Origin of the sequence: Acaryochloris sp. CCMEE 5410 (assembly GCF_000238775.2) — a bacterium.
GTDB lineage: Bacteria > Cyanobacteriota > Cyanobacteriia > Thermosynechococcales > Thermosynechococcaceae > Acaryochloris.
On record NZ_AFEJ02000002.1, the window covers coordinates 1,287,501 to 1,345,171 of the forward strand.

Below are 57,671 nucleotides of genomic sequence, written 5' to 3' on the forward strand. Positions count from 1 at the left end.
GTCCTTCGCGCTGAAATGTTTCTTGAACAAATGCTTCCCAGGCTGCCTTAAAGCTGACCAAGAGCGTTGTAAACTCCTGAACATTGATGCTGGTCAAGCTTTGTAAAACCCGAGGTTTATCCTGAAGCTCTTCAAAGCTCATTTTCAAATTTATACTTCAGCACTGAATGACACTACTCAATTCTAAAATGCTTAATTCCGATAAAGTTTAATGAATCACTACCCCCAGATTGTTGAGAGGGCCTAGCCGGGATTATCTCCAGCGATACCTAGTTCTGCTTCTATATCGGCCTTCCATCGTTCGGTTGGCTTGGCGGCGTTGACGCCTGGCCAGCAAGATTGATTTGGTTTTACGAATTAACCCAATAATCACTAATAAGACGATGCCAGCCGCCAGCAAAGGAATCGCTAACCCTAGCAATGTTAAGACCACGGATAATACAGCTTCGATGGTGGAGAGGACAGGGTTCCCGACCCCTCCAGTCATGGTGGTTGCGGCGACACGGGTGACGGAGGTGGTTGTTTCCACGATTCCGGCGGCACTGCCACCAGCCAGAATCGCTAAGGTCCATTGCAAAACGGGATTGAGATCACCTAACGTAGCTGCGGTTAAGACGGAACCCACTGCAATTGCCGTCGGAATCTCGATTAAATCCAGCAGATTATTGACTCCGGGAATGTAGTAGGCCAACACTTCAACCACCACGGCAGTGCTCAATACAATCAGAGCAGGATAGGAGCCAATCCACTGCAAATTGGGGGCCAACGGCAGATCACCAAATAGGGCCGCCATACACATAATCAGGGGTGGGATAAAGACCCGTAAACCGCTAGCTGCACTGAGGGTAATCCCGAGACAGAGACTAATAAGGATTTCCATGGTGTTGTTGAGATCAATCCTCCCCTATATTGCCTCAATCGCCTCTTCGAGGGATGTCAGGGTGTTTTGCAGGAGGGTGAGTTGATGCTGATTTTGATAAGACTTCGGTTCTGCGTTCGCTTCCACAACCGGGGTTAAGATAATCTTCTCGGCTGTGCGTTCATACTCTTGCAGGGCAGTTAAAGCCGCAGCTCGAAACTGAGTGAGATAGTAACGGGCTGCCTGCTGGTAGCTTTCATCGTTCTTTTCAAACTTGGGTAAATCTGCTTTAGAAACAGCGATATTTTCCAGTTTGTTGACGACATATCCAGTACCACCAAAAATAGCGGCTCCTAGGGGGCCACCCATCAACCAGCCTAATCCGGTTGCGATCGCAACCGGGGCAATTTCATCTTCCTTGGATTGAGTAGAGGATGTAGACGGCTGGGGTTGTGATTGGGGTGCAGGACCACTGGGGAATGCAAACCATAATTCTGCCGGGCGAGGTTGGTTAAAGAATGCACAAGCTTTGTGAACCCAACCCACCACTTCACGCTGGTGTTTCAGCCAGGTGGGTTTTAAAGTTTCCGTGAGCCAAGCTGGAAAACGCTCTTGTTGGAGCGCGATCTGGGCTCCTGTTTCATGGTTGCGGAGCAAGGTGGGCAAATCAAGCCACACTTTGGTATCAGCTACACTCTCTCGGAATCCTTTGATAATCAATTTTTGGGCGCGTTGTTTAATCTCCAAGCGCTGCTGAGCCCGATCTTGGACGTCGGTCTGGACTTGGGATTGGACAAAGGCAATTTTTTCTTGGAGGGCGAGTTGGAGTTGTTTCGCCAGTGCGATCGCACGCTTTGATTGAGTCGGCATGCCGTCTGTTTGATAAGCCTGAACAATACTTTGCAACGCCGTTTCTAACATGGGCAAGCCCGTGGTTTGAGCAGTGGCCATATCGCCTTTCAGTTGGGCACGCAACGCAGGCAATGCATCGACACGGTAAAGATTGCTAATCCCAGGGGGGAGCTGAGACCGAAAGCTTTCGGCCACAAACCGCATTCGGTTCATCACCTGTTTTTGATCGTCAGGGTCTAATAGGTTTAAGAAATTAACCACAAATACGACGCTTTCGATGCCCCGATCCAACAGCCAGTCCCGCAGGTGTTCCCGTTCCCCTAAGGTCATCAATTTGCGACCATCCAGCATCTGAATCACTAAATCTGCCGTTAGCAGTTGTTCTTTGGCCAGAGCATCTTGGGCTTCCCGATCATTGGTTCCCGGTAGGTCTAATAGCTCCACACCCGTTTGTAAAAACGGATGGGGACAGCTCACTTCTACAGACACTACGTCTTCTCGCATCCGCCGATTATCATCCAAAATGGCGTACTGCTTGAGAATATCCGTCCCTAGCTCCACAATTTCCTGGCTGCTTTGCAAACAAATGCGCGTTTGTAGCTGTGGGCCATAGCGAACGGTAATGGCAGCTCCAGTCGTCGGGATCAAATCAATGGGGAGGGCTTTTTCCCCTAGCAAAGCATTGAGCAGCGTAGATTTCCCATAGTTAAAGGGGCCGAAGATTGCAATTCTAAGGGCTGTCTTCTGGACCCTATTTACAACTGTAAGCACCTCTCGCCGCAACTCATCTGTTTCTCGAAGCTCCAACACTCCTACAGTCATCTGTAGAGTTTGGAGCAAATTACGGTAGGTATCCAGTTGAGCCATCGCCAGTATTTCGTGATATTCAGCACAGATAAAGTCATCAGAAGATCAATGACAGGGTTTGGAGAAATAACGCCTGCTTATTCAAAACGGTTTGTTTGAGATTCACTTCGATTCTAAGCCTGTGACGAGAAGTGAACGGAGCAACGGTCAGGCTCATGCCTGATATTAACGGACGAATAGATAGCGTTATTGACTTTAGTTTTCCCACTCAAAAGTCTTAATGCACGTGAACTTAGCTTGTAGCTCTACTTTTTATAAATACGATTTTAATCATGACAGCTCTGAGCTTTACGCAAAGCAGCCAAGATAGATATCTCCTCTTTTGAGCACAAAAAGCTGGGTAAATTATTTGACTCTCCAGAAATATTCACAGACCATAAGAGAGATTAAAAGTGCAAGTTCTTTTTTCCTCTCTAAAAACGTATCGTGCTTTCAAATTCAGAGGATGCTGTTCGGATTCTCAATTACATTCAACAAAAGATCAATACCAGTGAGAGTCTCAGTGATATCCAGATTCAGGGCGTAGCTAATGGATCGGGGATGCCTTAGACTTCGGAATGGTTACCCCTGGGAATAGGGAGTCAAACCGTTGATTGACCCAGGCAAGCCGCAGCATGAGTAGATGATTGAAACCATCCTCACTCCAGCGCATACCAACCCCCTTAAAGCGCTGTTGAATCAGCCACTTACAAGCACTTTCGACCATTCCTGACCCCAGCGGTATCTGTAGTTGTTCAAAGTGGCGATATTGGATGTGTCGCAGATGGCGCTGGAAATAAGCCTGTACCTGGAGCAACGTCGTAAAAGATTTGCCCGTAAACAATTGTGAGTGAATCAACATCGTCAAGGACCGCAATACTAATAGGTGTTGCCCATGTCGCAATTGGTGTCGCCAGCGCCGAAACCAGGCTTGGGCTTGAGCAGAGCGAACATCCCCAAACATCACTTTGTTGCTCGTGCAAGATGGCCTGCTGCATGAAAAAATCGAGAACTGCCACAGCACAGTGAGAGAACAAGGTGCGGTAGACTCGCCAGAAGCCTCGCCCCCATCACTCAACCAGATGACGCTTGGGGCCGATTCAAAGTCTTGTTTGCGGGCTTCGAGTTGCAGTAAGGGGATGAACTGGTCGATATCGCCCAATACTGCTACCAGTCTTCGACGCAGTAGTTGGGGGACACTCTTTTAGCTCGGGTGAGCCGTGTTCCCAGGCGGGCTAAGATAGCGACTTTAACTTCTCGCCACTGGATTTTCCCTTGGGGGTTTTCGGAGTGGGGCGAAAGGGCACCATCACACCGTCAGCAGCAATGGCCAAAGGCAGAGCAGACAACACCTCTGAAATCGCTTCACTAGGAGCCTGTTCACCTGATGCTTGAGCTTTGAGTTGAGCCTCTAGCTCCTGATAAGCTTTGTTGCCCATGACTTGCACCCAATTCCACAAGCTTGATGAACTGACGGATAAACCACTCCACTGACTCAGCATCCAACTGGCCAGTTCATAGGGCATAAATAGACTTAACAAGCAGCCTAGACGCACCAGTTCTTTACTGCTGTGCTGGTAAGAGGTAATCCCAATGGATTGGTCCAGAGGAGCTGATAGACTACCTGGACACCCTTTTGGACAACGACCCACCCGTCGCTTTCAGTAAATATTTCCCACCAGTGTCTGCATCTGACGAGATTCCCATCCCTTCGAGTGCAAGCGGGTTCCGCAGGTGCTACACCTAGGCCATTCAAATACTGTTTTGCTCGCCGTGAGAGTTCATCCTCCAGAAGCCATCGAGCCAAATACAAACCCATTTGCAGAACGATATAAACCATCTGACTCAGGCTGGGTGATTCTTTGAGTGCTTCGACCTGTTCTAGAAATTCGTGATGCTCTAGTACGGTTGGCAATTGCGATGTTAGGCTCATGACAAGTTTTTGATTCGGGTACAGGATCTATTGTCCTTGACCCGTTTTTCTTTGAGCCATACATCCCCGATTCTGTGCTTACGCCCCAGATTCATGTTTTCTCCCAATGTTGGCATGGACAATCCTACCGTCAAATCGCTGATAGCACTGGCTATGAAGTCGGTTATATCAAAAAGGTGGGTTCTCATTTATGGCAGAAGCTATCTAATGTTTTAAACACAAAAGTATCTAAAAATAACTTCAAAATTGCACTCAGTGAATATATTGGGTTACATCCATTACCCAACTTTGTTCTGTCCCCTAACACCAGTAATGAGGAATGTGTATATCAAGATTGGGGAGAGGCAGTAAATGTATCTTCCTTTTGGGGGCGGTCAACAGAATTAGCCACACTTCAGGAATGGATATTAGGTGATCAATGTAGCTTGATTACCCTGTTAGGAATTGGAGGGGTCGGTAAAACAGCACTCTCCGTGAAGTTAGCCCAACAGCTCCAAAGTCAGTTTGCCTATGTACTCTGGCGAAGCCTCAAGAATATGCCCCCGGTGATGGAGTTACTAGCAGACTTAATCCTCAACTTATGCAATCAAAGCTTACCTAAATTACCCAACACACCATCTCAACGAATTTCAGTTCTTATTCAGTATTTACAGCAACAGCGATGTCTAATCGTTTTAGACAATGTTGAAAGTTTATTTCAGAGTGGTCAATTTGGGCGTTATCAACCCATGTATGAAGAGTATGGTGAACTTCTCCAACGAATTGGTGAGGTTGCCCATAACAGTTGTCTGGTTTTGACCAGTCGCGAATTGCCAGAAGAAGTTGCCATCCAAATGGGGACACATTTACCCGTCCGTGTCTTTAAGTTAGAAGGATTAGGCACTACGGCTGCCTACGAAATTCTCAAGAGTAAAGGGCTATCAGGTTCAGCCTCAGAAACAACCTCGCTGATCGAGGCTTATCAAGGTAATCCTCTAGCGTTAAAGATTGCCGCTACATCCATTCAGGATGTGTTTTCAGGGAATGTGACTGAGTTTATTCAGCAAGGGACGATGGCTTTCAATGGGATTCGTCGGCTGTTGGATCAACAGTTTGAGCGATTATCTGCGCTAGAACGACAAGTGATGACCTGGTTGGCTATTTATCGTGAACCTGCCACTATCCAACAACTCGCTAGTGATGTTATCAGTTTGCCTTCCTTTACGACCTTGCTTGAAGCTCTGGAGTTTCTGGGTCGTCGCTCGCTGATCGAAAAAGTCTTACCGAACGAGACCCGTCCAGCTGGTTTTACATTGCAACCCGTGGTCATGGAATACGTAACCGAGAATTTAATTTCTCATGTAAGTCATGAACTCGTTGGGGATCAAATGGATGATCTGCATCAATATCCGTTGGTCCTGGTGCAATCCAAAGATTATTTACGAGAAGCTCAAATTCGACTGATTCTTAAGCCTATTTTTCGTCATCTCTTAGAAACCTATCCCAACCAAGGCCAGCTAGAACAACATCTCAAACACCTTTTAAATAGTCTGCAAACTCATGCTCAAAATAGACTCACCTATGCGGTAGGGAATATTTTGAATCTACTGCGACTTTGTCAGGCAGATTTTTGCAACTTAGATTTATCTCACTTAACGATCCAGCAGGCAGATCTACGAGAAGTCAAACTCCACCAAGTCAATTTTGCCCATGCCAACTTAGAATCAACCCTATTTTCTGAAACCCTAGGCAGTATCTTTAGTCTTGCCTATAGTCCCAATGGAAGTTGTTTGGCCGTTGCTGATACTGGGAACATCAAACTCTATGATTTCCTGCGATACCAGCATCAGCAGACCTTATCCAGTCACAAGGTGCTGATCTTATCTATCACCTTTAGCGATGATGGTTGTTTAATTGCAAGCTGTAGTGTTGACCACACCATTAAGGTTTGGAATGTTAAGTCAGGAAGTTGCATCCAGACTTTGAAAGGGCATACGGGGGCAGTGATGTCGGTGGCCTTTCAGCCTCAAACTGGGGCTGACCCAGATTATATTTTGGCCAGTGCTAGCCAAGATGGCAGTGTCAAGATCTGGAATATCAGCACTCAAGCCTGCATTCAAAGTTTGAATGCAGAAGGACAGTCCGCTCGATCCGTGACCTTCAATTCCAGTGGCGATCAATTGGCGATTGGCTATCTTGATGGTCAGGTCAGTCTTTGGCATATGTCATCCAATCGCAGACAGTGTCTGCCCCCAGACGTCACTAGTCAAGAATCTCCCCTTGCGTTTAGTCCCGATGATCGACAATTAGCTGTGGGCTATAGTGATGGGCAAATTCAGCTCTGGGATGTGTATCAAGCAAAACGGATCAGAATCCTCCAGGGCCACACAACCCAAATCTTCTCGGTGGCCTTTAGCACTGATGGCCAATTATTGGCAAGTAGTTCCGGCGACAATACCGTCAGAATTTGGGATCTGCCAACAGGTCAGTGCTTGAAATGCTTGCAAGGCCATACATCACGGGTGTCTACGGTGGCGTTCCATCCAGACAATCTGTGCCTGGCGAGTGGAAGTGAAGACTCAACGGTGCGGGTATGGGATGTGCAAACGGGACAACTGCTGAAGTGTCTGAATGGATATAACGATTATGTGTGGTCAGTGGCTCATAGTCCAACCCACACGATAGTTGCGAGTGGGAGTAATGATCGGGGGGTACGACTTTGGAATACCCAATCGGGTCAAGGTGTGCAAAATCTGGAAGGCCATTCTGGTCGGGTAAGATCAGTGGCCTACAGTGCCGATGGTCAAGTGTTGGTGAGTGCAACCTATTCTTATGAGATCAAGGTTTGGGATTCTACGAATGGGATTTGCCTAAATACCTTTCGAATGCCAGGCGAATGGTGCTGGGATATAGCGCTAAGACCCGATGGAGACGTATTAGCTGTTTCTGGTGGAGACAACAATGTCCATCTATGGAATGTTCATACTGGGGAATTGCTGAATACCCTGGTGGGAGAAGAACATTATGCGCTGGGTTTGGCCTATAGTCCTTCGGGGCAATACCTGGCTACGTCAAGATTGAATAGTGTCCAGATTTGGGATCTGGCCTCAGGCGCTTGCGTTCAAACCCTGAGTGATGAAGATTGGATCTGGTCCGTTGCCTTCCATCCCCAGGAGTCTTTACTGGTGACGGGGGGTAATGACGGAAGCGTCAAACTTTGGGATCTGGAGCAAGGTAAATGTCTCTGCCATATGAATGAGCATGCGGCCATTGTCTTGTCTGTAATTTTTAGTGCTGATGGTCAGGCTATCGCAAGTGGGAGCTTTGATCGCACAGTTCGCATTTGGGAAGCACAGACAGGGGAATGCATCCAAGTGCTGGGAGGTCATTCTGACGGTATCTTCTCAGTTTCTTTTGCAGCCGAAGGCAATATCATCACCAGTGGCGGAATGGACGAAACGGTCCGAGTCTGGAATGTGCACACTGGAACATGCTTGCACACCCTGCAGCCCCCGAAATTGTATGAAGGCATGAACATTTCAGGGGCCACTGGATTAACTGACGCTGAACGACAGACGCTCAAGATTTTAGGTGCGGTAGAACGCTAGCCCAAACAGCATTGGCAGGAAAGAACCGTTTCAACTGAAAAAGGCCTGCATTCTGAATCAACACCAGCGTTATGCCGTAGCCAATAGATTCTGATAGGCCGTCTCGATCAGCTCACAGTCGGTAGAGACGGCCTGCTCTAAATTCTCTAAGCGAGCAACTTCCGTTTGGCGATCGATCTCTCGTGAGTTTTTCTGCTCTAGGAGGTTGTCTAACTCTTGTTTGCGAGACTGGATATCCTCTTGCAAGCGCTGCATCACCTCTTGGTTGTAGGCATCAAAACAGTCTTGGACCGAGCTATAAATGGGCTGGTATTTTTCCTGGGCAATTTGGGGTAGACATTTCACAAACTCTTCTTTCGTCGCCTTGGTCAATTGTTTGCGGGCATGATCCGCTTGCAACGCCCCAATGCCTAATCCCACCAATGCAAAAGTAATCGGCCCCAACATAATGCCAAAGACGGATGAAGCAATCAGGGCAATGCCAGCAGAGGTGAAGAAGTTGAGCATAATGCTCTGGAAGTCAAACCCCGTAACGGCCATTGCCGCCCCGCCGATATTGCCAGAGGCGAGGGAGAATAAACCCATTGCCCATTTAGCCCATCCAGGTACGTTATCATTGGACTGACGTTTGGGACCGCGAGCATTCATATTTTGCCCCGTCAATTTTTCGGTAATTCGGTCGGTAATTCTGGCATAAGAGTTACCGTATTGCTCAGCACTTTTAGACAGTTCTTCGAAGGCATCTTTTAAGTCCCGCTCGGCGCGGATGCTCCAAGCAAAGAACTTATCATTGACATACTGCTGAAAGGCTTGTTGAAAAGCAGCGTTAAAGGCTTCCCGGCGTCCTTGACTAAATAGATCCAGCAACTCTAGATCAGGGGGTTGATATTTGAGGAAGTCTTGATCAAAGGTTGCCTCTAAATCGAATATATAGGTGCGAAATGAATCGGCAATCGAACGCGATCGCTGATCTCGCATCCGATGAATATCTTCTCTAAAGTTCTCACCAATTTCTTTCAAATCCTCAAATTCCGGCTCGACGGACTCAATGCGTTGCTCTAATTCCTGAACGCTCTGATCTAACAGGGGAATCCGTCGATTTGTGGCATCATGAACTCGGTTGAGAGCTTGTCGAGCCAAGGTTCGGGCTTGCCGCAATTCTGCGATCGCGCGCTCCTGAGTCAGGAACGTATTCAGTGAGGCCAAAAAGTCGGGAAATCCGGTGCCCTCTAAGTTAGCATCCGTATCTTTCACTCGCTTGCGGAGAGCCTGCAAGGCTGAAACGGGAAATACCCGCTCTTCATAGAGGTCATAGCCATCGACTTGGCAGTATTCTGCCAGGTTGGCATGAAAGACTTTATGGAGTTTGCGGGTAGCATCTTCCAATTCGTCTGGATCATCGGGGTCAATCAGACTTTCCTTAATTTGGTCCCAAGCATTAATCAAAAAGAAGATCGACAATCCCCGATCTTTAATATAGTTCTCGAGGTAGCGACGTTCAGCCAGGGTGCAAGGCTGAGTGGCTCGCAGTACAAACAGAATGGCATGACAGTTTTGGATAAAACCTAGGGAGAGATCGTTTCTGGCTTCCGTATCGTTTAAGCCTGGGCTATCGACAATCTCAACCCCTTTCTCTAACAACGGCAGCGGATACTCGACCACGGCATGGCTCACATCTGGGAAGGCAATCTGCTTTTGTTCTTCTAGCTGCTTTGCTTCTTCTGGGTCAATGGTGTAGCGGTCTTTGAAGCTAGCAAAGTCAATTTGTTCGGGGGATTTACCATCATTGAAGTGGACGGTTACAGTTTTATCGGGACCATATCGCAAGATGGTCAGCAGGGCTGTACAGGGATTGACGTCACTGGGCAGTAAGTTTTCTCCAATCAAAGCGTTGAGGAAGGTGCTTTTCCCTCGCTTCATATCTCCTAGAACCATCAACCGGAAAACTCCCTGCTTTAAGTTGCGGCAGGCGACACTCACGTCTTCAATTTCTTGTTGAAGCTGCAATGATCCAGAGGCGGATTCTCCAGCCCGTTCAGCATCTTCTAAGGTTTCGGCAATGCTGGATAGGTGGGAGGCAATTTCCTGGCGGATTTGAGAAATTCGATCTAAATCTTCCAGGAAGCTAGCGGTTTCAACGGAATTACTCATAGTGGAGGAAGGTAAGGCTGCTTTTCCAGCATACCCATCTGCACTTTTAAATCCACCGATAAGCCTGAGAGAGTCTGCCAACCCTTCACTAGGCAGACTCAAGCGATAGATGCCCTTGACTCAGGCTTTGAAGAATCTGATCAGGGTGCTCCAGTAAAAAATTAGGGGTTTTCTCCGCAAGAACTGTTCGGTCATTAAACCCCCAACAAACGGCAATACTAGTTAAACCAACCTGTTTAGCTGCCTTCACATCATTAATTTCATCACCCACATAAACCAATTCTTTAGGGTCAGTGGCCTTGAGTCTAGCCAATTTTTTTAGCGTCCGTCTCTTCCCCGATAGAATCTGACCACCATAAATAAATTCAAAGAGATGATCGATAGCATATTTCTGAAGAACATACTCAACATTCCTGCGAGAATTAGCAGTAACAATCCCTAAACGATAACCTTCAGACTTCAAATTATGGAGGGCGGTTTCGATGCCTTCGACTAACGATAAATCGTCAATACTATGAGTCAGCTCCTGCCGAAAACGCTGCAAATAGCAAAGGGATCTCCATTTGGGAATCCCTAATTCTTGAGCAATTTCTTGAATCCCTAACTTCCGCATTAGCTCGATTTGAACCGGAGATAGAGGTTCATATCGAAAATCTCTAGCTAGGCGATTGGTGGCTTCGATAAATATGCCAAGGGAATCGGCAAGGGTGCCGTCAAAATCAAAAACGATCAAGCGCATACTTCGTTATGTTCGTATCTCCATAACTTGAATTTCGATTTCATTCCACCCGATCCAATACCGTGATATTCGGGTCAATAATCTTTTTGCCAATCCCTGGAAATTTAACTGCTAAGCAGATTTTATTCCCACCTCCAAAAATATGGGTCACCTCCCCTAGTCCAAACCCGCGATGAACAAGCCGATCACCGACCGCCCAATCCATGGCATGGGTATTGGGCATCTTTTTCTTTTTAGTCCCTGGGCCCATTGCAGAATGGGGCGACTCAGACGGGATGGCCGATAAAGAATTAGTCTGTAAGAGATCTCGAGGCAGCTCTGATAGAAACAGTGAAGGCATCGCTGGCTCCCTTGAACCATAGAGTCGTCGCTCTCGTGCGTGAGAAATAAAGAGTCTTTCTTGAGCCCGAGTAACGCCAACATAGCAAAGACGGCGTTCTTCTTCGATAGCCGCAGGATCTTCTAAAGAGCGGAAATTAGGGAACAGTCCTTGTTCTAGGCCAACTAAAAAGACGATGGGAAATTCCAACCCCTTAGCTGCATGCAATGTCATCAGTGACACCGTAGTTTTTTCATCTAAATCATCTAAATCAGAGGCCAAGGCCGTATTAGCGAGAAAAGAAGGGAGAGACTCATCGGTATTCTCTTCTGCATATTGTAAAGCGGCATTTTGCAATTCCTGGACATTGCCAATTCGATCATCCGCTTCATCAGTTCCCTGATTTTTTAAGTCCCGAACATACCCCGAATCTTCTAAGATCCCCTGGATAATATTGGCTGCAGATTGGGTTTCCACCTGCCCTTGCCAATGCCGCATCATTTCCACAAACTGCAAAATTGGCTTGGCGCTACGAGCAGCTAAGGTTTTGACTGCCGTCTCTTCTGTCAGCATTTCCCATAAGGGCACTCCTAGCTCCTGGGCTGCATTCATAAGGCGATCTAAGGTGGTTTTGCCAATCCCTCTGCGGGGTGTATTAATCACCCGTTTGAGGCTGACCGTATCAGCCGGATTAACAATTAAGCGTAAATAGGCAAGAACATCTTTAATTTCCCGGCGATCGTAGAACTTCAGTCCCCCGACCACCGTATAGGGAATACTCCAACGGACTAAGCCCTCTTCAAAAGCCCGAGATTGAGCATTAGTTCGATAGAGAATGGCAAAATCGCCCCAGCTCAGTTCGGGGTGGGATTGCTCTAGAGTCCGAATCTGCTGCACGACAAAATCGGATTCATGCAGCTCGTCATCCGCCCGATAGCAGTAGATGGGTTCTCCCGCACCCCGAGTCGGCTTAAGAATTTTGTCGATGCGTTCTGTATTGTTATCGATGAGTTCATTGGCCACTTGGAGGATGTTTTCGGTAGACCGATAGTTCTCCTCTAGCTTCACCATCGTCCGCGTGTCATCATCCGGCAGGCCATCGCCAAAATCCTGCTGAAATCCCATCAGGATTTTGAAATCTGCTGCCCGAAAGGAGTAAATGGACTGATCAGCATCACCCACTACAAAGATAGAGCGATGCTCCCAATCCTTAAAGTTGCGGGTATCGGTGCCGTTGGTCGCTAGTAACCGCAGCAAATCATACTGGGTGCGGTTAGTATCCTGGTATTCGTCCACCAGCATATGGCGAAACTGCTGGTGCCAATAGCCCAGAACTTGGCCGTTCTGTTTTAGCAGCTGCACCAGCACCCGAATCAGATCATCAAAGTCCAGGCCGTTATTGGCAGCTAGGGAATCTTGATATTTGCTGTAGACCTGGGCTACCACGCGACCGCGAAAATCCTGTTGATTGGCTTCTAGCTCTTGGGGGTTCCAGCCTTGGTTTTTAGCATTACTAATAGCAAAGCGGACGGAACGAGGCTGGAATTTACGGTCGTCGAGATTGAGCTGATTGACCACAATATCTTTGATCAGACTCTGGACATCTGATTCGTCAAAGATAGAGAAATTACGCTGCCATTTACGGCCCTTCTCATCCTGGTACTTCTCAATTTCCATCCGTAACAGGCGGGCACAAAGACTATGGAATGTGCCAATCCAGAGAGGTTTGGTAATGGTTTTGTAGACTTGCGATCGCAACTTTGTCTGCTGCTGAGGTGCTAACAATTCTAGGGCTTTGCCGTGATCCTGCTGGGCCAGCTGTTCCGCAAATAATTTCTCAATCCGCTCCTTCATTTCCCGAGCCGCTTTATTCGTAAAAGTCACAGCCAGAATATTTTCGGGATTAACCTGATGGCGCATCACCAAATTAGAGATGCGATAGGTCAAGGCTCGAGTTTTACCCGATCCAGCCCCCGCTACCACCAACAGCGGACCACAGAAGTGTTCCACTGCCTGTCGCTGGGAAGGATTGAGATGACTTAAAAAGTCAGGAATAGCAGACATAAAAAATCAAGGAGAAGAATTCAGAAGTATCGTCTTTAGCAGAGATGTTATGCCAATGGAATTGAGTATTCGAACAATCTCTGTGCCCACCATACGTGATTCCAATAGAAACGCAAGTTAGAAAAAATTATAAAGTTAGAGAATAAAGGGCAAGAGTAGCGCCTTATCCTACCCACAAAGCCGCGAGAAACAACCAAACCATAGCCAAATCTCTCCTTAACCCTAAGGAATCTCTAGTCGTCCCTTTTTGATGAATTGCTACAAGGCATACCCTCCTCTAGGGCTGTCTAGGACACCCACTGAAGAGATAAGAACACATCATCAACACTCCAGGGAATGATAGATGATTCTTCCTCCAATACCCATGCAGCATTAAGGCAACGGTATAGGCTACTAAACGCCACCGATCTAGCTCAATAACTCAACACTTGAATAACAGGACCGGAACTGGGAAGGTTACCTGAACTAACCGTTAGACCACTCCCACCAGATCGTCGAATGGTAGCCCCTTGCATCAGGGAAAGAAACGCATCCACCGACTGCAGGTCACAGGAACTTTCGTCAGCAGCAGCCGTTTTGTAATGGGTCGGAATCACCATTTTAGGGTTGAGGGCTTGAACCGCAGCCTTTGCCTCTTCTGGGTTATAAGCTTTTGCACTGCCACCCACGGGAATCAGTAGCACATCCGGCCGCCCCATTAGGATCTTCTGGTCTACACTAATGGGAGAGGCAATACCGCCTAAGTGAACCACATTTACCCCCCCTTGAATCCACTTCCAAGCCACATTGGTGCCAAACCGATAGCCGTTGACCCGATCATGGAGCGTCCGTATACCTTGGAACTGCAAACCGTTGGTTTTATAAGCCCCCGGTTCAAACAATAACTTGGGTCTTCCGGGTAAACCTTCAACCACCCCTTCATCCAGCAGTCGGCTACTAATAAGAACAATATTGGCCGACGTTTGGGGTGACGGATATTTAGCCGTACAACCCGCAGGACGGAAAGGATTGACCAATACCTGAATACCGCTGCCTGAGAATAAGAAACAAGTATGGCCTAGCCAACGAATGCTCAGAGAGCCTGCGGCTTGGGCGGATGAAGACTGCCAATGGGTGGCAAGACCAGTTCCCAAGCTGGTGATCAATCCTGCTTGCACATAGTGCATGAAGCGGCGACGGTTCATAGTTCTCTGTGATGTATCCCTGAATGTATGTCCTGTGAAACCCGATCAGTATTAGCCATCGGTAGGAAGGTGGCTCAGAAAATTCTTGAGCAGTTGTTTCCCAGATGTCGTCAAAATACTCTCTGGGTGAAACTGGACGCCTTCAATGTGAGGATAGTTCCGATGACGCACCCCCATAATCGTGCCGTCCTCAGTCCAAGCCGTAATCTCTAGGACCTCTGGACAGGTTTCCTTCTCTATCACCAGACTATGATACCGAGTTGCGGTAAAAGGATTATCTAACCCGGAAAAAACCCCCGTGGATTTATGACGGATAGGGGATGTTTTACCATGCATCAGCACTGGGGCAGACACAATATCGCCACCAAACACTTGGCCAATACTCTGATGGCCTAAACAGACTCCCAAGATCGGTACGGTTGCACCCAATTGCTCAATCAGCTCTAGAGAAATTCCAGCATCTTGAGGCCGTCCCGGCCCTGGAGATATAACGATTGCATCGGGCTGGAGCTTCTCAACTTCGGCTAGGGTAATCTGATCATTGCGAAAAACCTGAATATCTTGGGCCACTTCAAATTCAGTGGCGAGTTCTCCCAAATACTGAACCAGGTTGTAAGTAAAGCTGTCGTAATTATCAACAACCAGTAGCAAGGCTTGCGCTCCTGTCCCAAGAGAAAGTTATCTCTCCAACTTAGCGTGTTTATCCTACTTTGCAGCTATAAACCTGACTGCAAACAGCGCTGTCATCACATCAAAACGCGTTTTAAGCCTGAAAGAGAGCTAGAAAAGGCGGAATAATTAGAAATGCAGCAATCACCACTGCTGCCATTGCTGATACTAAAACAGCTGCGGCTGCACAGTCTTTGGCTATCTTGGCCAACTCATGGTAAGTCCGCTCCACTGTTAGATCAACAACCGCTTCCAAAGCGGTATTTAGTAACTCCATGACCAGCACTAAACCACTGGTCAAGGCAATCACAGCCAATTCTACAGGTTCAAGATGAAGGGACAACCCCATACTTAAGGCCACACTACCGATCACGGTATGAATCCGAAAGTTACGCTGAGTTTGGAAGGTATAACTCAATCCGGCCCAGGCATATTTAAAACTCACAAATAGATTATGAGCGACTTTGAATGACAGCTCACGCTTAAGCCGCGCTGGTTCAGGCTCAGTGCTACTTTGTGAAGAGATTATAGATTTATTTGACATAAATTTAATCTTTTTAACGATTCTACACTACGACCGCAAAGGGCATGGCTGCAATAAATCTGAAAGCGATGGGTCTGAATCAAGGATTAAATTGTCTATTGCTTAATCAGAGAAGTATTTCTCACTCACTATGGTTTAGGTTACCCACAGTTCTAACAAACTCTTCTAGGTCTAGCTAGTTGCTGCCGATACATTCGTGAGATTGATTAATGATTGCTGCTGCGCCAACATATTTTGGAGGCATTCAGGGGTCGGGTGATCCCACCCCAATAGATGCAACAATCCATGGGTCGCTAACCAAGCTAGCTCCTGCTGTAAGGGATGCTGTTGCTCTTGTGCTTGCTGCGCTGCAGTCTCTACCGAAATAATGATGTCGCCGAGCTCCACAGGCATCTCTGACCACAAATCTATCGGCTGATCGGTTAAGTCAAGGGTTGCAAAGGCCAGCACATCTGTGGGGCGATCTAGGTGCCGATAGGTTGCATTCAAATTCTGGATCGCCGCGTCATCCGTGAGCAGTAGGCTCAATTCATAGGTTTGGATCGGAGAAATACCAGGCTGCAAATACTCAAACCAGTGCTGAAACCAAGATTGCCAGGTCACAGCTGTAATTTGATGGGCTTGTTTAAGCACATTCTCTACTAACGAAGATGGGATGGCTCTGTCTTCAAGATCCCACTGAATATGGACGTCAACTTGCATGTGGTTTGAGACGATTCGCTAACGAGTCAGATAGGACAGCCCAATCAACAAGGCTAATACCCCCACTGTAGTTAGTCCAAATTCCAGCAACGACCGTCTGCCTTTACGAACCATGTTCCTCATCGCTAACTTGGTGTAGCTATCTGTAGGTTTAGATGCAGGAGCGACATCATTTGTAGGCGCAGCTGGCCCGACACTGGTCACGTCGGCAGGGTTGGTGCTAGTTTCATCCTTTACGGAAGGGTCAGAACTCATGATTCAGAGGTGCAAATAACAACGCAGGAGAGAGATACAAACCCTCATTTGAGAGCCAGACTATCTCCATACCTCTAACTGTAAGTCATCCTTATTGAAGCAAGCAGACCTTGATCTAATAGATTTAAGAAACAACGCGCCCTAGGCAAAGGCATGAGGGCAGGAGAGGAGGCATCGATGCTGTCTCCTTTCGTTTGTTTCGTTCACTCAGGCTGTCACACCTTGCGCCATGAGGCTGTTCAATAGGCCTTGAAAGAGTAAAAGGCCATCGGTATAGCCCAAGGTCGGATCAGAGGCTCGCTCGGGGTGAGGCATCATGCCAACCACATTACCTTGTCGATTACAAATACCGGCAATGTTCTCCACCGAGCCGTTGGGGTTGGAATCTGGCATAATTTCACCATTGGGCTGACAATAGCGGAACAGAATTTGCTGATTGGCTTGGAGCTGCTTGAGCGTCTCTGGATCGGCATAGTAACAGCCTTCACCATGGGCAATGGGCAAGGTAATTACCTGCCCCACTTGATAGGCTTGGGTCCAGGGTAAGTCCGTTCTTTCTACTCGTACAGGAATGCGATCGCAAATAAAATGCAGATCTCGATTTCGGACTAAGGCCCCTGGCAATAACCCTGATTCCGTCAGCACCTGAAACCCATTGCAAATTCCCAAGACCAGCTTGCCCTGCTCGGCATGAGCCATGGTGGCCTGCATAGCCGGTGAAAACCGGGAAATAGCCCCACAGCGCAGGTAGTCCCCGTAGCTAAACCCACCGGGTATAACCACAACATCTAAATCACTAATATCTGTTTCTTGATGCCAGACCATACGAGTGGGCTGTTTGAGCAAATCGCGAGTGACCAATACGACATCGCGATCGCAATTTGATCCCGGAAATACCAGCACACCGAACTTCATTTGGTTGCTCCTGTGGGGGTCAATCGCAGATCAAAACGATAATTTTCAATCACTGGATTGGCTAGAAGCTGATCACACATGCGATCCACCTGTTGACTAGCCGCGTCCTCATCATCGGCGGATACCGTTAGCTCAATATATTTACCAATCCGAATCGGGCCTACGTTGTCATATCCTAGTTGCTTAAACCCCGTTTGGACCGCTGTGCCCGCAGGGTCTAAGACTGATGGCCTCAAAGTCACATAAATTTTGGCCTGATAGGTTTGTGTCACGATTCCCACATGCATAGCGTTCCTCTTGAATGTACCTGATCCAGGGCACAAACAGACTAGAGAAGAATGGTCTTTCTGAACGTTCTAAGGAGTCGGGTCAGGGGTCCATTGAGGATAGGTGAGAAACGGAACTTCCACTAACGTTCCGATTCCGGTTCCTACCGAAACTTGAGCGCCTGCATCCCCCGCTTTTGTTTTGACATAGCCTAACCCCACAGGACCCTCAGCAGTCTCAACCAAACTCGTCAATACCCCCACCTTTTTGTCTTCAAGCGTGATGGGCGTATCGACAGAGACAGATTCACTGAGCTGAATCCCCCAGAGTCGCTGTTTGACGCCTTGATAAGTGTTGAGTCGAGCAATCGTTTCTTGGCCGATATAGCACCCTTTGTCAAAGGAAATAGTCTGCCAAAGTCCGGCTTCTAAAGGATTAAAGTCTTCTGTTAACTCAGCGCCAGGCTTCGGTCGCCCTTCCGTTACTCTTAACTGTTCCCAAGCCTTTTCCCCCAAGGGACAGGCACCCTGTTCCGTTAAGGCTTGCCATAGCTCAGCCCCCACTTTAGTATCGGCAAACAGGGTATAGCCCGGTGTTGTCAACCCACTACCTGACGCAACACGAACAGTATGGCCTTTTATTTGAGTTGTAATGTGATGATGAGGAGATTCAGGCAGGTCTGAAATTCCTAGTTTGTGCAGGATTCGTGAACTTTCAGGTCCCAATAGGCTAAAAGTAATCGTTTGGGCCGTAATATCTGCAATCTTGACCTTGTCTCCAAAGAAGATATAGCGATCGCACCAGCTCATCAATTGTGCTCGTCGAGTGGGAGAGACCAGCAGCACAACAGCCTCTTCCGTCACGTATGCACTCACCAGATCAATCGTGCGAGCCGTGGATGTTACAAACACGCTTTCACAGCCTTCACCTGGCTTCAGAGTTTTGAAAGTATTGGTGGTCTGGTTATGAAGAAAAGACAGTCGATCCTGATCGGTGAACTGTAGACGCCCCCAATGGGTACGATCCCAGAGGGCTGCTCCATCTTGAGCCGCCTTTAAGGCGGATTCATCATTGCCAAAACTGAGGATGGAACCCTGATCCTCAGCCCACACTGCTCCTTTTCGGCGTTGACAGTTCTGTAAGGTCTCTGACATTGCGGCGTTTATCCGTTATTCCTGGGGCAAGGTTGATTTTATTCTTTTCGTGAAGCAGGAGGACTAAATCCCTAGGGTTGTTTACAGTTCATGAAAGAACGCAAAAAAAGATTTCTTTTTGCTAAGAAATCTAACACAAACCCCTACTGGCGGCCCTTTATTCGTGGCGATTAGCTGAAACAATTCTGTTCTATGAGATGATGATTGCCAGCATTATCTTTTCATTTATTCTATTACCCCTAGCTTCCAGCCATTTTACAGGGGACCCTAAGATTTGAGAGGAGATTTATATCAATGACAATGGACTTGGTCACACATGGTGGCGACCCCTTTGTGGGGGATCTCGCTACACCTGTTAATAGTTCTGGGATTGTAAAAGCCTGGATCAATAACCTACCGGCTTACCGTAAAGGCATGTCCGCGAATGCTCGGGGTTTAGAAATTGGGATGGCCCACGGCTATTACCTCTACGGTCCCTTCGCAACTTCTGGCCCGATTCGAGGCACTACAATGTCTCTTGTATCAGGTGTTCTGTCGGCAAGCGCTGTTATTATCGTCTTATCTGTTGCGATTCAGATCTATTCCAGTGTTTCTTCAGCTAAACCTCATCCATCCGTAACAACAGCGGATCCTGGTAGCGACTTCGCAACTAAAGAAGGTTGGAGCGCTATTGGTAGCGGCTTCCTCATCGGTGGCTGTGGTGGTGCTGTCATCGCTGGCGTTCTTTCCTATGCGATTGCTATCTTCGCAGGCTAAGGATTTACCCTCTTAACCGTAGCCGTCAATCACTGAATTCAAAGATTGATTCAGCGACCTGAACCCCTTTCTATCTTTTTCAGAGAGGGGTTCTCTTCTGAACAAGTACTCTTATACACTCGCAATAGTCGGGATCAAAGATTGGCACAGAGTTAGGGGATCAACACCTAATTCTGTTCGTTGGTGAGCAGCAAATAATCCCGCCTGAGCATGCCACCAAATACCACTACACACCCTCTCACTGAGGGACGGCTGATCTCGTTGCTGGCTCAAGAGTCCTGCCAAAATACCCGTGAGCACATCTCCGCTGCCCCCACGAGCTAGGGCTGGGGTACTGTCAGGATTAATCCAGACTGGACCTTGTGGAGGGGCTAGCATCACCCTTGCCCCTTTGTACACGATATAAGCATCACTAGACTGGGCTGCTTGCCTGACCATCGACAGCATGTCCTGAGATGGCTGAGCCGGGAACAAGCGCTTAAATTCGCCTGGATGGGGCGTCAGAATCGTGGGGGCTGATCTGGCTTTCAGAGTCTCCACGGGCTGATGCTGTGCTAAAAGATTGAGGCCATCGGCATCAATCACGAGGGGGCAGGTACTGGTCAACACCTCCCTCAAGATGGCATCCGTTTCCGTTGTCACACCAGGACCATAGGCAATGACGTCAAAGGAGTCCAAGGATACTTCTGGAGACAGACTTGCGATCGCACCGTGTTCCGTCTCCGGACAGCCAATCACCAAAGCCTCTGGCACAGATTGCAACACCAGCGGCTTCAAAGAGGCTGGCACAGCAATCGTCATCATTCCCACCCCTGTCGCCCTTGCTCCCAAAGCAGAAAGGATAATGCTCCCCGCATATTTTTGTGAACCGCCAACCAATAGGCAATGTCCTTGCCGATATTTATGGGTATTGGGATGGCGCTGGGTGGGCAATCCTTGCCTTGCCATCACCGATGTAATTCGGCGAATATCGGGCACCTCACCTAAAACAGCGTTGATATCCGCGATGGGGATATCAAAATCAATCAGCTGCAGATCACCGTTGTAAGGCAAGCTCTGGTCTTGGAGCAAACCTAACTTCCACAACCCCAGGCATAGGGTATAGGTGGCATTAATGGCTGTACCTAGAACCGCTCCAGTATCGGTGTGTATGCCAGAGGGCAGATCAATACTGATAACAGGCTGCGACCAGGTGTTGAGTTGGTGTATCAGATCTGCGATCGCACCTTCAATCCCTCGTTTCAGTCCAAACCCAAACAAGCCATCTACAATCACATCACAGGATTGCAACACTTCGACGCCCTGGCCAATCTCCACTCCTAGAGAAGCAACATACTGGGCATACTGTTCAGTTAAGTCTTTTGATCGAGGCAGCGGACGACAAAGGCGAATCTCATACCCCTGAAAATAAAGCTCACGGGCCACCACAAAAGCATCGCCACCATTATGCCCTGGCCCCGCCAGAATCCCAATTCTGGGCATGACTTCATAAGGATAAAGGGTCTGAATGCGTCGCGCAATCAGACCCCCTACTTTCTCCATAAGAGCGGAAACAGGCATCCCCGCCTTAAAGATGCGTGATTCAATTTTTCGCATCTGCTGAGCAGTCACCACAGTTTTTTGAATCTGGGTGAAACGCTCATTAATGTGTTGTTCTAAATTTTTATCCTGCATCTCCCGTCAGGATATGCAACAGTGCATGAAATCCAATTATGTTAACGAGAGAGGTTGAGCAACCCGAATCCGAGTGACGTAGACTTTCGCCTAACATTAGCCTCAACCCAGCGTCTTCTATCCCTTAGTAAGGGAAGAACAAGATATCTGGGAAAAAGCGATTTAGCTCAACCAAGAACCCTGCTGTCAGGGTAAAAAAGATAAAAGCAATCACAGGAGCCGTACTAAAAAACTTCATAAAATCTTTCTCCGAATCAATTTTGAGTGGGCCATCAGCCCATGCATTTAGCGAGGTGAGACCGTAACATCAGAATCTGGGACAGTCAACTTACCAGAAGTGACTTCTCCAAGAGCTTTAACGGGCCAAGCTAACGCAGCAATAGTGGAAGAAAGAGCCAAAGGCACATCAATAATGATTTCGCCCATTGCGGGGTTCTTAGGATTCTTCTTACGGTTAGCAATTTGGTAGTTGCGGCTAGCATTACCAATACCACCAGCGATATAGATGAATAGCAGACCGGGGATCAAGAAATCACCCGCACGGCTCCAAGGACCACCCGCAATAATTCGAGGTAAACCATCTTCTGGACCACACAAAGCGCTGCTATACATTTCAAAACGCTTTTGACCCGAGTTAGGATCACCAGTCGTATTACGAGCTTTAGCAGCCCGCTCCTGGAATTTGGGGGACTCACTACAGGGAACGAGTCCACCAATATCAGCAGAGGCTGGAGGGACAACACCAAGCCAGAGTGTCATTACGAGAAGGACAGCAAACAATCGACGCATAGAAATTGTTTCCCTTATAACGAAACAAGAGTTTTTACGTAACAAAAAGCATTAACTTTTTGCCAGCGTAGACGCATAGACTTAAGAAGCAATCATACTCTTTGAGTGGGGTCTTGGTAAAGAATTGAGGCCCCTAAATACACGCATACACCATCAAAAAGTTACCAGTTTATGGCAACAGTTTTAGCAATTGAAACGAGTTGTGATGAAACTGCCGCCGCAGTTGTAAAAAAACGTCACATTTTAAGTAATATTGTTGCATCCCAAATCGACATTCACCGTCCCTATGGAGGGGTGGTGCCAGAGGTCGCCTCTCGCCACCATGTGGAGTCCATTAATGATGTCGTTAGCGAAGCCTTATCCCAAGCCCAGATAGATTGGCCAGATATTGATGGGATCGCTGTTACTTGTGCCCCGGGGCTGGTGGGCGCTCTGCTGGTTGGATTAACTGCAGCCAAGACCTTAGTCATGCTGCACGATAAACCTCTCATTGGGGTTCATCACTTGGAAGGGCATATCCATGCCTCCTATCTTCAGAATCCTGATTTAGCCCCCCCTTTTCTTTGTTTATTGGTGTCCGGTGGCCATACCAGTCTGATTAAAGTTGAAGACTGTGGTCTATACCGTACCCTGGGTCAAACCCGAGATGATGCAGCGGGAGAAGCTTTTGACAAAGTGGCCCGTTTGCTAGATCTGGGATACCCTGGCGGCCCTGTCATTGATCGCATTGCCAAGTCCGGCAATCCTAAGGCGTTTGCCCTCCCTGAGGGGAAAATTTCTCTACCAGAAGGTGGCTTTCATCCCTATGACTCCAGCTTCAGTGGCTTAAAAACAGCCGTTCTCCGCTTAGTGGAATCCTTTCGCCAACAAGGGAACGACGTGCCCGTCGCGGATATTGCAGCCAGCTTCCAACAAACGGTGGCTCAAGCCCTGACTCGACGAGCCATCAAATGTGCCTTGGACTACGGCTTATCCACTATTGCTGTTGGCGGTGGCGTTGCCGCCAATAGTGCCTTACGCCAACAACTATTAGCCGCCGCTGAAGACAAAAAACTACAGGTCCTGTTTCCACCCTTATCTCTTTGTACAGACAATGCCGCGATGATCGCCTGTGCAGGCGCAGAACACTTGGATCGAAGCCATACTTCAGCACTTACCCTGGCAGCATTATCCCGCATGCCCATTTCTAAAGTGATGGAATTATACCCAGGGTCATCCCCAATGCACCCTCCTTTGGAGCTTGACGCTGAATGAATCTGATCGTAGTGGGGTCAATCGCTAGCCTAATCGCTGGGTTGGCAACAGGCATCGGTGCATTACCCGTATTATTCGTCAAAACCCTGACGGATCGTTTGCAAGGTATTTTTTTGGGCTTTGGCGGTGGGGTTATGTTGGCCGCCACTGCCTTTTCCCTGATTGTGCCGGGAGCAGACCTGGCTATGGGTCAAGGTAATACTGAAACCCAAGCAGCTTTAATTATGGTGCTGGGTATTTTGCTGGGAGGTGGGTTCCTCTGGCTAGCCCACAACAACTTTCCCCACGAACACTTCTTCAAAGGTCAAGAAGGCCCGTCAACCCCTAACTTGGCTCGCATCTGGCTATTTGTGGTCGCCATAACCCTGCACAATTTCCCGGAGGGGATGGCGGTGGGGGTAGGTTTTAGTGGCGGCTCTTTATCCAGCGGCATTGCTCTTGCCATTGGCATCGGCTTGCAAAATATGCCCGAAGGACTGGTGGTAGCCGTCGCTCTGCGGTCCCTTAACTATTCATCCCTCTATGCCCTAGGCGTTGCCTGTCTCACCGGCTTAGTCGAGCCCATAGGTGGTGTTGTGGGGGCTAGCATTATTAGCCTGGCTCAACCCCTTTTGCCCTGGGCAATGGCATTTGCAGCAGGCGCAATGCTGTTCGTTATCAGTGACGAAATTATCCCCGAAACTAGCCGTAAAGGCATTCAACAGGAAGGGACCCTCGGAATCATGCTGGGATTTGTGGTGATGATGTATTTAGATGTTGCTCTAGGGTAATCGGTTGAGAACAAGAGCCTAGGGTTTACCTTCTGGCTAAAGCCGTTATGCAACGAGGGGAAAGGCAGCAGCCAAAGACCAGCCAAAAAATAATGCACTGCCAATTCCATAGCTCCAAGCATTCTTCACATAAGCAGCCACAAAAGAGAGGATGCCGAAAAAGATCGGGAAGATAGGCAACAGCAGAAAAATAAATCCCAATTGAGGAATCAGACTGATCGTCCAGACTAATCCGGCAATCAGCACCACGGTTTGACCTAGCCACCATAAAAGACGCTTGCTGATTCCGATCTCCTGTTGGGCAATACCTGAAGCCAAGAACCAAGGTAAACACGCTAATGACAATAGCGGCCAGAGCTGCAAACGGGCAGGGATAAGCCACCACTGCACCCAGACCACCTGCGCCATGGCCCCAAAGGCAAACCACAAGAGAATAAACACCAGCATTCCTGTTCCTACGGTTCTAGCGGGGGAAAACTGACCGTATCGGCGCTTTTTGATCGGCCATAACCCTTGTACCCCTATCCAAATCAGCCCACCCAAACAGAACCAAATGCCTAGCGCTCCCCCTACTTTTAGGCCACCCAAATTTTCTAACTCTACTCCCCGGCTAATTAGGCTAACCCCAGCAGTGGCAGCTAGGGGGGCAGCCAGTAACCCTCCCCAGTTTTGCCAAGGTTTTAGGAATGCTTGCTGGACGGCTGGCGCAGCAAACCAAGGGACAATGGCAGCAAGGGCCATCAAACCACCGATCAGGTGTAAGCCATACCAGCCTATACGTCGGTCCATATAGCTGCTGGTCTTAAATTGGTTAAAGGTTTGGTTTAGCCACTGAAGAGCACTTTGATGGCTAATATCGCTAAACAAGATGGTAATGTGCTCAACTTTAGGCACAACAATCAGCTTTCTTCCCCTGCCCTCGGCTAAGTTTTGATTTTTTCCCCCAGCCGTTTGCAGCAGTTTGCGAGCGCTCTCTACAAATTGACCTTCTCCACTGCCCACTTGAAGCTGTAAGTTAGCGGGTTTATCAGCCGTCACCTCTGCTCGAGTCGGTGAAATGGCAATGGTAGCGTCGAAGCGATCGCGTTGTTCAATACTGGCCGTCATCACCGCACTACTTCCCATGGAATGTCCCAAAATCGCTAGTCGCTCTGGATCAACTTCGGGCTGTTCAGTCAAAGCCTGATAAGCAACCTCCAAATCAGGTTGCAGAGTCTCCATGTTCAATGGGGCAGGATTGGCACCATGACCACTAAAATCCCACAAGAGACTGCCATAGCCTGCCTGGGCAAAGGTGTAGCCATATCCCAACATCAATTGCTTAGACCCCGCAAAGCCATGGGCAATTAAAACCCCAGGTACCGGATCGCTATTTTTTGGCGCAATGAAGATCATGGGAATATCATTCGCTGTCAAGGAACGAACCACCAGCCCTGAGCGAGCTTTGAAAACGCCGAGCCAAGAGATTGCAATAAGTATAATTGCTGTAACTAACACCAAAAAACGCTGACGATTCATAAAAAATTGAAGAAAGAACTGATAAACATGGACATTTATTCCGTCTATACCACTGTGTTAGAGTTTTTTCTCCTATAATGTGCTGAGTCTCTGATCCTATGGAATGACTCAGTGTCGAACCCCATAGCCAATTATTGAAGAAGACTTGTACTTCTTGAGAAGGGATACACACAACATCGGCTAACGAAAGAGGAAATAATGGCAAAAGGTAAAGTAAAGTGGTTCGACGCCCAAAAAGGATACGGTTTTATCGAACAAGAAAGTGGTGGGGATCTATTTGTACACCATTCAGCACTCAGTGAAGAATCTTTAGCAGAGGGCCAAACGGTTGAATTTGAAGTGGGCGAAGGCCGCAAGGGTCCTTGCGCTGTAAACGTCAAGACAGTATAGATTCTAAGCGAATAGAAAGGAGAAGGCTGTACAGCCTTCTCCTCTTGAAGATATACATTTAATTTAATCTGTCGGATTGCCTTTTATCTACAATGGCTAGATAAAGACTTATGAATCTGGCCTCTTTTCTGTTTATGTCAATTAGCCATAGCAAAAGTCCTCTGCAATTCTGCAGAGGACTTTTGCTATGGCTGTTACGCGAGACTCTAAACTTTAGCTTCTTCTTTTACCAGTTTGTCCCACCCTAAATCCTTGAGAGAGTTATTCCGACGCAGCGGGCGAGTAACCAGCTCTAGGATGTCTCGGGCATTTGTAAATCCGTGAATCTGAGCAAAGGTAAACTCCACAGACCACTTGGTATTAATACCGCGTGCTTCTAGAGGATTGGCATGGGCCATCCCAGTAATCACCAAGTCAACATCATGCTCATAAATGCGCTGAACCTGATTGTAGTTATCGGGCTTTTCGACAATCTTGGGCATGGGCACACCCATATCAATACAGGTCTGCTCAAGGAACTTCAGCTCTGCCCCTTGATAGCGCTTGTCCATGTAAGGAATGCCGATTTCAGGGCAAGTCATACCACAACGGATCAAGAAGCGGGCCAGGGAAACTTCCAGTAAGTTATCTCCCATAAAGAAGACCGATTTCCCACGGATAATCTCAAGATAGTCTTCTAGGTTGGCCCAAATTTTGGCTTCGCGTTCTTCTAATCCTTTAGGTTCAACATCCAGCACTGAACATATCTTTTCAATCCAAGCGCGGGTTCCATCAGGACCAATCGGGAATGGTGCGCCGATTAGCTTACACTTGCGTCGTCGCATTAAAGTGGTCGCTGTACGGCTGAGGAAAGGATTAACGCCTGCCACATAGTAGCCTTCATCAATAACGGGTAATTCAGTAAATCGCTTAGCGGGGAGCCAGCCATTGACTTTAATCCCTTGCTTCTTCAGTTCCAATGTCAGCTGGGTCACCACTGGATCAGGCAGGGAACCAAACATAACCAGCGGCGCATGATCGTGGTATTCAGACTCTTCAGCGACAACCTCTTCTTTCTTCTTACCGAAATTAAGGAGAGAGGTAATGGCGTTGCCACGCTCTTGTTTCTCGGACTCCTCAACCACTGCATTGCTCTTAGGACAGCGATGGGCCATTGCCGCTAGAACGGTGTCTTCCCCTTGGGTAAAGGCATAGTCCAGGCCGTTAGCTCTGGCAACCACGATAGGAATATCAATTTCACTTTCTAGACGAGGAGCCAACCCTTCGAGATCCATTTTGATGATCTCGGTGGTGCAAGTCCCAATCCAAACAATCACACTGGGGTTGCGATCGCGTTTGATTTGCATGCACAACCGCTTTAGTTCCTCATAGTCATTGAGCTTGGCGGAAATATCTCCTTCTTCCAGCTCAGCCATAGCATAGCGAGGCTCTGCAAAGATCATCACACCCATAGCATTTTGTAAGAAATAGCCACAGGTTTTGGTGCCAATTACGAGGAAGAAACTATCTTCAATTTTCTGATAGAGCCAGGCTACGCAGCTAATGGGACAAAAGGTATGGTAATTCCCAGTTTCGCACTCAAAATCGAGAGCTTGTGGTTGAGCGTCAGCAAGCGTCATAGTTATTAAATCCTTTTCTCAGTTCGGCAGCTATTTAGGGGAGAAACGAGATCACTGCAAGCCATCCCAGCTCACAGTGACCAAATGGCGATTAAACCATCATCAGATCAAGTTCTTCTTCCTCAGTTTTAGGCTGAGTGGGATTGAGGTAGAAATCAGATAGCAGCGCAAAGAGTTCGCGATCTTGGGCATCTTCAGGCACAACACCTTCAGGACCAGCCAAGATTTGATCAGCAATATTCAGGTAATAGTTACAAACGGGCTCTAGGGAGGGATCACTCTCTGCCATTTCGAACATGGTTTTGCCTTTCACCCGAGACACGCGAATGTCTTCAATTAAAGGCAAAATTTCTAACACAGGCATAGGGACCGAATCAATATATTTGTCGATTAAGTCACGCTTGGAGGTGCGGTTGCCGATCAACCCTGCAAGGCGAAGGGGGTGAGTCCGAGCCTTCTCCCGAACAGAAGCCGCAATCCGATTTGCTGCGAATAAGGCATCAAAACCGTTATCAGTAACGATCATGCAGTAGTCCGCATAGTTAAGAGGCGCAGCAAATCCACCGCAAACCACGTCACCCAAGACGTCAAACAGAATGACATCATATTCATCAAACGCATTGAGTTCCTTGAGAAGCTTGACCGTCTCTCCAACGACATAACCGCCGCAGCCTGCACCCGCAGGGGGACCACCCGCTTCTACACAGTCGACCCCACCAAATCCCTTGTAGATGACGTCTTCAGGCCAGACATCTTCATAGTGGTAGTCTTTCTCTTGCAGCGTGTCGATGATGGTTGGAATCAAGAAACCCGTCAAAGTGAAGGTGCTGTCATGCTTAGGGTCACAGCCGATTTGTAGAACTTTCTTGCCTCGCTTGGCTAGGGCAACTGAAATGTTGCAACTGGTTGTAGATTTACCAATTCCGCCTTTTCCGTAAACTGCAAGTTTCACAGTGGGTATTCTCCTAATGGTTGTGATTGAAGCAGCGAGCACCGAATGTTTTTGATTCAGTCAGTCGCAAACGCCAGATGTATTAACTGAAGCTCTGAATGAATTATTGTCCATATCTAGGCGATTGGAAAGGAGTTAAAGTCTTCAAAATGAGATTAAAAGGCTTATTTTTAGGATTTATTAAATTAAAATCAATAATAATTCCCCTAAAACAGATATCAATCAATATTTAAATCCAAAATTATATTTTAACTTTTTAATTTATAAAAATAGTTACAACAGACAAAAAATTAAATTGCCATAAACTTGCGAATCGAATAAAAAAATTCACCTAGATGGCATCTGTAAAGAGTCCAATCACAATGGTCCAATCCAAACAGATGCCAAGAAGGCTTAAGACGCTCCATTGAAGGCTCTGCCAGGTAGGATTGGCGTACACACTTCAAGCTAGCAATTAGGTATAGCCCTCTAATCCTCACTAATAGACATAGGCATTCATCTCATCAATTCAAGATGGAGAAGTGGCTGCGGTTCGGATTTAGTATGGATATCTGAACCACAAGAGCACCATGCTGATCATGGTTAGAGTCCAGGCATAGCAAACCTTAATGGATTTAAAGGGTCGGAGAAAAAGATTCAATTTGGGTCTTCATAGTCTTAGCTCAAGCCCTGTAAGACTAAGTTCAGTGATCCCTGTATGACCACCCAATCAACGGCCAGGAGTCTACTTCATCCTGATCTTGAGAAACTTGGGATTGTTACGATTAATAAATTTTTCCTTTTTGACCGACATACGAGGGATTGGTTCCTATAAATCCCGTAGTTATCAGGCAGTAATGGGCATCGTCTATCCAGGCCATTGAGTCAATAGCGAACCCGACATCTGTACTTTTGCACAACCAAAGACTAATTTTCTTTGGGAAATCGTTAAATTCGCCACTGGTCCTTTCAAGATGGGGATAAGCTAATTCCTAGGGATTTACTGAACTAGCATCTCAACTCGGATCCCGATAGGATGAATTTAAGACTGAATGAGTCGTCATCTTCAGGTCAATTCAGGTCCTTGAGCCTTGCGAAAAACTATCCCCTGAATTCCATGTTCATCAACCCCCTAGGAGAGCTGTTTTGACCCCTCAATGGTTGCTTAAGTTCAACATCTGGAAGCGACGCCAACCCAGCTGGTCCTTGGTAAAAAGCTACGAAGCGATTAGCTCGGCATCGGTAGATTCCATCTGGCGCAAAGTTGTTGATTTGGCAGATGTATCTTGGCATCCATTGATTACTAGCACCAATGTCCCCTATGGTTTGGTTCCTAAGCCTGGCCTGATTTATCAGGCAGTGAGTCGGATGGTACCCTTACCGTTTCGTATTTTTGTTGAGCGAGTCAACCCTGGCGAACTGGTCAGTTTCCGCATTATTGCATTACCCGGAGTCGAGGAAAGAGTGGTGTATCGGGTCGAGTCCAGCATTTGTGGGACCTGTGTCTCTTATTCGGTGATGATGCGAGGCTGGTTGTCGCCCCTCGTATGGTCCATGATGCAAAGACATGCAGAAAAGGTGGCCCAACGGCTAGCAGAAGCCGCAGAGAACGAGACCTTGCAATCTGTTTCTGGCTATTTACCGGCTCGAAAGGATACCTGCTTTGACTTTTAGCATCCTCACTGCTGGTCTTTACGGCCTGGCATGACTCATTTTCAAGGGGAGGATAAAGGGGGAGCAACGCTACCAATTCACACAATCAGAGGCTGCTCTCTGAGGATTCGGTCATTCCGCAAGGATGAAGGTATTCCTCCAAAATTGATACAGTAAGAACCGATAGGAAACTCTGATAAAGAACACTATGCCAGACACGATAGCCCCTTCAACCGCAAAAATTTTGGAGGTCTTGCAACCGGTTCAAGATCCTGAACTCCAAAAGAGCCTGGTGGATCTGAATATGATCCGCAATGTGAAAGTTGAGAATGGCATCGCAACCTTTACCTTGGTCCTAACCACTCCTGCCTGCCCCTTGAAGGAGATGATTGTCGATGACTGCAAAAAAGCGGTTCAAGCATTGCCAGGCATTGAGTCTGTAGAGGTGGAAGTCACTGCAGAAACCCCCCAGCAAAAGAGTGTGCCTGATCGCACTGGCGTGCCTGGAGTTAAAAATATTATTGCGGTTTCCAGCGGTAAAGGTGGGGTGGGTAAAAGCACGGTCGCCGTCAATATTGCCGCCGCTTTAGCCCAGTCCGGTGCAAGTGTAGGCATGATTGATGCCGATATTTATGGCCCCAATGTACCCACCATGTTGGGCTTAGAAGATGCCGTGGTTGAGGTCCGCAAAGAGGCGCAAGGGGATGTGATGGAACCTGCGATCGCACAAGGTATCAAGCTGGTCTCCATGGGATTTTTGATCGACAAAGATCAGCCCGTCATTTGGCGAGGACCCATGTTGAACGGGATTATTCGCCAATTTCTCTATCAAGTAGATTGGGGGACCTTAGACTATCTGATTATTGATTTGCCCCCCGGCACCGGGGACGCCCAACTCACCTTAGCCCAGGCAGTACCGATGGCAGGGGTGGTAATTGTCAGTACGCCCCAAACTGTTGCACTCTTAGATGCCCGCAAGGGACTGAGAATGTTTCAACAGTTGGGTGTGCCTGTATTGGGAGTTGTGGAAAACATGAGTTACTTTATCCCGCCCGATCGGCCTGAAACCCAATACGATATTTTCGGTTCTGGGGGCGGGGAAAAGATCGCGAAGGAATTAGGCGTTCCTTTAATTGGCTGTGTGCCCCTAGAAATTCCGGTCCGAGAAGGCGGGGATCAAGGAACACCGATTGTCCTCAGTGGCTCATCTGCGTCTGCCCAAGCATTCCAAAAAATTGCGACGGAGGTTGCGGCAAAGGTTTCGGTTGCGGCTTTGACCTAAGTTGTTAGTCTAAGACCACTACTTTTCATACAGCCTTTAAGATCCGAATTTTCCATGCTGATCAATAAAACTCTGCGCAAATGGTTTCCATGGCGAACCTGGATTCAGCCTTGGGATAATATCGACCGTTGGTTGCTACTGTTAGCGATTGGGTTAACCGTTTTTGGCGGTATTTTAATTCGGAGTACCCAAGCCACCCAAGGCTGGACAGATTGGCTCCAGCATTGGACGATTGGAGCGATTGGGGTGGCGATTGCCATGACCATTGCCACTTGGCCCTATCAAATTCTGTTGAGTTTGCATTGGCTGATATATGCGGCGACGAATTTATCGTTGATCGCCGTTATCGCCATCGGAACCAGTGAACTGGGGGCTCAGCGGTGGATCTCCGTTGCCGGTTTTAATGTGCAGCCATCTGAATTTGCCAAAGTGGGCGTCATTATTTCCCTGGCGGCCCTACTCCACCATCGGCCCGCCACCAAGTTATCGTCAGTCCTCCAGATTCTAGCCATTACTTTTGTGCCCTGGGCGTTAGTGCTGGTGCAGCCCGATCTAGGAACATCTCTAGTGTTTGCGGCCATTACCCTAGGCATGATGTATTGGGCCAATGCCAATTTGGGATGGATTGTGCTGCTTTTTTCTCCTTTAATTTCTGGGATTTTATTTAATATCCCTCCCACCTCCCATTGGCTATGGATTATTTGGGCGATTTGGTTAGTCACAATTGCGTTTATCGGTTGGCTTAGCATCCCTGTTCGAATGATCGGAGGACTTGGCGCTCTGTTGATTAATTTAGGCTCTGGTGCATTGGGTAGAGTCGCTTGGGAATTTCTCCAGGATTATCAAAAAGCGCGGATTATTCTGTTTCTCGACCCTGAGCAAGATCCTTTGGGCGGCGGCTATCACCTCATTCAGTCTCGGATTGCCATTGGTTCTGGACAGCTATGGGGACGAGGGCTAGATCAAGGCACTCAAACCGGCTTGAGCTTTATCCCAGAACAACATACAGATTTTATTTTTTCTGCCGCGGGTGAGCAATTTGGCTTTGTCGGCAGTTTGCTTTTGATTGCCGCCATTTGGCTGTTATGCATGCGCCTGATTTTTGTGGCTTTGAATGCGGAAGACGATTTCGGCTCTTTAATCGCCATTGGCGTCCTGTCGATGGTTATTTTTCAAGTCTTTGTGAACATTAGTATGACCATCGGCCTGGCTCCTGTAACGGGAATTCCTCTACCTTGGCTCAGTTATGGTCGTTCAGCCCTACTGACAAACTTTATTGCCATAGGATTGGTGGAATCCGTGGCCAACCATCGCAAAAAACGCAGATTTTAGCAGCTCCCCCGCGAAGGGGAATTAGTCCACTATGATAAAAAAGCTATTGTGATGCAGTTAAGGTCTAAAACGAATGAGCGCCATGATTTTGCCCGGTTCATCAGTTCGCGTTGTGAATACGGGTGATACCTATTTTGGATTTGAAGGCCAGGTCCAACGGGTTGCAGACGGTCAGGCCGCCGTTATTTTTGATGGAGGCAACTGGACCAAGATTGTCACGTTTCGCCTGCCCGAGTTAGAAATTGTCAAACGAGGCAAGGGCAAGAAGTAAGGCTAGCAAGGCCTAGGACTGGTTGGCTTGTTGACAGGCCAAGTAGGTTGCTTCGACTAATTCCAGATCATCTAAGCCTAATGCGAGGGGCTGGTTGTTTTGCCCCAGAAGGTTCCGAATTTGGTCGGCGAGTTTGGTGGTGATTTGCGATCGCATCCGTGATGCAAGCTGCGATCGATATCCCAGAAAATCTCGCAACGTCAGAAATTGATCTGGCGTTATGGCTTTGAGCTGAGGATTTGCCACCAACTCTGCAGCCAGCTGAGATATGCCGGGCGACACATCAAAAGGTTGTTGAGTCTCATCAGCCCCCTGCCGCTGATCCTGAACGACTAATGTGCCAGCCACCAAATCACCTAAACGTTTTTCTGATGAGGTGACCGCAATCCGGATGACCCCGATAAAGAAGAAAAACACATCAATACTGCTGAGCAAACTGCGAATACTGCTTTCCCTAAGCCCCACCGGCCGTCCTGTATCTCGAACCACTCGGATTTTAGCGATTCTTTTACCTGGCGTTTGACCTCGCCACAGGGTTTCAAAGGCGATGAAATAGCAGGTGGATAAGGCAAATGTCAAAAATGTGGCAATTGCTTCGATCCACTGATCGAGTTCACCTTGTTCGAAGGCCACACTCGCATTATTCAGAATGGGAACGAGGATAGTGAGATAAAGAATCGAACCAAAATACCAAAACAGCATGATACCAACCCACAGCAGTAGCTGATCAATGGCCCAGGCAAGGGCTCGACTCCCAATGCCACCGAGTGCTAAATCGAGTTCGATACTTTCTGGCGTTTGCAAAATAACCCGTCGTAAATGGTTTTGCGGATTGGTGGCCGTGATATCAAGATCAAACGTTAGCCCCTCGTTACGACTGCGTAAATCATAATAAATGACAGCTTTGATCGCTTGATAAATCGGGAAAGCCGCAATCGTAATAAATAAAATTGCAAAAATACTAAAAATAGACAAAAACATACTCACCGAGAAGGGAGGGACTAATAGCAACCCACAAATCATGACAATGGCTAGAGATTGCCACCCCTGCCCTCGGGTCAGTTGCCAGCTCCGTCGAATCGCGTCTCGAGCCGAGACATCTTCAAACGCAATAACAACATCAAATAACCACAATCGAGCAATAAAGTAGCTAAAGAATAAGAACAGTCCTAGATAGAACAATAAAACCAGAACAATGATCGTAATCAGAGTCAGCAGAGCAGAAGAAAAATCTTGCTCAGGCAACGAAAAGAAATCAACAAAATCTTGGTCGCGGATAGACGAGAAAAAGCCTCTCAGGATTAAACCCAGAATAAATGCCAAGCCAAAATATAGTCCGACCAGGGCCAACCAGAACAACACTTCTCCTCGGAAGAACCGCCATACGCGCGGAAAGAGCCGTTTTTGAATATCTTCCTTCGATTCACTGCGGCTAACAAGTTTATTGAAAATAAGCTGGGAGATTACACCGCCGATGGCCGTCTTCCGCCCTCGACCAAAGGCCAACAATGGTAGAGTAAATAGCAGCGCCAAGATCCCCAGTTCGGCCCAATTAGACAACCCAATCGTTTGGCCAATCACAACCCCAAAGCCTGCGCATAAAGATGCGCCCAACCCTATTAGAAACAGCCAGAGATAGGATTGCAAGCTGGTTGTAATGTAATCATCACTTTTTTCACGAAAAAGTTGAATTGCGACGGTTACGATATTTCCAGCCGTCAGAGCAGAATGGATGCGATGACTGTTCGTGAATCCCTGCCCATAGGCAGATCCTTCAGCATTGTTCGGTATATTCTCAGCCATAGATATAGGCGGGCATCAATTGAAAACAATAGCTAGGATGCCCTAGTTTCAGCAAGACCGAGGAGAACAGACAGAAAATTTATTGCTGACGCATTTTTTCTAGATAGCGATTCGCTCGAATCTCGGCCTCTGCCATCACCTGCTCCAGGCTATCTACAATTTCTCCTGGGCGATTCTCCAACACTTTGGTTGACAAGGACACTCGCCCCCGTCCAGGGTCTAGATCCAGCACAATCGCTTTGATGGGTTCTCCAATCTTTAGGACTGAACTGAGATTAGGGACAAAGTTTTGGCTCACTTCTTTGATATGCAGTAATCCAGTCAATCCATCTAATTTAATAAAAGCGCCAAAAGGCTTGAGGTCAGAGACGGTACCACTGACCAATTGCCCGATTTCCAATTCACCAATACGGCTGGATTGTTCAGCCATCCGATTCGACAACACCAGCTTTTTGCGCTCGGGATCGACTTCCAAAAAGGTGACCGTCAACTGACTGCCAATTTGTCCCTCCAAATTATCACGGTCTAACAGATGAGACCGAGGGATAAATCCCCGCAAGCCTTCAACATCAGCCGTTACGCCACCTTTATTAACCCCTGTAATGGTAACCTGAACGCTTTGGCTTTGAGATTGCAACTCTAATAATTTTGTCCAAAGATGCTTCAATTCCAAACGGCGAATCGACAACGTTACTTGACCATTGGCATCCTGACCTTTAATGATCAAAAACTCACGCTCTTCATCTAAAGGAACTATTTCTTCCAGAGAGAATTGTTTACGAAGAGAGGCTTCTTGGCTAGGGAGAAAAGCTGTGGCTTTACCCCCGATATCGATATAGGCACCATCACTGTCGTAATTAACAGTTTTTCCCTGCACTGTTTGTCCCACTTCAAAAGAATAATCATGTTGGGACAGTGCTTTAGCAAAATCGTCGGCTGAGAATGACAAGGTATCTTCCGGGCAGTCTAAAACATCTATGGCTACAATCTTATAGCAAGCACCAAAGATGCAAATACAAAATTATTGTGAGTTTTTGGAACTCAAACTTTAACGGCAAGAAATGTGAGAAATATTGTTGGGACGCTATTCACCCGTTCAAACTTGCAATCCTGAAAATTTCAACCAAAAAGGCCAGGATTAGATCCCAGCCTTTTTACAATCAACGATTTGATTCGAGCGTTAGATATTAAACCCAGGACTCACTTTAGAGATCGGGAGGGAGCAAAACCTTATCAATCACATGAATCACACCATTGCTTCCCATCACATCAGCCTGAACAACATTAGCGTTGTTAACTGTGACTGCGCCGGATTCGACGGTGACTTTTACGGGTGCACCTGCAACGGTTGACACATCTCCAGACTCTAAATCGGTCGAGACTGCTTTTGCCGGTACAACATGATAAGTCAGAATTTTAACCAATTTATCTTTGTTCTCAGGCTTGAGTAGAGTATCCACTGTGCCAGCAGGTAGAGCCGCAAAGGCTTCTTCTGTAGGCGCAAAGACGGTAAAGGGTCCTTCGCCTGATAGGGTTTCTGCTAATTCTGCAGCTTTGATAGCTGCGACTAAGGTTTTAAAGGAGTCATTCGCACTCGCAACTTCAACAATGGTTCCATCTGTTGAGGCAGCATCGGAAGAGTCTTCGACTTCTGAGCTAGGAGCCTCAGAATCCATTTCTCCCTCAGGAGCCTCGGAATCCATTTCTCCCTCAGGAGCAGTCTCCTCAGCGGCCTCAGGAGCAGTCTCCTCAGCGGCCTCAGGAGCAGTCTCCTCAACAGCATCTTCAGCGGCAGCAGGAGCAGCCTCGCCTGTACACCGAGAGTTAAGAGGAAAATTCTTACAGAGAATTTTCATAATTGCTGGGCTTAGTTCAGCAGGGGCTTCAGAGCCACTAGTTTGAGCGGAGGCACTACCAATACTGGTGGTGGTAGCTAATAGAAATAAGCTAACGATGGATAGACATTTAGTTTTCATTAGGGCACACAAAACGCTACTGAATAGGAACAGCAGTGATCATTGAGAAGACCAAGCTGTGAAGTAAGGGATCTGATAGAACCTCTACAAAACTTCATAAACTAATTTGTCTAAATATTAAAACAAAATTAGCATGAATGATTATTGTTGCATTTTTAGGTGAATTTGTTCCCAAATCATCTGTTTAAGAAGAAGGAATAAAATAGATTTTTTATTCCTGCAAAGGAATAACCTAAACTCAAGGCTTAACCTGAAGAGATTGAGGTTAAAAACCTAATTTTTATGGTTTTAAAGCTATAAGCTGAGGAAAAAGAGTGTTTTAAGGGGGGACATAGCTAGGATGCGTGGTTGTTCACGGTATTAATTTTCGTAAGACAATCTGGCCTCTAGACGGTCTTCTCCTGGACAATGCAACAGATATCCTAACGACACTACTTTCTCATGGAGGTCTCTAATGCTCCCCACTCGGTGGTTGAGACGGCTTGCGCCTATGCTTGTCGGCTTGATATTTCTAGTGACCGCTTGTTCATCTGCCCCCAATAAATATGACCAGGTACAAAAAGACACGACTGGTTTTGGAAAGCCTGCTGCTGTTAGTAAAGAGGCTCAAAAAGGTGGCACATTCAATCAATTTTTTCCCAAGAGTGAAGGAGACTTTGATGTTGTTCCATCCCAAGAAAAGAAAGGATTTGCTGCTTACAAACTCAATAAAGATGGGGCCACTTTAGCCACCCTCAGTATCAATGACACCATCAGCTTGCCAGCGGCAGTTACAAAATACGGCACTGCAACAGAGAACATTGCCGGTTATCCCAGTGTGAATCAGGGCACAACCGCTACCGGCTTACTCGTCAATGGTCGGTACCAAGTCAAAGTTTTATCGAAAAGCACCTCTTTTTCCCAAACCGATCGGGTGGACTGGTTACAGAAGTTTGATCTGAAAGGATTGGCTGAACTAGAAGTGGCAGACAACAAGAGTTCGGATGCAAAGCAGTCTCCGAACGCGCCCCCCGCACTTAACCCAGTTCTGCAGCCAGCGGCTTAAGTTGGCATTCAAAGTCATCTTGACTACATACATGTAGGCCAAGTCCTTATTCAAAATAGTGTTGGCAGATATTGAGGAGCCAGTCATGAGTAAGAAAATTTATGAATTAGTGGATAAGCTGCCCAAAGGGGGCATCACAGTGATGGCCCTCAAGTCCTTAGATAAGTTTGTACCGGGGCAATGGGACAACCTAGTGGGCTTTGATCACACCATTAAAACGGTCACTGGGGAAACGGATCCGGCGATGGTTCAGGCCATTGGTGAACGGGCCATTACGTTGTTTAATGACAAGGGAGAGGGCTACCAGCGAGCCTTATGGTTGTATCAGTCGGTGGACTCCGCATCAGGCATGTTGGGAACGGCTGCCCTCGCCAATCGGTTGGGGCAAGATACGTTTTTAGGCTTTTTGAAGAATATTACCCCTAAGCCAGAAAAGGCCCAGACCATTGATTTGAGCGTCAAATTGGTCACTGAGGTCGTAGCGTTCTGCCATATCAACGGTATTCCTGGGGATAGTCTGGGGGATTTTCTCAAATCCTTGGGAGACTATAGTGGCGAATCGATTATGCGCATGGCTGCTTTAGTATCCTTCGATGGCGTCATTCCCTTGGGAGCGGAGTTTTCTTCAAAGGTGTTGTCCAGTATTAAAGGCATGAGCCCTTCAGACTTAGACAACAACCGCACCTTTAAGGGGGTCAAAGATGCCATTCCAGGGGATAACTCCAAGGGCAAGTTGGCTTTTATCACTGAGAGTTTTGAGTCTACCCAGGGATGGATGGATAAGTTTGTGGCGGAGAAAGGGATTACCCAGGGGGGAGTGGTAGATGGGCTATCCCGATTCATTGAGGGGTCCCAAAGCAAGCTCGATTACCTGGGAGCCTTTCTGGATATTTCCGCCAAGTACTACGAGCATACAGGCGTACAAACCTTAGCTCGACGGTTGATTGAACGATCTTTCGCTGAGTTGTAGGTCCCAATGGCTGCAAGGTCAACTTCAACCTAGGGGGTCGACCTTGCAGCTGGATCTTTGTCAACAATGGTGAGAACTTTCTCGGGGGGTTAAAATTCTTTTCTCCAGGTTAGGTGACCCGTTCAGCCCGATTAGAGGGGGACCATGGCCTGAAATAATCTTGGTTTTGGTATTTGCGATCGCAAGCATACTCTCAGTAGCCTCAATCAAACCCTACTGCCCTCGCGAAAAGACCCGCTTTAAATGAGTAGCCGGTTCCGCTAGCCCTAATTTGAGTAGATTAAGCCGTTTGTTTAGGTAAAAGATCGGCAATGGGCAAGTAAGGTTCTAAAGTCATCACCACACAGTTCAAAAATGCTGGCAGCATCTGCAGGGTCGAGTTCTTGTTGCCATCGATGTACGCCTTTGATGGATAAATCACTCTGGCGCTTATTCCGCGTCGGTCCTAATTGTTGCATTGCAACAGAGGCGATATCAGATGTGCGGATTGGTAGACCCAGATGTTGGCAAAGCCCTTGCAAGGTTTGCTGAGGCGTTTGGTAGATCTCAACATAGTTAATTAGAGTCAGACGCTCTGGAGCACCATTGATGGCCTGAAGTGCTTGTTGAGCATAGGTGCAAAAAGCTAAAGAGACTCCGTGCCAGAGAGACTCATGGGGACCAAAGCGTTGATTATCCGCCATCGTGGTCACCGTTGGATCGGAGGATTTTTGGGCTTCGGCAATAGAGCAATAGACATCCCTGGGATCGCGGACTAAATAGATAATTTGGGTTTGAGGGAAGTCTGCCAAAATGCAATCTAAGCATTCTCCCATTCGGGGACATTTAACGATGTCGGCTTGGGTCAGCTCTTGATGATATTCGCTAACCTGCCGATAGGCCTTCGCCATGCTTGGATGAAAAATCGCCCATTGCGGATCGTCCAACAGTTGAAGATGGGTCATGGTCGCTAGCAGCCTGGCCGTGGCGCTAGTTCCTGAACGATGGAGCCCCGTCACTAAAATTTGCACGAATAATTTGCCGATTCAGCCTGAACGATAGTCACGATCTGAACATATCAAGAATTCAGCAATTGAACGATACTTGAGCGTATCGATTTGGTTTGGGGTGACTTATAGGTCAAAATAGTTAGGGGCACCTTGTGGCCTTGAGGATTGACCTCAGTTCAACCTAGTCTATTGTTCCGGTGAGAAGTGCAGATGGTCTTTCCCGATTCTTTGGAAACGTCAATATCCCAAGCCGTTGAGGCAACAAAGGCTGCGATCGCAGATCACAAAACCCTGCTTCAGGTTGAAATTGCCATCCCCGAACTCAAGCCTTTGCCCGTCGCCCAGCAATATCTTAGCCAACTGCCAAACCTAGGTGAGAACGTTAAAGTCTTTTTCTCTGATACGGGGGCAGCGGCCTTAGCCCGTCATCAATGGAAAGATATTTCCTACGAGTTGCGAGGGATTGAAGAATTAATAGACCCCGTACAGCCTGAAAATGATGCCTTTGTTTTTATTGCCCCTACTCCAGTAGAAGTGGGTAAGGTAGAGCAAATTTGTAGCCAGGCGGGTGATCGCGTCTGTATTTTGCTGAATCCCAAGCTAGAAGATGTTTCCATTGTCGGGATTGGCATGGCTGGTCGGACCCTGCGAGAGCGATTTCTCAACAATATTGAATCTTGTTATTCTTTTCTGCCCTTAGAACGGGGAGCCGTGATTCGGTCTTACCCCAGCGAGTGGCAGATTTGGTGGGCCGAGGGGGAAGAAGATGAGCATCAGATTCTGGCCACAGAAGAAAACCGTCCTTCAGGCGAACGGATCAGTCAGCTTTTGGCGTCATTGACGGCAACGGAAGAGATCCGTAAACCCGGTCTATTGGACAATATGCAGCAATTTTGGAAAGCCCTTACCCAGTAATCCTCCCCATGATTTCTCCTCGACGACTCATGTATGAGCAGTCCGTGGTTTATCGCGGACATCTGATCATTCCCTATATCTATAGTGAGATTGCCCAAACCCCTATCTATGCTTATCGATTGTTGTCTGAACTCGGTAACCGCAGTGAATGGCATCGAGCTAATAACCCAGCGGGCCTGCACTCCAGTCGCATAGAAGGCATTTTGGATATTGCGAGAGAACATTTAGAGGCGGAGGTGTCCGCTATTCCCACCATGGATTACTTTAAGCAGCGCTATATCTACAAGCAAAATTTGGTAATTATTTCAGAGATTGCGGGCAAATTCTTTTACGATCACTATCCACCCACTCGGCTAAATAATATTGCCGCTCCTAAGATTTTTTCCAGTGAATTAGCCTGTATCAATTGGGTCAAAGCGGGATTGGATCGCAACTTGCAAAAATCTGCCTCTACAATGTAAGTCAACCTTTCGTCCGTGCAGGAGTGCTTGTGAGCCCTACTGAACTTGCTCAAGATCCGTCTGCGGTGTCCGCTCAATCCTTTAATGCCGCCACCTTTGATCAGGATGTAATGACCACTTATGGTCGTTTTCCCATCGCCCTAGAGCGAGGACAAGGCTGTCGCGTCTGGGACACAGAAGGACGCGAATATCTAGATTTTGTCGCCGGGATTGCCACCTGCACCTTGGGCCACGCCCACCCCGCTCTAGTAGCAGCAGTTACGGCCCAAATCCAAACTCTCCACCATGTCTCTAATCTGTATTACATTCCCCCACAGGGTGATCTCGCCCATTGGCTGAACCAGCACTCCTGCGCCGATCGCGCCTTTTTCTGTAATTCAGGGGCGGAGGCCAACGAAGGGGCCATCAAACTAGCCCGAAAGTATGCCCATACGGTTCTAAATATAGAACAGCCGATCATCTTGACGGCGGATGCGAGCTTTCATGGCCGGACCCTAGCCACCATAACTGCCACAGCACAACCGAAGTATCAAAAGAATTTTGATCCGCTGGTGCCTGGGTTTGAGTATGTGCCATTTAATGACTTAGCTGCCCTCAAGGATAAAATCGCCACCCTCGATCACGACCAACGCCGAGTTGCAGCTATTCTTCTGGAACCTTTGCAGGGGGAAGGAGGGGTGCGCCCCGGACAGATGGAATATTTCCAGGGGGTACGCCAAATCTGCGATCAGACTGGAATCTTGCTGATTCTGGATGAGGTACAGGTTGGAATTGGCCGAACCGGAAAACTCTGGGGATATCAGAATCTAGGGATTAAACCGGATGTGTTTACCTTGGCAAAAGGGTTGGCAGGGGGCATCCCGATTGGGGCCATGCTCAGCAAAGAATTTTGCAGTGTTTTACAACCAGGCGATCATGCCAGCACCTTTGGGGGAAATCCCTTTGCCTGTGCAGCGGCCTTAGCCGTTCTCGATACGTTGGAATCTGAACATCTACTAGACAATTCCGCCCAGCGAGGGGAACAGTTACGGGCAGGACTGCATATGCTGAAGTCCCAATATCCACGCCTGATCGCTGAAGTTCGAGGATGGGGGCTGATTAATGGCCTAGTTCTTAAGGATGACATTGAACTTACTTCGATAGAGGTGATCAAAGCCGCTATGGAAATAGGTTTACTACTTGTTCCGGCTGGCCCCAAGGTTGTCCGCTTTGTGCCACCTTTAGTTGTGAGTGAGGCAGAAGTGGCTAAAGCCCTGCAAACCGTCCGGCAAGTTTTGGCTGAAAAGGGTTAAAGCGATCAGGGATATTGCACTATTCACTCCTTTTGGTCTCTTCCCAGCTTTAAACCATTGAAGCTATAGTCTTTCCAGTTTGCGAAAATTACCAGGTCTTACAAGGATCTGGTCACCCGAGATAAACAGAATCACTTATTAAGGAGAAAACGTTCTAGGAAGCTCATCTGCTGATTGTTGCTCGAGTTCAAACCATTTGTTATGCAACAAACGCAGTGTATTCGTTTACCCCTATTTCAGTTTCCAAACAATACTCTTTGATGCTGAGGGATAACCATTGTAAAAATCCGTTTTGTCGAAGGTATCCTCTCCAGTCATCAATCGATGTTTGAACTTTGCCATAGTTGTATGGGTCAGACAGTAGTTCACCTCTGGCGCGGACCAGTCGAATAATGTTTCCGCAACGCGTTCACCATCGGGAGTATCTGCGTCCCAATTGAAATGGTCAGACGCTATCATACTAAACGCGATCCATTCAACGCTTTCTGGTGTCAGTTCATTAGACAGCACAGCGTCACATAGTTTTACCAAGTGATCACTTATGACATCAAATCCAGTACTGAGGTCTTCCATGTGATGCCGGATGACGGCACTGGAACTCAGTTGATCTCGTGTACCATCTAGAGCATGCATTAACTCAATCCCTGATGTGAGGCCCTCAAAAAAAGATTTTAATATATAGGAATCCATATTAATTGAGCGTGAGAATCAGATAAAAAGCTTATTTTAGATAAATAGCGACAGATTAATCCAGCAAAAGGATAAATTCCCACCAATAAATTGATTTAAATCTATTCTCATACCAAATCCGATTTATATAACTCCGATATAATGCATAATTAGAGAATGCCAAGAAAACTATATCTCGAACCCCATTTTTCGCCTGACGAGCTGAAGTCTCATTATCGAGCCAGCCAAGACCCAGTAGAATCGCGCCGCTGGCATCTGCTGTGGCTCGTCAGTGAGCAAACAACGCTAACTCAAGCAGCCCAAGTGGTCGGTCTCAACTACGATTACGCTCGAGAAATCGTCAGGGAGTATAACCACAATGGCGCCCATGGGTTACGCAACCGACGCAAAGATAAGCGACCTCATCAATCTCGCAGTCTTCTGACTCAAGACCAATGTGCACAATTGTTGACTCGTCTACAAACCCCACCCGCCGACGGTGGTCTATGGAACGGCCCCAAAGTAGCCCAGGTCATCGCTCAGATGACAGGAGTCGATAAGGTTTGGCCCCAACGCGGTTGGGACTATCTCAAGCGATTGGAGCAGTCCCTGCAATGCCCACGTCCTCACCACCGTAAAGGTGAACCAGAGGCCCAAGCCGCTTTTAAAAAACTGCCTAAGTACAAAGCAGAATTGGAGCGACGCTACCCTAATGCTCAGGTCGAAGTTTGGTCCTTTGATGAACATCGTTTAGGCCTTAAACCCATTATTCGAAAGATTTGGGCGCCTGTGGGTCAGCGTCCAATTGCTGAGGTGGACCATCGCTATGAATGGACCTATCTGTATGGATTCGTTCATCCCGCAACTGGCAATACCGAATGGTTCATTCTGCCTCGGGTCAATGGAGAATGGTTTAATCAAGCCCTACAAAGCTTTGCTCAGCAAGTTGGAGCGGGAAAGCACAAACAGATTCTTCTCGTTCTCGATGGAGCCGGATGGCATACCTGTAAAAATCTGGTGGTACCTAAAGGCATTCATCTGAAGGTTTTACCCCCCTATTCTCCAGAGCTACAGCCCGCTGAACGGTTGTGGCGGCTAGCGGATGAACCACTGGCCAATCGATGCTTTGAGACCCTGGATGAGTTGGAAGATGTGCTCGAGCAGCGCTGTCGAACTTTAATGACAATGCAATCAGACATTCAAGCTCTCACTCACTACCATTGGTGGCCAGCTTGACAGATAAGATATTTCGGGGGTTAATGAGTCGGATTTGGTATCAGTGATGAGTCGTCTCGCATCATTAAAAGCTGGGAAACCTCTCCCTTCGCTGCAAGCATACTTTACCTAATGAGATATTGACGCACAGCCCATTCCTGAAGGGAAGCGAATATCACTTTTTCTGGAACTTCACGGCAATAACCGCATAGTGACGAGGACCAAAATTCCAACGCCAAGGGCCAACGGGTTCTAGGCTTGCCACCTGCTTGCTGAGAACCGGATCTTGGCGAAAGAGATTGACGATTGCAGCAGGGTTGACGCCATGAAAGAAATTCCCCTGTCGAACCAGCTGCACCAGCACCTGGCTCAGATTCTGTGTGGGGACAGTGGGTAAGGGTGGATAGGAATCAGAAGAGACCACATCTGTAATTAGCACCCCAAAGCCACCTGGGTTCATCAGCTTTAGCAATAAGCGCAAATGCCCTAAACGAATAGCTTGAATCACCGTCACAAACTGAGGATGATCTTCGCCTATGGTATCCACGATACTTTTGATCAACTGACTCAAGAGACAGGTTGAGGCTACCCCATCAAACGGGCCTGGGAGTTGCTCAAGGCAGTGAGTTGGAGCATCAATACAAGCAGCAATATCCGTCTTTGAAAGGGTTACCTTGGGGGACCAGTGGGACATCAGATCGAGCATTCCAGTTAAATCAATTCCACCATGCAGATGGATATGCCCCTGATTTGCGAGATTTTGCTTGGCGACCCCCTGGGCTAAGGCATCTAAGTCAATATCTACAAGGTGAATCTCTTGGTGGGATTGGAGAAGAGTCGTCAAATCTAGATCATTGCAATTGCCAGCTCCCAAAATACACAGACGAGACGGGTCCGTATCATGCTTTAGTAACCATGTGACTTGACTCCGATGACTTGAAAATGCCTCCCATGCATTACTGCTGTTGAGATTAAAGGCAATTTGGCGTTGAACGAGTGAGTTCATAGAGGGTGCTATCTCAGGCTAAAAATTCTCTAGCAGCATGTTGAGATTACTCAAACGCTCCCATCCCCATCGGCTCCCGCATCTCCCTCCGTATCCACCGAGTGTCTGCTTGAATGGGTTGGGTGAGGCATCACTAGGCGGAGGCTAACTTATTCACTTTTCTCAAGGGTGTTATGGCAGAAAGTGTAGGTTCATCCATAATCTGAGACGTTGATTTTATAGTGATTTGGGGATTTTTATTAAACATGCGCAGTTGTCCGGCCACGTAGGCATAACTCCGTTTAGGTGCATTCTCAGTACTAAAGTATCGATTATTGAGTAGATTCACGACTGCTTTACCGCCCGGAGATTCCGTATTCGGGAGATATAAACTGAAGGGCTGTTTGACCGAGCCAATCTCGATTCGGGCACTCGTGGCGGTGATACGACGGAGCGATCGCAACTCCGTAAACACCACAACCTTCTCCTGATGTTGGGCTCTCGCCACAATCTCTTCAAAGTCTAATCGGGAGTTGAGCAAGTCTGGCTGGTGAGCTTTATATTGACGAAACCCATCGATAATTTCGGCCCTGAGGCCCCACCAAATCCCTAAAGCGGCATAATTATGGATTTTTTCGCCATTTACCGCTAATTGGTCCCACACCCCCAAATTGGCCTGTTGGGCATCCCGTTCCGCCTGTTGATACCGCTGATGGTACTCAGAAAATGCAGCATTGCCATATTTATTGAAATAGGGGCTGTAACCTTCGCGAATCATCACTTCTTGATAATCCACCCCCTGTTTATGAATCAGCAACAGCGGACGCCCATAATTATCTTGATAACGGCGATGACAAATCTCAGCGGGTTCCGTGCCAGGATATTCCAAAGTCACCAGATCCTGAGGCTGAAAAAACCGCTCGGCCCGCTCTTTAGCCTGTTGGCCCCAGGGGGTAATGATCTTATTGCTGCCTGAATTCGATTCTTCTGTTTCTAGGTTAAGTAGTCGCAGGGACTTCTCTTGGTCCAAATAGGGCAGCAGAACTCGAATGGTATCGCCATCAACTACCCGGACAACAGTTGCTTCTATAGTGGTTCCCAGAAACATAACAAGGACGTTCTGTTTGTAAGTCAGTCATAGCAGATATTGAGAATTTATACCTAGCTTCCAGGGGGCTTCCTCATGAATGTTTACTTGGCGGCCTATGCCCCCATCCAAAATTCACCCAAAAAAACCTCGAGGAGCGTTTTACCCCTCGAGGCAGGTATTACTAGAACTCGGTCCAGTCAATCGTTAGACCCAAGGGAGAGCTAGCGGTTAGGCGTTGTCAGCCGCATCGATAGCAGGTGACTCACCCGTCAGGTTAACCTTCACCACTTTGTGTTGTTCGGCTTCAACCTTAGGCAGGGTGAGAGTGAGCAGACCTTGCTCAAAGGACGCATCTACTTTGGTGTTTTGCACTTCCACCGGAAGCTTGGTAGCCCGTTGGAACTGTCCATAACGGATGTCGGTGTAGAGGCGCTTGGCACCTTCTGGCAGGTCCTCGGCATGGCGCTGACCCGATAGGGAAACGGACTTTCGAGTCACCTGAATGTCCAAATCGTCCGCCTTAACCCCTGGCAAGAAGGCTTTGAGAACCAGGGCATTGCCTTGGTCCCAGACTTCAATCGCAGGGGACCAATTGACGGTGGACGTGTCCGTATCCAACATGCCGTCGAAGAGGCGATCGAGTTGATGACGGATCGCATCTGCTTCTTCAATCGGATTCCAGTAACGAATCATCATAGTTTTGTACCTCGCATTGGCTGTTATCAGTGAAGCGGTAACAACCGCTCTGTTTGTTTCGTTACATCCAATATGCAATACCCAAGGGGTGATCGAAAATCATGAGAACCCTATACAGGATGGAGAGAAATCCTCCCCTCATTCCTAGGTCTCGACTAGAAAAATTGCGGAGAACCGCCCAAAGATATCGGTTCTCCGCAATTTTGAATCTTCTTACTGCTTTCAGCCCACATTGATCGTCTTACTTCGACCGCATGATCAAGTAAACAGTGCTGTCCAATCGCCATTATTGTCCTCCTGCCTCTTAAGAAGAAAGGGCTGAAAAAGAGGAAGACAATTAGCCCTTAGTGTGAATACTCATCAAAATCTAAATCCAGCGCCTTCAAGACTAACCCCGCCGTTTGGAAACCAGAATTTCTTTGCTGGCCAGTAATCAAGTTTCCATCTTGCATCGCAAATGGTGTGAAGGCAGAACTCGCCACAAATTTTGCACCACGTTTCTTAGCTTCCTCTTCCAGAACAAAAGGAACCATCATCGGGCCAACGTTTTGATCCATCCACTGCTCTTCTTTCTTGGAGAATCCCGTGATCATTTTGCCTTGAATCAATGGTTCGCCATTATCTAAGGTGGCATTCAGGAGTAAGCAAGCGCCTCGACAGAGGGTCGCGCTCGGTTTCTCGTCTTGGTAAAAGCTGACAAATAAATCGGTTAAAGCCTGGTCTTCCGGGAAAGTGTAGAGGGTTCCCTGACCACCACAAACAAAGATGGCATCATAGTCGTGCGTATTGAGATCTGCGATCGCAGGGGTATTCGATAACTGATCCGCAAACGTCGATTGCGTTAGGTATCTTGCTGAGAGGATATCTAACGATGAGAATCCCGATGAATCACGGGGGTCACTCAGGGGGTCAAGTTCAACTGGGCCACCCTGGGAACTGGCGATGGTCACCTGACAGCCAGCAGCTTTGAACACATCGTAAGGATGAATCAGTTCAGCAGCCCAAATCCCCACGGGTTTGCCGGTGGTGCTGGTCGCAGAGTTGGAAACGATCATTAAGATGTGCTTTGACATTTTGAAGAGTAATGGGGATAGGGTGAATGGGTTAGTTCTGAACAGTGGTTCAAATTGTTATTTCAGCAATTCTTTTTGAGTGAGTTATGTTTTAACGAATCAAACCGAACATTTTTATTTTCTGATAGTATTAATATGGCTACTGTGAACCAACAATCACAACTGTCTACTGGTTATTTTTCGGAGGGGAAAAGACTAGTCTTCAGGTATCATCCACCTGGATATCCACTCGTATCATTGGCTATTTTAGGCAGACTATTTCCCACGCATACAGGCTTGTTGAACGGTAGCGGTTCTCGATGCCTAAGGAGCCATAAAGAAAGAACTGAGTAGAGCAATAACCGTAAGTGAGGTCTGGGCTTCTGGGGGGAAACCTAAGAGGATTAACCCCTGTTTCAGATCACAGCAAAGCCCTGTAAATTGTCTGTAAGTCACGGGTTGGGCAGTTGCTAAGACGATTGAAATGGTTTCCTTTTTAAAAAAGCGATTATTTGCACCGTTATACGTCAGTTTGACGGTGCTTATTTTGCTGTTACTAACCCAAGAAGGGTTGAGCTTGGTCGTCAATATTCAGAAGCAACGCAACGTCAACCGTATCACCCAAACCTTCAAAATCAAGCGAGAAAGTGAGCGTTTACTTAGAGCCGCTCTAGAAGAAAAAGTGGCCCTTCGCGGATACTTGCTCAACAAAGATAAAGAATTTCTCCAACAGTATCGAGATGGGCGAACTGCCTTTAGCACCAGCCTAGATCGCTTATCCAATCTCCTCCAAGATGATCCGTCTCTCAAGGATAATTTAGGCGACATTTACACCTTCCATTCCCAATGGGAAGATCAATTTGTGCAGCCCGTCTTGTCCGGTTCCTTTGAACTTGAGGACTTATCCCAGCTGGGATCATTGGATACGTTACGAGGCACTATTGATGGCATTTTGCTGTACGAGAAGGGACTTTTAAACGCACAAAATAGGCGGCTAGCCCACTTGGAATGGCTCAATCAGTTGAGTTTCGTGTTGAGTGGTCTCAGCATTGGCGTGATTACAATTGGCAGTGTTGGCAACTTTGGACTCCTTCGCCGTCGAATGGTTTCTCCGATTCAACACCTGATGAAAGTCGGTCAAGCCTGGAAAACAGGTCAGCTCGATGTCAAAATCACCCATACCTCAGAAGATGAAATGGGCCAACTCGCCATCATTCTCAATGATATGGCCCAAGATATTCGCAATCGACAAGAAAAGATTCAGCAACGAAACCAACAGCTTGAAGATTTAATCCGCACCTTCTCCCATGATTTGCGCACTCCATTACTCGCCAATCGCAGTACCTTACATGCCATGGTCGGCGGGGCTTTTGGCGACGTTAGTGATTCCTTCAAAGAAATCTTGGGGGAATCTCAAGATGCCAATGACAACCTGATTAAACTGGTGGAAACCCTGCTCGATATTAGTCGCTACGAAGCCGAGGGAAGTCGTATCCTCAATCGAGAACGGTTGAATTGGCATAAGATTTGCGATCGCGTCACCCTTTGGATTCAACAAAGCACCCAAGACAAATGTCACCTTAAAACTGACATCAAATCCAACTTGCCTGATGCGATTGGGGATGCCATTGAAATTCAACGGGTTCTCCTCAATTTAGTCGAAAATGCCGTACGCTTAAGCGATCAGGGTAAAACCGTTCGGATTGAGGTCCTATCATCCCAACCCAGCCAGGTTCAAGTCGCCGTCCATGATCAAGGGCCGGGGCTGAAAGAGAAAGACGCCAAACATTTATTCCGACGATTTTCTCAAGGAACCGGTCGCCAAGGTCGGGCGGGGTTGGGGCTGTACCTTTGTCGTCAAATTATTGAAGCTCATGGAGGGAAGATTTGGGTAGAAAGCACCATCGGTCAAGGCGCGACGTTCTGGTTCTCGCTGCCTATCGAGGCTCCCCAATCCCTCAACGGTACGGCCTAAACCCAAGAGGTGATCATGTCTGAGCAACCGATTCGCTTACTCCTCGTGGAAGACCATGCCCTGATGCGGATGGGGCTAAAAGGACAATTCAGTTTAGAGTCCGATTTTGAAGTGATCGGCGAGGCCGAAAATGGTCAACAGGCAATTGACTTAGCGACACAGCTCCAACCCAATATCGTCCTGATGGATATTGAACTGCCTATTCTGGATGGCATCTCTGCCACCCAAAAAATTAAAGCGACCTGTCCAGATATCCGAGTTCTGGCCCTAAGCGCCTTTGGCAAAGACAATCAAGTGGTTGGCATGCTCGCCGCTGGAGCCGATGGGTACTGCTTAAAAAGTATTGACTGGCAACAATTATTGGCCGTCATTCGCTTAATTCAAGGGGGCGGTACTTACTTGGATCCTCAAATCGCCCATAAGCTAGCCTCCATGTTGAAGTCGGCAAACACCCCCACAACCACACCTCCCCATCGACAAGCTGCTCCGGCAACCGTACTCAGTGATCGAGAGCGAGAAGTCCTGCAACTCATCAGTGAAGGGTGCTCCAATCAAGAAATTGCCAACCAGCTATATCTATCCCTCGGAACCATCAAGTCCTATGTGCGCATGATCTTAAATAAGTTAAGCGTGGATGATCGGGTTCAAGCCGCAGCAAAAGCTGTCCGAGAAGGGTTGATCTAACTCCATCCAATTCGGTGGATATCCAGGTGGATACTACTGGTCTAGGAGCAAAACTAGCCAGTAGATAGTGGGCGGAAAAATCGGCGTTCGACACACTGAAAACACATCAACCATTGGTGCATTTATTGCTCAAAGGAATGCTCTCTTAATGCCCTTTCAACTCAACGCTTGGGTGGCGTTTGCCCTGGGAGGCGTGTTAGGCAGCCTACTCACTAGCTATACCCATCAAGTCAGCTCTACCCCGCCAACACCTAATTCCCCGATTACCCAGGAGGAGATTCTTCAGGCTCAAAAAGAGTGGGGGGATGCCATTGTCAGGATCGGTAAAGCCCACAACAACAACGCCGCCTATCAAGTATTAGCGGAAAATATTGTCGATGCTCTTTATGGCTACGATGAGGGTCCGGTCTTATTTAAACCCACCAAGGCTGCCAAGAAGCAATTTCGGCCCACGGAAGCAGAAGCCATCTCGTACTTTGTGACGGGTATTGTCCCTGAGGACCAAGGATTTGCCCTTCAACCCTGGAGCAAGGTCCGTTTCGAGAATTCAAAAATTGCCATCGATAGTGATTCGGCTGTTGCCATTGGCAACTACTACTTTACGAATGCACGCACAGGCCAAGACTTAAAGGTTGAGTACACGTTTGGGTACCAAAAAGCGAGTAGTGGCAGACTTTTAATCAATCTCCACCACTCCTCTTTGCCCTATAATCCATCACCATAATTTAGAATATGGCTCTTGGTCACAGGACTGGCAATGACAATTCATTCATCTCAAACCTCTGATTTAGAAGTTACCCTGACCTCCTACGCCGACAGTTCCAGGGATATTTTCTTGATTCGGCAGCAAGTGTTTCATATCGAGCAAAACATTGATCCGGAGCTAGATATGGATGGAGAAGATGAAACCGCCAATCACTTTGTGGCCTATTGGCAACAGCAGCCTGTCGGCATTGCCCGTGTCAGAGCCTACGGAGATGGAACCCAAGCCAAAATTGAGCGGGTAGCTGTGTTAGAGGGATTTCGTCAGCAGGGAATTGGTAAAGCGGTTACGACCTCGGCCCTTCAATATGCCCAACAGCAGGGATTTGCCACAGCTATTCTGTATGCCCAGTCTCAGTCAGCATCATTTTATGAGCAATTTAGATTCAAACGGCAGGGAGAGCCCTTTCTCCAGGCAGATATGCTGCATATTGCGATGGTTAAGAAGCTAGCTGAAACTCATAGGCAGGATTCAGCGTCATAAAGCGTTTGGTCTTGGAATGGGGGAGCCAAGTCTGCAGCTCGGCTTAGGTTTGAAGTAGGTTTGCATGCTTAAAAAGATAGGACTGGTTGCCTTCTTGTTGGTCCTGGGCGGTGGAGGCTGGCTGGCCTATACCTGGCAGCAGGTCACCCATCTCCCGGATTGGTATACCCGATCCTCAACCCCGGAAACAGCCCCTTCCACATTGCTGCCAACCCAAGTCGATGAACCGGCTGAGATAGAGCGCTTGGCTTTCGATCTGCACCAAAAAGTAGATCGCGTCCTCGGTACCCCTGGCTCCCGGACGCCGGAAGTCCAATTAACGGCCCAAGAATTCAACCAGTTTGTGGTCACGTCACTCCCGACCCAGGCTCGCAGCCCGAAAGTGATGACCTCTGTTAAAGCGATGAATACCAAAATTGAAGCGGGCCAGCTCCAAACTGGGATTGTGGTGGATACCGCCGCGCTGCCTTTAGATCAATTGCCGTCTGAGTATCAAACAACGGTCAAGGGATTATTGCAAAGTTTCCCCGTTTTACAAGACAAGGAAATCTATGTGGGGGTGGAGGGCAAACCCCAGATCCAACAAGGGAAGGTCGTCCTTGGCAAAGAGGCCAGGTTGGTTTTAGGCAATGTTCGATTCTCCTATGCAGATCTGCGCGATCGCATCAATCTTCCATCCGATCTTTTAGACAACCCCGTCAATCTCCAGTTGGGGCAGCTCCAAATTCAAGATCTGAATTTTCAGGATCAGGCTGTTATTCTTAAAGGCCAAGCCAAGTAAAGTTCATCCCAATCTCACTGGTCTAATCGGCTATACTTGTACGGTAAATAGTACAAGAGTAGATGAACATTATTTCCTTTAGTGAAGCCCGTAGCAAACTGAAAGCAGTCTTAGATCGAGTGGCAGAGGATGCAGACTATACCATCATCACCCGACGAGATGCCGATGATGCAGTGGTCATGTCTCTGGAGTCTTTCAACAGCCTGCTAGAAACGGTTCACTTGTTAAAATCGCCTGCAAATGCTGCGCATCTAGAACAATCCATTGCCCAATATCGACAAGGGCAAGTCACCGAGCGCGATCTTTTGGATGAGTAATCGCAAATTGGCTTGGACCGATGCGGCCTGGAACGGCTACTGGCAAGGACAGGACAAAAAAACGCTAAAGCGAATCAATAAACTTATTCAGGCGACGAAGAAGCAGCCGTTTGAAGGCATTGGTAAACCTGAAGCGCTACGTGAAAACCTATCGGGCTTTTGGTCTCGCCGCATAGACGAGGCTCATCGATTAGTCTATGCCGTTGATGATGCCTATCTGACGATTATTTCCTGCCGATATCATTATTAATGCTCGACATGCGCCCAAAGCACTTCACACTGACGTTTTGAGCAAATCCTGAATCTGCTGTGGGGAGACTAAAGTGTTAGCACAAAGAATACCGGAGGCAGCCACTGCGGGAACACCAATTCCAGGCATGGTTGAATCTCCCACTCGATACAGGCCCGATATGGGGGTATGGCAGCTGGGGAAAGTTCCTTTTCCTGCGGCAATAGCAGGACCATAGGTGCCTTGATGGCGGCGGAGATAATGACGATGGGTGAGGGGGGTGCCGATAAGTTCTAGGGTGATGCGCGATCGCACATCCGGTATCACGGTTTCTAAGGCTCGATAGAGGGACTGGGCCCGCTCCTGCTTGAACTGCTCATAATCCTCCACCTGCTCCCAGGGGGCAAAAGGCTCCAGGGTATAAGTGTGAATAACATGATGTCCCTTGGGGGCGAGGGACGTATCCCAAACCGAAGGAATCGACACCATGCAGGTATTACCAGGATGAGTGATGGGCTGCTGGTTGCTATGGATGACCACATGATGTCCTGGGAGGTCCGACAGTCCATCAGAGCAGATGCCCACATGGAGGTGCATAAAGCTATCAACCGCAGGGGTAGCTAAGGATCGTCGTCGATAGGCCAGCGGTACATCCTCCGGTTTGAGAAGCTGATTGAAGGTGTCCCAGATCGTAGCATTGGAAATGACAATGGGGGCCGTTAGGCGTTCCCCGTTCTTAAGCTGAATTCCCTGGACTTTTCCCCCTTTCACGAGGATTTGGTCCACATGGGCCTTGAGGCGAAGGTCACCTCCCCACTTCTTCAGGCCCCGAATCAGGGCTTGGATGATGGCAGGACTGCCACCGACGGGATAATCAATGGTGGAACCCGACCGTTCCCCAAACATAAACGCCATTTCCGGGGCAACGGTGTCTTGGGCTGTAAGCCCTGAGAGTAGAAAGCATTCCAAATCGAACAAACGACGCACCCAAGGATCCCTCACAGTCCGATCGAGCATAGCTCCAGCAGAACTCTGGATATTGCGGAGCTGGGGCAATAGCTGGGCTAAAGCCATAGGCTGATGCCGGATCAGCCAGGGAATGAGGGTCCAATTGCTGCGGAGGGTGAGGAGAGGAATTCGCTTCAGCGGGGCAAATAGGGCCAGAAAATCTTGTTCCAGTTTTTGAAGCTGACGAGCACCGTCAGGGGTGATTTCAGCGACAGCATCTCGGTATTTTTGAGCATCTCCGTAGATGGGAAAGCCCCCTACTAAATGCCCAGCTGGGTCGTCTTTGGGAAAGTGATAGTAGCCAAGAGGGTCATATGCGATCGCATCGACGGTTTCACCTAAAACTTGCAGGACTTGGCGAACTGGATTCAGGCTATGAGGGTCACTCAGGCCACAATAAAAGGAGGGGCCAGTATCAAAATGAAAGCCTTGGCGTTGAAATCCATGGGCAGCACCCCCCGGAATCCCATGGCTCTCACAGATCAATGCGCGTTTACCGTATCGGGCCAACAAACTACCAGCAATCAGTCCGCCAATCCCGCTGCCAATTACGATGACGTCATAATCTATCTCAGCCATTCGATTCTCTGTAAAAAAGTCTTGATACTAGAATGTACCGTTCCATGCATCAATAATAGTCAGCATCCTCTTATCTCCTAATCCCTCTACGCGGCTGACTACATCAGATAAAGAGTGGAAAGCCCTTTTCTTTCGTTCTTTAACGATACTTGCTTTGATTTTTTCCAATGTCTTACCTGTAATATTAGCCCTTCTTAACTTCAAAGTGAGTTCGACTTCGCTCAGGCTGTTCAATGCTTCTAGAGCATCAACTTTTTGGGGAACTAGGCTTTTTAATTCAGAAAGCTCATTATTTAGCCTCTGATTCTCCCTTTTAAATTCATCTTTAATATCAGCTATGGCTCTGTCCAATCGAGCTTCAATATTTGACAGTCGCTGATCAGGTACATAGTTCGTAGATATAGAGTCGGATGGGGCTGGTTTACTAAGAATAGAGATTTGCTTAGAAACATTTCCCTTTTCTTTTGGTGAGATTACAAATGCACTCACCATTTCTCCACTTCTGGGATTAATTTCCTTAGCTCTTACAGCACCATAATACTCAAAGTGACCATCAAGAACTTCATATGATTCAGGGCCTGTTTGATCCAAGACTAATGGCTTGAGCAAGATCTCAGATTCAAGAATACTCTTTGCAAGTTTATCTAGATCATCTTCGTCAAAACTAGAGCGAGGTTGATTGGAGGTAATACTCTTGACATCTACCAAATAATATTCAGTCATTTTTTACTCGCTAATCTTGTTCAATACCTCAGCAGCCAAATTACGAAACTCTTTAACTGATTCAGAATCACCACCGAATGCAAAAATTGATTTAGGGTCAGGTAAGTTATGAACACCAGCCATAATTGTTTTATTGACACAATGGGATAGTGCTGTACGCTCATAGATTATGCTTTCCATGATCGGGAAACTATAGTGATCTATAATATTTTGCTTTTGCTTAGGAAATACGAACTCTAAATACCTAGTATTACTTAAAATTTTAGAAGGTAAGACACCTATGACATTGAGCTTTTCTTTCCCTATACTTGTTCGTGTCTCATCAATTTCTGAGATAAAGTCTTGAACATTCGATAGCCCTTGATTGGCAAAGGGTTTTAAGTCAGAAGGGATAATAAGATAATCGGCAGCAATTAATGCGATTTCGGCATAAACATCTCTAGATGGAGGAGCATCAATTATGACAATATCATAATCATCTTCAGCTTGTTGAATTTTATGATGCAGACGGAATCTTGAAGCGGCAAATCGAGTCAGCTTGTCTTGTTTGTCAATCAAGTTAATATGTGAAGGAATAACATCAATCTCTGGGCTGTTAAATAGTTGAGATGATTGTTTTAGATCTGAGATAAAATTAAACTCTCCAGATTCAATTAAATGATAGACATTATTGTCCTTTAAATTATCATCCTCATTAAATTGGAATTTGATTAGACCAGTGGCAAATGTTGAATTTGCTTGAGCATCTATATCAACCAGAAGAACTCTCTTTCCCTTATTCTGCAAGGCAGCAGCAAGGTTGACTGAAACAGTTGTTTTACCAACGCCACCTTTATTATGGTAAATAGCTATTACTTTCATTTTTTGTCCCCATTTTTTAAATTCATTTCTGCTGTGTTTTGTCTGATTTACTTCTGCAAAGTCAACTCTATTATTTTGAGTGATGATAGGCATATTACCTGGTAGATTCAAATTCTCGCTACCGATGATTTCTCTAATCAACCCGATATTTTTGTGGACTTCTCTTCCAAAGCATCGAAATAGAAGATCAAGAATATTTCGACTTTGCTTGTAAATTCTGATTTCTCTCCCATTAGTTAAGAGACCAAATTCTACCCCAAGCTTATTGAGATATTCCTTAAGCTGGGATACGTGTCTCTCTAAATCCTGTTTAGGATGCTTTGTCTCTATAATGAGACACGGTTTCTCATGTGAAATATCCGTGCAAGAAACTATTCGATTTTTAAATGCCAAAAAATCTAAGCGAATGTTGCCAAACTTTCGTTCTCGATACCAGGTTTCAGGTGTAAACCCCAATTCTGGAAGCAAATATTGAATAACTAATTTTCCTTCAACATCTCTTTCGTTAAAACAACAGCTAGGGTCGAACACCAATTTCTTTTTCGATCATAGTTTACTGCTAGTTATTGTGCCCGAAGAATTATATATTCACTCACAAATAGACCATTTTTAAATCATTTCAATCTTAATGCTTTATTCATTGATTTATTTATATGGTTGGTGAGCAAAAAAATCCATTCTATTTTGATAGCACAGTGATATAAAACACCAGGCCAATCAGTGGCAAACAGTAGGTTGAATTCTGCACTTATTTAGCCAAAAAGCAATTAACTTTCAAAATAGTTAGCTTAAATTAAAGCCATACGAGTGGATTAACACTCATATGGCTTG

54 protein-coding genes and 1 pseudogene (1 of these 55 only partly in view) are annotated in these 57,671 nt (G+C 47.3%); 22 read left to right on the forward strand and 33 right to left on the reverse strand.

Features of this window, described 5'->3' with window-relative positions; all coding sequences use genetic code 11:
* The 4 genes and pseudogenes from ON05_RS26760 to ON05_RS38740 form a co-directional block, all read right to left on the reverse strand.
* Positions 1-142, reverse strand: partial view of a transposase family protein gene (locus tag ON05_RS26760; protein ID WP_010467660.1) — the start only. The gene continues 785 nt to the left of window position 1, outside the view; 142 of the gene's 927 nt are visible here — the first part of the coding sequence; it begins with the start codon at positions 140-142; the stop codon falls past the left edge of the window.
* A gap of 111 nt (positions 143-253) precedes the next feature.
* A complete protein-coding gene (locus tag ON05_RS26765) occupies positions 254-880 on the reverse strand; it encodes a DUF4126 domain-containing protein (protein ID WP_010467659.1) in 627 nt (208 codons plus the stop codon).
* Positions 881-904: 24 nt separating this feature from the next.
* Complete coding sequence (locus ON05_RS26770; protein WP_010467658.1) at positions 905-2,578, reverse strand: dynamin family protein; 1,674 nt, start codon at positions 2,576-2,578, stop codon at positions 905-907.
* Between the two features lie 526 nt (positions 2,579-3,104).
* A pseudogene (locus ON05_RS38740) lies at positions 3,105-4,490 on the reverse strand (ISKra4 family transposase).
* A gap of 74 nt (positions 4,491-4,564) precedes the next feature.
* Between ON05_RS38740 and ON05_RS26790 the strand changes: the two are divergent.
* Positions 4,565-8,077: an NB-ARC domain-containing protein gene (locus tag ON05_RS26790; protein ID WP_262562383.1), complete on the forward strand. Its 3,513-nt coding sequence runs from the start codon at positions 4,565-4,567 to the stop codon at positions 8,075-8,077.
* 69 nt (positions 8,078-8,146) lie between these two features.
* Here the strand turns inward: ON05_RS26790 and ON05_RS26795 are convergent, their stop codons facing one another.
* The 11 genes from ON05_RS26795 to ON05_RS26845 all read right to left on the reverse strand — a co-directional run bounded on the left by ON05_RS26795 (position 8,147) and on the right by ON05_RS26845 (position 19,040).
* Entirely contained in the window at positions 8,147-10,228 is a 2,082-nt protein-coding gene (locus tag ON05_RS26795) for a dynamin family protein (RefSeq protein ID WP_029314947.1), read from the reverse strand.
* A gap of 88 nt (positions 10,229-10,316) precedes the next feature.
* On the reverse strand, positions 10,317-10,967 hold the full coding sequence (locus ON05_RS26800) for an HAD-IA family hydrolase (RefSeq protein ID WP_010468451.1): 651 nt from the start codon (positions 10,965-10,967) through the stop codon (positions 10,317-10,319).
* A gap of 40 nt (positions 10,968-11,007) precedes the next feature.
* Positions 11,008-13,350, reverse strand: coding sequence for a DNA helicase PcrA (pcrA, locus tag ON05_RS26805; RefSeq protein WP_010468452.1), 2,343 nt, complete (start codon positions 13,348-13,350; stop codon positions 11,008-11,010).
* A 413-nt stretch (positions 13,351-13,763) separates the two neighbouring features.
* Complete coding sequence (locus ON05_RS26810; protein WP_010468453.1) at positions 13,764-14,534, reverse strand: MBL fold metallo-hydrolase; 771 nt, start codon at positions 14,532-14,534, stop codon at positions 13,764-13,766.
* A 51-nt stretch (positions 14,535-14,585) separates the two neighbouring features.
* Positions 14,586-15,185: an aminodeoxychorismate/anthranilate synthase component II gene (locus tag ON05_RS26815; protein ID WP_010468454.1), complete on the reverse strand. Its 600-nt coding sequence runs from the start codon at positions 15,183-15,185 to the stop codon at positions 14,586-14,588.
* A 112-nt stretch (positions 15,186-15,297) separates the two neighbouring features.
* Positions 15,298-15,747 carry a diacylglycerol kinase family protein gene (locus tag ON05_RS26820; protein ID WP_010468455.1) on the reverse strand — a complete coding sequence of 150 codons (450 nt, stop codon included), beginning with the start codon at positions 15,745-15,747 and terminating at the stop codon, positions 15,298-15,300.
* Positions 15,748-15,918: 171 nt separating this feature from the next.
* Entirely contained in the window at positions 15,919-16,449 is a 531-nt protein-coding gene (ybeY, locus tag ON05_RS26825) for an rRNA maturation RNase YbeY (RefSeq protein WP_010468456.1), read from the reverse strand.
* A gap of 18 nt (positions 16,450-16,467) precedes the next feature.
* Positions 16,468-16,704, reverse strand: a complete 237-nt coding sequence (locus ON05_RS26830; protein WP_010468457.1) for a DUF3285 domain-containing protein — start codon at positions 16,702-16,704, stop codon at positions 16,468-16,470.
* Positions 16,705-16,911: 207 nt separating this feature from the next.
* Positions 16,912-17,619 (reverse strand): phosphoribosylformylglycinamidine synthase subunit PurQ, encoded by a 708-nt coding sequence (gene purQ / locus ON05_RS26835; protein WP_010468458.1) that lies wholly within the window; start codon positions 17,617-17,619, stop codon positions 16,912-16,914.
* Entirely contained in the window at positions 17,616-17,906 is a 291-nt protein-coding gene (gene purS / locus ON05_RS26840) for a phosphoribosylformylglycinamidine synthase subunit PurS (protein WP_010468459.1), read from the reverse strand. The genes purQ and purS overlap by 4 nt, the downstream gene beginning before the upstream one ends.
* A gap of 69 nt (positions 17,907-17,975) precedes the next feature.
* Entirely contained in the window at positions 17,976-19,040 is a 1,065-nt protein-coding gene (locus ON05_RS26845) for a folate-binding protein YgfZ (RefSeq protein ID WP_010468460.1), read from the reverse strand.
* Between the two features lie 294 nt (positions 19,041-19,334).
* Between ON05_RS26845 and ON05_RS26850 the strand changes: the two genes are divergently transcribed.
* A complete protein-coding gene (locus ON05_RS26850; protein ID WP_010468462.1) occupies positions 19,335-19,796 on the forward strand; it encodes a photosystem I reaction center subunit XI in 462 nt (153 codons plus the stop codon).
* Between the two features lie 111 nt (positions 19,797-19,907).
* On the opposite strand, the gene ON05_RS26855 is transcribed toward ON05_RS26850, so the two are convergent.
* From ON05_RS26855 to ON05_RS26865, 3 genes are all read right to left on the reverse strand, one after another.
* Positions 19,908-21,470, reverse strand: a complete 1,563-nt coding sequence (locus ON05_RS26855; protein ID WP_010468464.1) for a bifunctional ADP-dependent NAD(P)H-hydrate dehydratase/NAD(P)H-hydrate epimerase — start codon at positions 21,468-21,470, stop codon at positions 19,908-19,910.
* A gap of 124 nt (positions 21,471-21,594) precedes the next feature.
* Complete coding sequence (locus ON05_RS26860) at positions 21,595-21,708, reverse strand: photosystem I protein PsaJ (protein WP_010468466.1); 114 nt, start codon at positions 21,706-21,708, stop codon at positions 21,595-21,597.
* A 47-nt stretch (positions 21,709-21,755) separates the two neighbouring features.
* Positions 21,756-22,259, reverse strand: a complete 504-nt coding sequence (locus tag ON05_RS26865; protein WP_262562384.1) for a Photosystem I reaction center subunit III — start codon at positions 22,257-22,259, stop codon at positions 21,756-21,758.
* A 171-nt stretch (positions 22,260-22,430) separates the two neighbouring features.
* On the opposite strand from ON05_RS26865, the gene tsaD reads away from it, so the two are divergent.
* Positions 22,431-23,513, forward strand: a complete 1,083-nt coding sequence (tsaD, locus tag ON05_RS26870; protein WP_010468470.1) for a tRNA (adenosine(37)-N6)-threonylcarbamoyltransferase complex transferase subunit TsaD — start codon at positions 22,431-22,433, stop codon at positions 23,511-23,513.
* Complete coding sequence (locus tag ON05_RS26875) at positions 23,510-24,283, forward strand: ZIP family metal transporter (protein WP_010468472.1); 774 nt, start codon at positions 23,510-23,512, stop codon at positions 24,281-24,283. The genes tsaD and ON05_RS26875 overlap by 4 nt, the downstream gene beginning before the upstream one ends.
* 45 nt (positions 24,284-24,328) lie before the next feature.
* On the opposite strand, the gene ON05_RS26880 is transcribed toward ON05_RS26875, so the two are convergent.
* Entirely contained in the window at positions 24,329-25,801 is a 1,473-nt protein-coding gene (locus tag ON05_RS26880; protein ID WP_010468474.1) for an alpha/beta hydrolase, read from the reverse strand.
* A gap of 198 nt (positions 25,802-25,999) precedes the next feature.
* Between ON05_RS26880 and ON05_RS26885 the strand changes: the two genes are divergently transcribed.
* Positions 26,000-26,191 (forward strand): cold-shock protein, encoded by a 192-nt coding sequence (locus ON05_RS26885; protein ID WP_010468476.1) that lies wholly within the window; start codon positions 26,000-26,002, stop codon positions 26,189-26,191.
* Positions 26,192-26,397: 206 nt separating this feature from the next.
* Here ON05_RS26885 and ON05_RS26890 read toward each other — a convergent pair whose 3' ends face one another.
* Both ON05_RS26890 and bchL read right to left on the reverse strand, forming a co-directional pair.
* A complete protein-coding gene (locus ON05_RS26890) occupies positions 26,398-27,810 on the reverse strand; it encodes a ferredoxin:protochlorophyllide reductase (ATP-dependent) subunit N (protein ID WP_010468478.1) in 1,413 nt (470 codons plus the stop codon).
* A 91-nt stretch (positions 27,811-27,901) separates the two neighbouring features.
* Positions 27,902-28,762: a ferredoxin:protochlorophyllide reductase (ATP-dependent) iron-sulfur ATP-binding protein gene (gene bchL / locus ON05_RS26895; protein ID WP_010468480.1), complete on the reverse strand. Its 861-nt coding sequence runs from the start codon at positions 28,760-28,762 to the stop codon at positions 27,902-27,904.
* Between the two features lie 1,125 nt (positions 28,763-29,887).
* Between bchL and ON05_RS26900 the strand changes: the two genes are divergently transcribed.
* The 4 genes from ON05_RS26900 to ON05_RS26915 all read left to right on the forward strand — a co-directional run bounded on the left by ON05_RS26900 (position 29,888) and on the right by ON05_RS26915 (position 33,279).
* A complete protein-coding gene (locus tag ON05_RS26900; RefSeq protein WP_010468483.1) occupies positions 29,888-30,415 on the forward strand; it encodes an SRPBCC family protein in 528 nt (175 codons plus the stop codon).
* A gap of 187 nt (positions 30,416-30,602) precedes the next feature.
* Positions 30,603-31,676 carry an Mrp/NBP35 family ATP-binding protein gene (locus ON05_RS26905; RefSeq protein ID WP_010468485.1) on the forward strand — a complete coding sequence of 358 codons (1,074 nt, stop codon included), beginning with the start codon at positions 30,603-30,605 and terminating at the stop codon, positions 31,674-31,676.
* A 54-nt stretch (positions 31,677-31,730) separates the two neighbouring features.
* Positions 31,731-33,008 carry a rod shape-determining protein RodA gene (gene rodA / locus ON05_RS26910; protein WP_010468486.1) on the forward strand — a complete coding sequence of 426 codons (1,278 nt, stop codon included), beginning with the start codon at positions 31,731-31,733 and terminating at the stop codon, positions 33,006-33,008.
* Between the two features lie 82 nt (positions 33,009-33,090).
* Positions 33,091-33,279 carry an NAD(P)H dehydrogenase subunit NdhS gene (locus ON05_RS26915; RefSeq protein WP_010468488.1) on the forward strand — a complete coding sequence of 63 codons (189 nt, stop codon included), beginning with the start codon at positions 33,091-33,093 and terminating at the stop codon, positions 33,277-33,279.
* Positions 33,280-33,291: 12 nt separating this feature from the next.
* Here ON05_RS26915 and ON05_RS26920 read toward each other — a convergent pair whose 3' ends face one another.
* From ON05_RS26920 to ON05_RS38160, 3 genes are all read right to left on the reverse strand, one after another.
* Complete coding sequence (locus ON05_RS26920; RefSeq protein WP_010468490.1) at positions 33,292-35,082, reverse strand: RDD family protein; 1,791 nt, start codon at positions 35,080-35,082, stop codon at positions 33,292-33,294.
* A gap of 79 nt (positions 35,083-35,161) precedes the next feature.
* A complete protein-coding gene (locus ON05_RS26925) occupies positions 35,162-36,031 on the reverse strand; it encodes a S1 RNA-binding domain-containing protein (RefSeq protein WP_010468493.1) in 870 nt (289 codons plus the stop codon).
* A gap of 256 nt (positions 36,032-36,287) precedes the next feature.
* The gene (locus ON05_RS38160) at positions 36,288-37,058 is read right to left on the reverse strand and encodes a fasciclin domain-containing protein (RefSeq protein ID WP_010468495.1); all 771 of its coding nucleotides are present in this window, start codon (positions 37,056-37,058) and stop codon (positions 36,288-36,290) included.
* A gap of 454 nt (positions 37,059-37,512) precedes the next feature.
* On the opposite strand from ON05_RS38160, the gene ON05_RS26935 reads away from it, so the two are divergent.
* Positions 37,513-38,103 carry a hypothetical protein gene (locus ON05_RS26935; protein WP_029314951.1) on the forward strand — a complete coding sequence of 197 codons (591 nt, stop codon included), beginning with the start codon at positions 37,513-37,515 and terminating at the stop codon, positions 38,101-38,103.
* Positions 38,104-38,188: 85 nt separating this feature from the next.
* On the forward strand, positions 38,189-39,073 hold the full coding sequence (locus tag ON05_RS26940; RefSeq protein WP_012162013.1) for a hypothetical protein: 885 nt from the start codon (positions 38,189-38,191) through the stop codon (positions 39,071-39,073).
* Between the two features lie 293 nt (positions 39,074-39,366).
* Here ON05_RS26940 and ON05_RS26945 read toward each other — a convergent pair whose 3' ends face one another.
* Positions 39,367-40,083, reverse strand: coding sequence for a sulfotransferase (locus ON05_RS26945; RefSeq protein WP_010468499.1), 717 nt, complete (start codon positions 40,081-40,083; stop codon positions 39,367-39,369).
* A gap of 189 nt (positions 40,084-40,272) precedes the next feature.
* On the opposite strand from ON05_RS26945, the gene ON05_RS26950 reads away from it, so the two are divergent.
* The 3 genes from ON05_RS26950 to ON05_RS26960 are packed head-to-tail and all read left to right on the forward strand — an operon-like array spanning position 40,273 to position 42,730.
* Complete coding sequence (locus ON05_RS26950) at positions 40,273-40,977, forward strand: DUF1995 family protein (RefSeq protein ID WP_010468500.1); 705 nt, start codon at positions 40,273-40,275, stop codon at positions 40,975-40,977.
* A gap of 8 nt (positions 40,978-40,985) precedes the next feature.
* Positions 40,986-41,438: a hypothetical protein gene (locus ON05_RS26955; RefSeq protein WP_010468503.1), complete on the forward strand. Its 453-nt coding sequence runs from the start codon at positions 40,986-40,988 to the stop codon at positions 41,436-41,438.
* A 29-nt stretch (positions 41,439-41,467) separates the two neighbouring features.
* Complete coding sequence (locus ON05_RS26960) at positions 41,468-42,730, forward strand: acetylornithine transaminase (protein ID WP_010468505.1); 1,263 nt, start codon at positions 41,468-41,470, stop codon at positions 42,728-42,730.
* 231 nt (positions 42,731-42,961) lie between these two features.
* On the opposite strand, the gene ON05_RS26965 is transcribed toward ON05_RS26960, so the two are convergent.
* Positions 42,962-43,363, reverse strand: coding sequence for a hypothetical protein (locus tag ON05_RS26965; RefSeq protein ID WP_010468507.1), 402 nt, complete (start codon positions 43,361-43,363; stop codon positions 42,962-42,964).
* Positions 43,364-43,576: 213 nt separating this feature from the next.
* Here ON05_RS26965 and ON05_RS26970 point away from each other — a divergent pair, with 213 nt between their 5' ends.
* Positions 43,577-44,635, forward strand: coding sequence for an IS630 family transposase (locus ON05_RS26970; RefSeq protein ID WP_262561436.1), 1,059 nt, complete (start codon positions 43,577-43,579; stop codon positions 44,633-44,635).
* Positions 44,636-44,789: 154 nt separating this feature from the next.
* Here the strand turns inward: ON05_RS26970 and ON05_RS26975 are convergent, their stop codons facing one another.
* The 4 genes from ON05_RS26975 to ON05_RS26990 form a co-directional block, all read right to left on the reverse strand.
* Positions 44,790-45,620, reverse strand: a complete 831-nt coding sequence (locus tag ON05_RS26975; protein ID WP_010473118.1) for a hypothetical protein — start codon at positions 45,618-45,620, stop codon at positions 44,790-44,792.
* Between the two features lie 133 nt (positions 45,621-45,753).
* Positions 45,754-46,707: a thermonuclease family protein gene (locus ON05_RS26980; protein WP_010473116.1), complete on the reverse strand. Its 954-nt coding sequence runs from the start codon at positions 46,705-46,707 to the stop codon at positions 45,754-45,756.
* A gap of 210 nt (positions 46,708-46,917) precedes the next feature.
* Positions 46,918-47,385 carry an Hsp20/alpha crystallin family protein gene (locus tag ON05_RS26985; protein WP_010473113.1) on the reverse strand — a complete coding sequence of 156 codons (468 nt, stop codon included), beginning with the start codon at positions 47,383-47,385 and terminating at the stop codon, positions 46,918-46,920.
* A gap of 344 nt (positions 47,386-47,729) precedes the next feature.
* Positions 47,730-48,440, reverse strand: a complete 711-nt coding sequence (locus ON05_RS26990) for a type 1 glutamine amidotransferase domain-containing protein (protein WP_010473112.1) — start codon at positions 48,438-48,440, stop codon at positions 47,730-47,732.
* Positions 48,441-48,921: 481 nt separating this feature from the next.
* Here ON05_RS26990 and ON05_RS26995 point away from each other — a divergent pair, with 481 nt between their 5' ends.
* The 7 genes from ON05_RS26995 to ON05_RS27025 all read left to right on the forward strand — a co-directional run bounded on the left by ON05_RS26995 (position 48,922) and on the right by ON05_RS27025 (position 53,690).
* Complete coding sequence (locus ON05_RS26995) at positions 48,922-50,412, forward strand: ATP-binding protein (protein WP_010473110.1); 1,491 nt, start codon at positions 48,922-48,924, stop codon at positions 50,410-50,412.
* Positions 50,413-50,427: 15 nt separating this feature from the next.
* Positions 50,428-51,096 carry a response regulator transcription factor gene (locus ON05_RS27000; RefSeq protein ID WP_010473109.1) on the forward strand — a complete coding sequence of 223 codons (669 nt, stop codon included), beginning with the start codon at positions 50,428-50,430 and terminating at the stop codon, positions 51,094-51,096.
* A gap of 148 nt (positions 51,097-51,244) precedes the next feature.
* Positions 51,245-51,820: a hypothetical protein gene (locus ON05_RS27005; protein WP_010473108.1), complete on the forward strand. Its 576-nt coding sequence runs from the start codon at positions 51,245-51,247 to the stop codon at positions 51,818-51,820.
* Between the two features lie 33 nt (positions 51,821-51,853).
* Positions 51,854-52,342, forward strand: a complete 489-nt coding sequence (locus ON05_RS27010; RefSeq protein WP_010473107.1) for a GNAT family N-acetyltransferase — start codon at positions 51,854-51,856, stop codon at positions 52,340-52,342.
* Positions 52,343-52,406: 64 nt separating this feature from the next.
* Positions 52,407-53,123: a hypothetical protein gene (locus ON05_RS27015; protein ID WP_010473106.1), complete on the forward strand. Its 717-nt coding sequence runs from the start codon at positions 52,407-52,409 to the stop codon at positions 53,121-53,123.
* A 62-nt stretch (positions 53,124-53,185) separates the two neighbouring features.
* Positions 53,186-53,440: a type II toxin-antitoxin system Phd/YefM family antitoxin gene (locus tag ON05_RS27020; RefSeq protein WP_010473105.1), complete on the forward strand. Its 255-nt coding sequence runs from the start codon at positions 53,186-53,188 to the stop codon at positions 53,438-53,440.
* Positions 53,433-53,690, forward strand: a complete 258-nt coding sequence (locus ON05_RS27025) for a Txe/YoeB family addiction module toxin (RefSeq protein WP_010473104.1) — start codon at positions 53,433-53,435, stop codon at positions 53,688-53,690. Before ON05_RS27020 ends, ON05_RS27025 begins: the two co-directional genes overlap by 8 nt.
* A 24-nt stretch (positions 53,691-53,714) precedes the next feature.
* On the opposite strand, the gene ON05_RS27030 is transcribed toward ON05_RS27025, so the two are convergent.
* The 3 genes from ON05_RS27030 to ON05_RS38165 are packed head-to-tail and all read right to left on the reverse strand — an operon-like array spanning position 53,715 to position 57,371.
* On the reverse strand, positions 53,715-55,256 hold the full coding sequence (locus ON05_RS27030; RefSeq protein ID WP_010473103.1) for an NAD(P)/FAD-dependent oxidoreductase: 1,542 nt from the start codon (positions 55,254-55,256) through the stop codon (positions 53,715-53,717).
* Between the two features lie 27 nt (positions 55,257-55,283).
* Positions 55,284-55,979 carry a ParB N-terminal domain-containing protein gene (locus ON05_RS27035; RefSeq protein WP_010473101.1) on the reverse strand — a complete coding sequence of 232 codons (696 nt, stop codon included), beginning with the start codon at positions 55,977-55,979 and terminating at the stop codon, positions 55,284-55,286.
* Between the two features lie 3 nt (positions 55,980-55,982).
* A complete protein-coding gene (locus ON05_RS38165) occupies positions 55,983-57,371 on the reverse strand; it encodes an AAA family ATPase (RefSeq protein ID WP_201767958.1) in 1,389 nt (462 codons plus the stop codon).
* Between the last annotated feature and the right edge of the window lie 300 nt (positions 57,372-57,671).

What these genes read in the sequence shown, in the direction of transcription:
- ON05_RS27030 (WP_010473103.1), bottom strand. Translation starts at nt 55,256, where the DNA reads ATGGCTGAGATAGATTATGACGTCATCGTAATTGGCAGCGGGATTGGC.
- tsaD (WP_010468470.1), top strand. Translation starts at nt 22,431, where the DNA reads ATGGCAACAGTTTTAGCAATTGAAACGAGTTGTGATGAAACTGCCGCC.
- ON05_RS26890 (WP_010468478.1), bottom strand. Translation starts at nt 27,810, where the DNA reads ATGACGCTTGCTGACGCTCAACCACAAGCTCTCGATTTTGAGTGCGAA.
- ON05_RS26970 (WP_262561436.1), top strand. Translation starts at nt 43,577, where the DNA reads ATGCCAAGAAAACTATATCTCGAACCCCATTTTTCGCCTGACGAGCTG.
- ON05_RS26985 (WP_010473113.1), bottom strand. Translation starts at nt 47,385, where the DNA reads ATGATGATTCGTTACTGGAATCCGATTGAAGAAGCAGATGCGATCCGT.
- ON05_RS26965 (WP_010468507.1), bottom strand. Translation starts at nt 43,363, where the DNA reads ATGCATGCTCTAGATGGTACACGAGATCAACTGAGTTCCAGTGCCGTC.
- ON05_RS27000 (WP_010473109.1), top strand. Translation starts at nt 50,428, where the DNA reads ATGTCTGAGCAACCGATTCGCTTACTCCTCGTGGAAGACCATGCCCTG.
- ON05_RS26915 (WP_010468488.1), top strand. Translation starts at nt 33,091, where the DNA reads ATGATTTTGCCCGGTTCATCAGTTCGCGTTGTGAATACGGGTGATACC.
- ON05_RS27020 (WP_010473105.1), top strand. Translation starts at nt 53,186, where the DNA reads ATGAACATTATTTCCTTTAGTGAAGCCCGTAGCAAACTGAAAGCAGTC.
- ON05_RS27025 (WP_010473104.1), top strand. Translation starts at nt 53,433, where the DNA reads ATGAGTAATCGCAAATTGGCTTGGACCGATGCGGCCTGGAACGGCTAC.
- ON05_RS26820 (WP_010468455.1), bottom strand. Translation starts at nt 15,747, where the DNA reads ATGTCAAATAAATCTATAATCTCTTCACAAAGTAGCACTGAGCCTGAA.
- ON05_RS26955 (WP_010468503.1), top strand. Translation starts at nt 40,986, where the DNA reads ATGATTTCTCCTCGACGACTCATGTATGAGCAGTCCGTGGTTTATCGC.
- ON05_RS26905 (WP_010468485.1), top strand. Translation starts at nt 30,603, where the DNA reads ATGCCAGACACGATAGCCCCTTCAACCGCAAAAATTTTGGAGGTCTTG.
- ON05_RS26950 (WP_010468500.1), top strand. Translation starts at nt 40,273, where the DNA reads ATGGTCTTTCCCGATTCTTTGGAAACGTCAATATCCCAAGCCGTTGAG.
- ON05_RS26850 (WP_010468462.1), top strand. Translation starts at nt 19,335, where the DNA reads ATGACAATGGACTTGGTCACACATGGTGGCGACCCCTTTGTGGGGGAT.
- ON05_RS26920 (WP_010468490.1), bottom strand. Translation starts at nt 35,082, where the DNA reads ATGGCTGAGAATATACCGAACAATGCTGAAGGATCTGCCTATGGGCAG.
- ON05_RS26845 (WP_010468460.1), bottom strand. Translation starts at nt 19,040, where the DNA reads ATGTCAGAGACCTTACAGAACTGTCAACGCCGAAAAGGAGCAGTGTGG.
- ON05_RS27010 (WP_010473107.1), top strand. Translation starts at nt 51,854, where the DNA reads ATGACAATTCATTCATCTCAAACCTCTGATTTAGAAGTTACCCTGACC.
- ON05_RS26940 (WP_012162013.1), top strand. Translation starts at nt 38,189, where the DNA reads ATGAGTAAGAAAATTTATGAATTAGTGGATAAGCTGCCCAAAGGGGGC.
- ON05_RS26810 (WP_010468453.1), bottom strand. Translation starts at nt 14,534, where the DNA reads ATGAACCGTCGCCGCTTCATGCACTATGTGCAAGCAGGATTGATCACC.
- ON05_RS26765 (WP_010467659.1), bottom strand. Translation starts at nt 880, where the DNA reads ATGGAAATCCTTATTAGTCTCTGTCTCGGGATTACCCTCAGTGCAGCT.
- ON05_RS26875 (WP_010468472.1), top strand. Translation starts at nt 23,510, where the DNA reads ATGAATCTGATCGTAGTGGGGTCAATCGCTAGCCTAATCGCTGGGTTG.
- ON05_RS26990 (WP_010473112.1), bottom strand. Translation starts at nt 48,440, where the DNA reads ATGATCGTTTCCAACTCTGCGACCAGCACCACCGGCAAACCCGTGGGG.
- ON05_RS26865 (WP_262562384.1), bottom strand. Translation starts at nt 22,259, where the DNA reads ATGCGTCGATTGTTTGCTGTCCTTCTCGTAATGACACTCTGGCTTGGT.
- ON05_RS26795 (WP_029314947.1), bottom strand. Translation starts at nt 10,228, where the DNA reads ATGAGTAATTCCGTTGAAACCGCTAGCTTCCTGGAAGATTTAGATCGA.
- ON05_RS26855 (WP_010468464.1), bottom strand. Translation starts at nt 21,470, where the DNA reads ATGCAGGATAAAAATTTAGAACAACACATTAATGAGCGTTTCACCCAG.
- pcrA (WP_010468452.1), bottom strand. Translation starts at nt 13,350, where the DNA reads ATGTCTGCTATTCCTGACTTTTTAAGTCATCTCAATCCTTCCCAGCGA.
- ON05_RS26860 (WP_010468466.1), bottom strand. Translation starts at nt 21,708, where the DNA reads ATGAAGTTTTTTAGTACGGCTCCTGTGATTGCTTTTATCTTTTTTACC.
- ON05_RS26995 (WP_010473110.1), top strand. Translation starts at nt 48,922, where the DNA reads ATGGTTTCCTTTTTAAAAAAGCGATTATTTGCACCGTTATACGTCAGT.
- ON05_RS26935 (WP_029314951.1), top strand. Translation starts at nt 37,513, where the DNA reads ATGCTCCCCACTCGGTGGTTGAGACGGCTTGCGCCTATGCTTGTCGGC.
- ON05_RS26975 (WP_010473118.1), bottom strand. Translation starts at nt 45,620, where the DNA reads ATGAACTCACTCGTTCAACGCCAAATTGCCTTTAATCTCAACAGCAGT.
- ON05_RS27035 (WP_010473101.1), bottom strand. Translation starts at nt 55,979, where the DNA reads ATGACTGAATATTATTTGGTAGATGTCAAGAGTATTACCTCCAATCAA.
- purQ (WP_010468458.1), bottom strand. Translation starts at nt 17,619, where the DNA reads ATGAAGTTCGGTGTGCTGGTATTTCCGGGATCAAATTGCGATCGCGAT.
- ON05_RS26880 (WP_010468474.1), bottom strand. Translation starts at nt 25,801, where the DNA reads ATGAATCGTCAGCGTTTTTTGGTGTTAGTTACAGCAATTATACTTATT.
- ON05_RS38160 (WP_010468495.1), bottom strand. Translation starts at nt 37,058, where the DNA reads ATGAAAACTAAATGTCTATCCATCGTTAGCTTATTTCTATTAGCTACC.
- ON05_RS27005 (WP_010473108.1), top strand. Translation starts at nt 51,245, where the DNA reads ATGCCCTTTCAACTCAACGCTTGGGTGGCGTTTGCCCTGGGAGGCGTG.
- ON05_RS26770 (WP_010467658.1), bottom strand. Translation starts at nt 2,578, where the DNA reads ATGGCTCAACTGGATACCTACCGTAATTTGCTCCAAACTCTACAGATG.
- purS (WP_010468459.1), bottom strand. Translation starts at nt 17,906, where the DNA reads ATGCATGTGGGAATCGTGACACAAACCTATCAGGCCAAAATTTATGTG.
- rodA (WP_010468486.1), top strand. Translation starts at nt 31,731, where the DNA reads ATGCTGATCAATAAAACTCTGCGCAAATGGTTTCCATGGCGAACCTGG.
- ybeY (WP_010468456.1), bottom strand. Translation starts at nt 16,449, where the DNA reads ATGCAAGTTGACGTCCATATTCAGTGGGATCTTGAAGACAGAGCCATC.
- ON05_RS26800 (WP_010468451.1), bottom strand. Translation starts at nt 10,967, where the DNA reads ATGCGCTTGATCGTTTTTGATTTTGACGGCACCCTTGCCGATTCCCTT.
- ON05_RS26980 (WP_010473116.1), bottom strand. Translation starts at nt 46,707, where the DNA reads ATGTTTCTGGGAACCACTATAGAAGCAACTGTTGTCCGGGTAGTTGAT.
- ON05_RS26885 (WP_010468476.1), top strand. Translation starts at nt 26,000, where the DNA reads ATGGCAAAAGGTAAAGTAAAGTGGTTCGACGCCCAAAAAGGATACGGT.
- ON05_RS26830 (WP_010468457.1), bottom strand. Translation starts at nt 16,704, where the DNA reads ATGAGTTCTGACCCTTCCGTAAAGGATGAAACTAGCACCAACCCTGCC.
- ON05_RS27015 (WP_010473106.1), top strand. Translation starts at nt 52,407, where the DNA reads ATGCTTAAAAAGATAGGACTGGTTGCCTTCTTGTTGGTCCTGGGCGGT.